This window comes from Streptomyces sp. NPDC006925, from assembly GCF_042869575.1.
Classification (GTDB): domain Bacteria; phylum Actinomycetota; class Actinomycetes; order Streptomycetales; family Streptomycetaceae; genus Streptomyces.
This window is the reverse complement of record NZ_JBIAGB010000033.1, coordinates 1-56,436: the sequence shown is the minus strand read 5'-3', so window position 1 is coordinate 56,436 and position 56,436 is coordinate 1. Positions and strand designations below refer to the sequence as shown.

At 71.9% G+C, this 56,436-nt stretch carries 47 protein-coding genes and 2 pseudogenes (1 of these 49 only partly in view); 22 read left to right on the top strand and 27 right to left on the bottom strand.

Annotated elements, in window-relative coordinates; all coding sequences use genetic code 11:
* A protein-coding gene (locus tag ACFYNS_RS29400; RefSeq protein ID WP_388605817.1) for an amino acid adenylation domain-containing protein crosses the window boundary here: on the top strand, positions 1 to 3,837 show its 3' portion. It extends 306 nt beyond the left edge of the window; the window shows 3,837 of its 4,143 coding nt (coding positions 307-4,143); its start codon lies beyond the left edge, outside the window; its stop codon occupies positions 3,835 to 3,837.
* A 53-nt stretch (positions 3,838 to 3,890) separates the two neighbouring features.
* On the opposite strand, the gene ACFYNS_RS29395 is transcribed toward ACFYNS_RS29400, so the two are convergent.
* Complete coding sequence (locus tag ACFYNS_RS29395) at positions 3,891 to 4,331, bottom strand: ATP-binding protein (RefSeq protein WP_360695488.1); 441 nt, start codon at positions 4,329 to 4,331, stop codon at positions 3,891 to 3,893.
* A 154-nt stretch (positions 4,332 to 4,485) separates the two neighbouring features.
* Between ACFYNS_RS29395 and ACFYNS_RS29390 the strand changes: the two genes are divergently transcribed.
* The 6 genes from ACFYNS_RS29390 to ACFYNS_RS29365 all read left to right on the top strand — a co-directional run bounded on the left by ACFYNS_RS29390 (position 4,486) and on the right by ACFYNS_RS29365 (position 11,983).
* Positions 4,486 to 5,331 carry a helix-turn-helix transcriptional regulator gene (locus tag ACFYNS_RS29390; RefSeq protein ID WP_360695486.1) on the top strand — a complete coding sequence of 282 codons (846 nt, stop codon included), beginning with the start codon at positions 4,486 to 4,488 and terminating at the stop codon, positions 5,329 to 5,331.
* The gene (locus tag ACFYNS_RS29385; RefSeq protein WP_360695483.1) at positions 5,328 to 5,516 is read left to right on the top strand and encodes a DUF397 domain-containing protein; all 189 of its coding nucleotides are present in this window, start codon (positions 5,328 to 5,330) and stop codon (positions 5,514 to 5,516) included. The genes ACFYNS_RS29390 and ACFYNS_RS29385 overlap by 4 nt, the downstream gene beginning before the upstream one ends.
* A gap of 255 nt (positions 5,517 to 5,771) precedes the next feature.
* Positions 5,772 to 5,966 carry a DUF397 domain-containing protein gene (locus tag ACFYNS_RS29380; protein WP_388546622.1) on the top strand — a complete coding sequence of 65 codons (195 nt, stop codon included), beginning with the start codon at positions 5,772 to 5,774 and terminating at the stop codon, positions 5,964 to 5,966.
* Positions 5,967 to 6,599: 633 nt separating this feature from the next.
* On the top strand, positions 6,600 to 7,163 hold the full coding sequence (locus ACFYNS_RS29375; RefSeq protein WP_388605814.1) for a hypothetical protein: 564 nt from the start codon (positions 6,600 to 6,602) through the stop codon (positions 7,161 to 7,163).
* Positions 7,160 to 11,605, top strand: a complete 4,446-nt coding sequence (locus ACFYNS_RS29370) for an RHS repeat-associated core domain-containing protein (RefSeq protein ID WP_388605813.1) — start codon at positions 7,160 to 7,162, stop codon at positions 11,603 to 11,605. Before ACFYNS_RS29375 ends, ACFYNS_RS29370 begins: the two co-directional genes overlap by 4 nt.
* Positions 11,606 to 11,611: 6 nt before the next feature.
* A complete protein-coding gene (locus ACFYNS_RS29365) occupies positions 11,612 to 11,983 on the top strand; it encodes a hypothetical protein (protein WP_366774603.1) in 372 nt (123 codons plus the stop codon).
* A 173-nt stretch (positions 11,984 to 12,156) separates the two neighbouring features.
* Here ACFYNS_RS29365 and ACFYNS_RS29360 read toward each other — a convergent pair whose 3' ends face one another.
* The 12 genes from ACFYNS_RS29360 to ACFYNS_RS29305 form a co-directional block, all read right to left on the bottom strand.
* Entirely contained in the window at positions 12,157 to 12,540 is a 384-nt protein-coding gene (locus tag ACFYNS_RS29360; protein ID WP_276478164.1) for a hypothetical protein, read from the bottom strand.
* A gap of 103 nt (positions 12,541 to 12,643) precedes the next feature.
* Positions 12,644 to 13,921 carry a thymidine phosphorylase gene (locus ACFYNS_RS29355; RefSeq protein WP_366774604.1) on the bottom strand — a complete coding sequence of 426 codons (1,278 nt, stop codon included), beginning with the start codon at positions 13,919 to 13,921 and terminating at the stop codon, positions 12,644 to 12,646.
* Between the two features lie 99 nt (positions 13,922 to 14,020).
* The gene (locus ACFYNS_RS29350; RefSeq protein ID WP_366774605.1) at positions 14,021 to 14,443 is read right to left on the bottom strand and encodes a cytidine deaminase; all 423 of its coding nucleotides are present in this window, start codon (positions 14,441 to 14,443) and stop codon (positions 14,021 to 14,023) included.
* Positions 14,444 to 14,445: 2 nt separating this feature from the next.
* Entirely contained in the window at positions 14,446 to 15,738 is a 1,293-nt protein-coding gene (locus ACFYNS_RS29345; protein ID WP_366774606.1) for an ABC transporter permease, read from the bottom strand.
* Positions 15,735 to 16,871 carry an ABC transporter permease gene (locus ACFYNS_RS29340; RefSeq protein ID WP_366774607.1) on the bottom strand — a complete coding sequence of 379 codons (1,137 nt, stop codon included), beginning with the start codon at positions 16,869 to 16,871 and terminating at the stop codon, positions 15,735 to 15,737. The genes ACFYNS_RS29345 and ACFYNS_RS29340 overlap by 4 nt, the downstream gene beginning before the upstream one ends.
* Positions 16,868 to 18,655 (bottom strand): ABC transporter ATP-binding protein, encoded by a 1,788-nt coding sequence (locus ACFYNS_RS29335; protein WP_388550916.1) that lies wholly within the window; start codon positions 18,653 to 18,655, stop codon positions 16,868 to 16,870. The genes ACFYNS_RS29340 and ACFYNS_RS29335 overlap by 4 nt, the downstream gene beginning before the upstream one ends.
* 330 nt (positions 18,656 to 18,985) lie before the next feature.
* On the bottom strand, positions 18,986 to 20,017 hold the full coding sequence (locus tag ACFYNS_RS29330; protein ID WP_360695466.1) for a BMP family ABC transporter substrate-binding protein: 1,032 nt from the start codon (positions 20,015 to 20,017) through the stop codon (positions 18,986 to 18,988).
* A gap of 534 nt (positions 20,018 to 20,551) precedes the next feature.
* Positions 20,552 to 21,880, bottom strand: coding sequence for an amidohydrolase (locus tag ACFYNS_RS29325; protein WP_388605811.1), 1,329 nt, complete (start codon positions 21,878 to 21,880; stop codon positions 20,552 to 20,554).
* A 250-nt stretch (positions 21,881 to 22,130) separates the two neighbouring features.
* Positions 22,131 to 23,348 (bottom strand): hypothetical protein, encoded by a 1,218-nt coding sequence (locus ACFYNS_RS29320; protein ID WP_388605809.1) that lies wholly within the window; start codon positions 23,346 to 23,348, stop codon positions 22,131 to 22,133.
* A gap of 272 nt (positions 23,349 to 23,620) precedes the next feature.
* On the bottom strand, positions 23,621 to 24,607 hold the full coding sequence (locus ACFYNS_RS29315; protein ID WP_366774622.1) for an N-acetylneuraminate synthase family protein: 987 nt from the start codon (positions 24,605 to 24,607) through the stop codon (positions 23,621 to 23,623).
* Positions 24,608 to 24,814: 207 nt separating this feature from the next.
* Positions 24,815 to 26,095, bottom strand: a complete 1,281-nt coding sequence (locus ACFYNS_RS29310) for a cytidylyltransferase domain-containing protein (protein WP_388605808.1) — start codon at positions 26,093 to 26,095, stop codon at positions 24,815 to 24,817.
* A 161-nt stretch (positions 26,096 to 26,256) separates the two neighbouring features.
* Positions 26,257 to 27,738, bottom strand: a complete 1,482-nt coding sequence (locus tag ACFYNS_RS29305; RefSeq protein WP_388605835.1) for a DUF6716 putative glycosyltransferase — start codon at positions 27,736 to 27,738, stop codon at positions 26,257 to 26,259.
* 202 nt (positions 27,739 to 27,940) lie between these two features.
* Here ACFYNS_RS29305 and ACFYNS_RS29300 point away from each other — a divergent pair, with 202 nt between their 5' ends.
* Both ACFYNS_RS29300 and ACFYNS_RS29295 read left to right on the top strand, forming a co-directional pair.
* Positions 27,941 to 29,008 (top strand): glycosyltransferase family 2 protein, encoded by a 1,068-nt coding sequence (locus tag ACFYNS_RS29300; RefSeq protein ID WP_366774611.1) that lies wholly within the window; start codon positions 27,941 to 27,943, stop codon positions 29,006 to 29,008.
* On the top strand, positions 29,008 to 30,351 hold the full coding sequence (locus ACFYNS_RS29295; protein ID WP_388605806.1) for a polysialyltransferase family glycosyltransferase: 1,344 nt from the start codon (positions 29,008 to 29,010) through the stop codon (positions 30,349 to 30,351). Before ACFYNS_RS29300 ends, ACFYNS_RS29295 begins: the two co-directional genes overlap by 1 nt.
* 92 nt (positions 30,352 to 30,443) lie before the next feature.
* On the opposite strand, the gene ACFYNS_RS29290 is transcribed toward ACFYNS_RS29295, so the two are convergent.
* Positions 30,444 to 31,205: a TetR/AcrR family transcriptional regulator C-terminal domain-containing protein gene (locus ACFYNS_RS29290; protein ID WP_388605805.1), complete on the bottom strand. Its 762-nt coding sequence runs from the start codon at positions 31,203 to 31,205 to the stop codon at positions 30,444 to 30,446.
* Positions 31,206 to 31,276: 71 nt separating this feature from the next.
* On the opposite strand from ACFYNS_RS29290, the gene ACFYNS_RS29285 reads away from it, so the two are divergent.
* Positions 31,277 to 32,851: an FAD-dependent monooxygenase gene (locus ACFYNS_RS29285; protein ID WP_366774613.1), complete on the top strand. Its 1,575-nt coding sequence runs from the start codon at positions 31,277 to 31,279 to the stop codon at positions 32,849 to 32,851.
* On the opposite strand, the gene ACFYNS_RS29280 is transcribed toward ACFYNS_RS29285, so the two are convergent.
* Together ACFYNS_RS29280 and ACFYNS_RS29275 are read right to left on the bottom strand one after the other, a co-directional pair.
* Positions 32,833 to 33,204, bottom strand: coding sequence for a VOC family protein (locus ACFYNS_RS29280; protein ID WP_366774614.1), 372 nt, complete (start codon positions 33,202 to 33,204; stop codon positions 32,833 to 32,835). The two genes, ACFYNS_RS29285 and ACFYNS_RS29280, sit on opposite strands and share 19 nt — an antisense overlap.
* 239 nt (positions 33,205 to 33,443) lie before the next feature.
* A complete protein-coding gene (locus ACFYNS_RS29275; RefSeq protein WP_366774615.1) occupies positions 33,444 to 34,931 on the bottom strand; it encodes an amidase in 1,488 nt (495 codons plus the stop codon).
* 193 nt (positions 34,932 to 35,124) lie between these two features.
* Between ACFYNS_RS29275 and ACFYNS_RS29270 the strand changes: the two genes are divergently transcribed.
* Positions 35,125 to 36,012, top strand: a complete 888-nt coding sequence (locus ACFYNS_RS29270; protein ID WP_360299109.1) for a L,D-transpeptidase family protein — start codon at positions 35,125 to 35,127, stop codon at positions 36,010 to 36,012.
* A 327-nt stretch (positions 36,013 to 36,339) separates the two neighbouring features.
* Here the strand turns inward: ACFYNS_RS29270 and ACFYNS_RS29265 are convergent, their stop codons facing one another.
* From ACFYNS_RS29265 to ACFYNS_RS29255, 3 genes are all read right to left on the bottom strand, one after another.
* Complete coding sequence (locus ACFYNS_RS29265; RefSeq protein WP_360299092.1) at positions 36,340 to 37,701, bottom strand: hypothetical protein; 1,362 nt, start codon at positions 37,699 to 37,701, stop codon at positions 36,340 to 36,342.
* The gene (locus ACFYNS_RS29260; protein WP_075002098.1) at positions 37,701 to 38,432 is read right to left on the bottom strand and encodes an RNA polymerase sigma factor; all 732 of its coding nucleotides are present in this window, start codon (positions 38,430 to 38,432) and stop codon (positions 37,701 to 37,703) included. The genes ACFYNS_RS29265 and ACFYNS_RS29260 overlap by 1 nt, the downstream gene beginning before the upstream one ends.
* 460 nt (positions 38,433 to 38,892) lie before the next feature.
* The gene (locus tag ACFYNS_RS29255) at positions 38,893 to 40,533 is read right to left on the bottom strand and encodes a glycoside hydrolase family 20 protein (RefSeq protein WP_388605803.1); all 1,641 of its coding nucleotides are present in this window, start codon (positions 40,531 to 40,533) and stop codon (positions 38,893 to 38,895) included.
* A 162-nt stretch (positions 40,534 to 40,695) separates the two neighbouring features.
* Between ACFYNS_RS29255 and ACFYNS_RS29250 the strand changes: the two genes are divergently transcribed.
* From ACFYNS_RS29250 to ACFYNS_RS29225, 6 genes and pseudogenes are all read left to right on the top strand, one after another.
* Entirely contained in the window at positions 40,696 to 41,211 is a 516-nt protein-coding gene (locus ACFYNS_RS29250; RefSeq protein WP_388605801.1) for a 2-oxo-4-hydroxy-4-carboxy-5-ureidoimidazoline decarboxylase, read from the top strand.
* A 204-nt stretch (positions 41,212 to 41,415) separates the two neighbouring features.
* Positions 41,416 to 41,796, top strand: coding sequence for a succinate dehydrogenase, cytochrome b556 subunit (sdhC, locus tag ACFYNS_RS29245; protein ID WP_037706945.1), 381 nt, complete (start codon positions 41,416 to 41,418; stop codon positions 41,794 to 41,796).
* Positions 41,797 to 41,802: 6 nt separating this feature from the next.
* Positions 41,803 to 42,300, top strand: a complete 498-nt coding sequence (locus ACFYNS_RS29240) for a succinate dehydrogenase hydrophobic membrane anchor subunit (protein ID WP_366774619.1) — start codon at positions 41,803 to 41,805, stop codon at positions 42,298 to 42,300.
* Between the two features lie 31 nt (positions 42,301 to 42,331).
* Positions 42,332 to 44,095 carry a succinate dehydrogenase flavoprotein subunit gene (sdhA, locus tag ACFYNS_RS29235; protein ID WP_366774620.1) on the top strand — a complete coding sequence of 588 codons (1,764 nt, stop codon included), beginning with the start codon at positions 42,332 to 42,334 and terminating at the stop codon, positions 44,093 to 44,095.
* A complete protein-coding gene (locus ACFYNS_RS29230; protein ID WP_075002103.1) occupies positions 44,095 to 44,874 on the top strand; it encodes a succinate dehydrogenase iron-sulfur subunit in 780 nt (259 codons plus the stop codon). Before sdhA ends, ACFYNS_RS29230 begins: the two co-directional genes overlap by 1 nt.
* A 640-nt stretch (positions 44,875 to 45,514) precedes the next feature.
* Positions 45,515 to 45,688: pseudogene (locus tag ACFYNS_RS29225) on the top strand (Tn3 family transposase); the annotation flags it as partial.
* 23 nt (positions 45,689 to 45,711) lie between these two features.
* On the opposite strand, the gene ACFYNS_RS29220 reads toward ACFYNS_RS29225, so the two are convergent.
* Positions 45,712 to 46,089: a DUF4267 domain-containing protein gene (locus ACFYNS_RS29220; RefSeq protein ID WP_388605800.1), complete on the bottom strand. Its 378-nt coding sequence runs from the start codon at positions 46,087 to 46,089 to the stop codon at positions 45,712 to 45,714.
* 71 nt (positions 46,090 to 46,160) lie between these two features.
* Positions 46,161 to 47,078 (bottom strand): NADP-dependent oxidoreductase, encoded by a 918-nt coding sequence (locus ACFYNS_RS29215; protein WP_388605798.1) that lies wholly within the window; start codon positions 47,076 to 47,078, stop codon positions 46,161 to 46,163.
* Positions 47,079 to 47,215: 137 nt separating this feature from the next.
* Here ACFYNS_RS29215 and ACFYNS_RS29210 point away from each other — a divergent pair, with 137 nt between their 5' ends.
* Positions 47,216 to 47,668 carry a winged helix-turn-helix transcriptional regulator gene (locus tag ACFYNS_RS29210; RefSeq protein ID WP_388605797.1) on the top strand — a complete coding sequence of 151 codons (453 nt, stop codon included), beginning with the start codon at positions 47,216 to 47,218 and terminating at the stop codon, positions 47,666 to 47,668.
* A gap of 384 nt (positions 47,669 to 48,052) precedes the next feature.
* Here ACFYNS_RS29210 and ACFYNS_RS29205 read toward each other — a convergent pair whose 3' ends face one another.
* Together ACFYNS_RS29205 and ACFYNS_RS29200 are read right to left on the bottom strand one after the other, a co-directional pair.
* Entirely contained in the window at positions 48,053 to 48,925 is an 873-nt protein-coding gene (locus ACFYNS_RS29205) for an ABC transporter permease (RefSeq protein ID WP_388605795.1), read from the bottom strand.
* A complete protein-coding gene (locus tag ACFYNS_RS29200; protein ID WP_388605793.1) occupies positions 48,922 to 49,833 on the bottom strand; it encodes an ABC transporter ATP-binding protein in 912 nt (303 codons plus the stop codon). The genes ACFYNS_RS29205 and ACFYNS_RS29200 overlap by 4 nt, the downstream gene beginning before the upstream one ends.
* A 133-nt stretch (positions 49,834 to 49,966) precedes the next feature.
* On the opposite strand from ACFYNS_RS29200, the gene ACFYNS_RS29195 reads away from it, so the two are divergent.
* The 3 genes from ACFYNS_RS29195 (at position 49,967) to ACFYNS_RS29185 (ending at position 53,417) form a co-directional block, all read left to right on the top strand.
* Complete coding sequence (locus ACFYNS_RS29195) at positions 49,967 to 51,172, top strand: sensor histidine kinase (RefSeq protein ID WP_360294876.1); 1,206 nt, start codon at positions 49,967 to 49,969, stop codon at positions 51,170 to 51,172.
* Complete coding sequence (locus ACFYNS_RS29190; protein WP_388605791.1) at positions 51,169 to 51,834, top strand: response regulator; 666 nt, start codon at positions 51,169 to 51,171, stop codon at positions 51,832 to 51,834. Before ACFYNS_RS29195 ends, ACFYNS_RS29190 begins: the two co-directional genes overlap by 4 nt.
* A gap of 314 nt (positions 51,835 to 52,148) precedes the next feature.
* On the top strand, positions 52,149 to 53,417 hold the full coding sequence (locus ACFYNS_RS29185) for an acyl-CoA thioesterase/BAAT N-terminal domain-containing protein (protein WP_388605789.1): 1,269 nt from the start codon (positions 52,149 to 52,151) through the stop codon (positions 53,415 to 53,417).
* A gap of 72 nt (positions 53,418 to 53,489) precedes the next feature.
* Here the strand turns inward: ACFYNS_RS29185 and ACFYNS_RS29180 are convergent, their stop codons facing one another.
* Together ACFYNS_RS29180 and ACFYNS_RS29175 are read right to left on the bottom strand one after the other, a co-directional pair.
* Positions 53,490 to 54,902 (bottom strand): metallophosphoesterase, encoded by a 1,413-nt coding sequence (locus tag ACFYNS_RS29180; protein ID WP_388605787.1) that lies wholly within the window; start codon positions 54,900 to 54,902, stop codon positions 53,490 to 53,492.
* 52 nt (positions 54,903 to 54,954) lie between these two features.
* Positions 54,955 to 55,116: pseudogene (locus ACFYNS_RS29175) on the bottom strand (SCO4848 family membrane protein); the annotation flags it as partial.
* A 100-nt stretch (positions 55,117 to 55,216) separates the two neighbouring features.
* On the opposite strand from ACFYNS_RS29175, the gene ACFYNS_RS29170 reads away from it, so the two are divergent.
* Entirely contained in the window at positions 55,217 to 55,456 is a 240-nt protein-coding gene (locus tag ACFYNS_RS29170; RefSeq protein ID WP_360294914.1) for an SCO4848 family membrane protein, read from the top strand.
* Positions 55,457 to 55,500: 44 nt separating this feature from the next.
* Here ACFYNS_RS29170 and ACFYNS_RS29165 read toward each other — a convergent pair whose 3' ends face one another.
* On the bottom strand, positions 55,501 to 55,785 hold the full coding sequence (locus tag ACFYNS_RS29165) for a hypothetical protein (RefSeq protein WP_360294886.1): 285 nt from the start codon (positions 55,783 to 55,785) through the stop codon (positions 55,501 to 55,503).
* Positions 55,782 to 56,012 carry a hypothetical protein gene (locus ACFYNS_RS29160; protein WP_388605785.1) on the bottom strand — a complete coding sequence of 77 codons (231 nt, stop codon included), beginning with the start codon at positions 56,010 to 56,012 and terminating at the stop codon, positions 55,782 to 55,784. The genes ACFYNS_RS29165 and ACFYNS_RS29160 overlap by 4 nt, the downstream gene beginning before the upstream one ends.
* Positions 56,013 to 56,436: the final 424 nt, after the last annotated feature.

Sequence of the window (56,436 nt, the reverse complement as noted above, 5' to 3'; positions counted from 1 at the left end):
GCCACGGCACACTCCTGGATGCGGGCGGACCTGGAGTCGCCGCTGGACATGCGCGGCGCCGGACTGTTCTCGTTCGGACTGCTGCGCACCGGCGACGCCCGCTACCTCCTCTACATCAGCAGCCACCACATCCTGATGGACGGCTACGCCACCAGCCTGTTCCTGCCGCGCGTCGCCGAGGTCTACACCGCGCTGGAGGCCGGTGCCCCCGTACCGCCCACCCGGCTGGCGCCGCTGCGGCAGGCGCTGGAGGAAGAAGCCGCCTACACGGGCTCCGAGCGGATGCGGCGGGACCGCGACTACTGGTCCGGCGAACTGGAGCGGTGCGCCGCGGTCACCCACCAGGCGCCGGGCCGGCTGCCCAGGCCGGCGCCCTCCTTCGTACGGGAGACCGGCCATCTGGACCCGGAGACGGCCGGAAAGCTGCGCACGCTGGCCCGCAGCGCCCGCACCGGGCTCGCGACCGTGGCCATGGCGGCGCTGGCCCTCTACGTCCAGCGGCTCGCTGACGACCAGCGGGAGGACGCGGTCGTGGACGTGACCGTCGCGGCGCGCGGCCCGGCCAGCCGCGACGTCCCCTGCATGGTCGCCAACGTGCTGCCGCTGCGCGTCCCGCAGCCGTCCAGCGGAACCGTCGGCGAACTGCTGCGCAAGACCGCCGCACAGGCCAAGACGCTGCTGCGGCACCAGCGCTACTCGTACGTCCACCTGGTACGCGGCCCGCACGCGCGGCGGCCGACGGCCGGAAGGATGGAGGACTGGGGCATCAACGTCATGCTGCACGACCCGCAGATCAGCTTCGGCCGCCACCCCGCCACGCTGCACAACCTCTCCAACGGCCCGGTCACCGGCATGGCCGTCAACGTCTACGACCGCCCCTCGGACGGCTCCCTGCGCATCGACTTCCAGTCCGATCCGGAGATCTACCCGGCCGAGCGGATCGCCGCACACCACCGCCGCTTCCTCGCGCTGCTGCACACCCTCACCGACGCCACCGAGGCGACACCGCTGGCCGACATCGAACTGCTGACGCCGCAGGAGCGGACGCGCGTCCTGGAGTGGGGCCGCGGGCCCGAGGCCGATTTCGGCCAAGAGCTGCTGCACACCGCTTTCGAGGAGCGGGTGCGCGAGGAACCCGCGGCGACCGCGCTGGTGTGCGGCACGGGCAGCGGCGCCGTCGCCCTCTCCCGCGCCGAACTCAACGCGCGCGCCAACCGGCTCGCCCACCTGCTGCTCGCCCGCGGCGCGGGCCCCGGCAGCACCGTCGCGCTCGTACTGCCCCGCACCGCCGACTACGCCGTCGCGCTGCTGGCCGTCCTCAAGTCCGGTTCCGCCTGCCTGACGCTGGACGCCGACCACCCGGTGGCCCGCGCCCGGCAGATGCTCGCCGACACCGCACCCGTGTGCGTGCTGACGGCCGGGGAACCACCCTGCGCCGACTCCCGTCCGCCGCACACGCTCCTCGACCTCGGCGCGGCGGCGACCGCACAAGCGCTGGAGCAGCAGCCGGCCACCGACCCCGGCGACCGCGACCGGCCCCGCGCGCTGCGGCCGGACGACGTGGCCTACCTCGCCTTCACCTCCGGCACGACGGGCCGCCCCAAGGGCGTCCAGGTCGAACACCGGCAACTGGCCAACCTGTACCACGACCACCGCACCGCGCTCCTGCCCCCCGCGGCGCCCACGCCCGCTTCCTCGTCCGCATCCGCATCCTCACTCGCGCCCTCGTCCCCGCCCTCGTCCGCGCCCGGACCCGGGCGCCGGCTGCGGGCCGCGCAGACCGCCTCGTTCTGCTTCGACGCCTCCTGGGAGGGGTGGCTGTGCCTGGCCGCCGGATACCGGCTCCACCTGATCGAGGACGCCGTACGCCACGACCCGGCCGCGCTCGCCGAGCAGATCCGGGAAGAGCGCATCGACCTGCTCGCCCTCACCCCCACCCATGTGCGCGCGCTGCTCGCCGCCGGGCTCCTGGACTCCGCCGGGCACCGGCCGACGGCGCTGATCGTCGGCGGTGAGGCGCTGGACCCCACGCTGTGGCAGCGGCTGCGCACGCTCCCGGACACGTCCGTGTACAACTGCTACGGCCCGGCCGAGTGCACGGTCGACGCCGTCTGGTGCCGCCTGGACGAGCAGGGCCCGCACCCGGTCATCGGGCGCCCAGGCCACAACGTCCGCGCCTACGTCCTCGACCGGCACGGACACCTCGCCCCACCCGGCGTCGTCGGCGAACTCCACCTCGGCGGCGCCCAGGTCTCCCGCGGCTACCTGGACGCGTCCGGGCCGACGGCGGAGCGGTTCGGTCCGGACCCACACGGCCCGGCGGGCGCCCGCCGGTACCGCACCGGAGACCTCGCGCGCTGGACGGAGGACGGCGTACTGGAGTACCTCGGCCGCTCCGACACCCAACTGAAGGTGCACGGCGTACGCATCGAACCCCAGGAGGTCGAGACGGTACTGGCCCGGCACCCGCACATCGCCCACGTCGCCGTCGCCGCACAGCCGGCCGCCGAGGGCACGGCGACCGGCACCGTGCGGCTGGCCGCACATGTGGTGCCCGCACCACGGACGGGTCAGCAGCACCCGGATCAGGCCCCGGTCTCGGACTCGGACCCGGCATGCGGCTCGGCCCCGGACCGGGCCCCGGCCCTCGATCCGGTCGAGTTGCGCGCCTGGGCCGCCGCCCGGCTGCCGTCCGCCATGGTGCCCGCCACTTTCTACACCCATGAGGCGCTGCCCATGACCCCGCAGGGCAAGCTGGACCGCGCCGCACTGCACACCGCCGCGGCCCCGCTCCTCCCCGCCACCCGCGCACCCCGCGAGCGGCAGGCCACCGACCGGGAGCGAGCCCTGTGCGCCCTGTTCGCCGAGGTCCTCGAACTGCCCCCGCGGAGCCCCGCGGACCTGCCCCGAGTCGGCCCCGACGACGACTTCTTCGCCCTGGGCGGCCACTCCCTCTCCGGCACCCGGCTGCTGGGCCGCGTCCAGGCCGAACTGGGCGCGGAACTCTCCCTCGGCACCCTCTACGAGTCGCCCACCCCGGCCCAACTGGCCAAACGCCTGGACGCCTCCGCCCACCCGCACCCGTCCGGGGAGGGGGCCGACAGCGCCGACAGCGCCCCGGACGCCTACGAGATGCTGCTGCCGCTGCGCACCCACGGCACGGAGGCGCCGCTGTTCTGCGTCCACCCGGCGGGCGGACTGGGCTGGTGCTACGCCACACTGCCCCCGCACCTGCCGCCGTCCGTCCCCGTCTACGCGTTGCAGGCGCAGGGCCTGCGCGCCGGGGACGCGTCCGCCGCCACCTTCCCCGACCTGATCTCCGCCTACACCGCCCGCGTCCGCTCCGTCCAAGCCAACGGCCCCTACCGGCTGCTGGGCTGGTCACTGGGCGGCGCACTGGCACACGCCGTCGCCGCCCGACTCCAGGACGAGGGCGAACACGTCGACGTCCTCGCCCTGCTGGACGCGGCACCGCTCGACCGCACCCCGCGCCTGGACCCGGACGCCGGACCAGCCGTGGTGCGGCGCCTGATCACCGAGGCCATGGGCCACGACCTGCCCGACGACACCCGGCTGACGGCCGTCACCCGCATGCTGGCGCACTACGCCTCGCTCCGCCCGACCTGGACCCCGGCCGTCCACCGGGGCGACGCCCACTACTTCCGCGCCACCGGCACCGCCCCGGACCTGGCACCCGCACCCGATGCCTGGCACCCCCACCTGACCGGCACCCTCACCGTCCACGACCTCCCCTGCACCCACAGCGCCATGGGCCAACCGGAAGCCATGGCCGAGGTGGGCCGCCTGCTGAGCCCCCTGCTGGCCCCGGCGGAATAACAGCCCCCGGGCACGCGGAGAATCCCCGCACCGCCTGCAACCGGGCGCGCCGGTCAGGCGAACCCGGGGGCGTCCACCTCGGCCCAGACGGTCTTGCCCGGACCCAGCCGCGCGCTCACGTCCCACCGGGAGGCCAGCGAGTCGACGAGCAGCAGGCCGCGCCCCCAGTCCTGGTGCGTGGAGGGGGCCAGCCGTACGGGAAGCCCGGGGTAGGTGTCGGAGACCTCGGCCCGCACCCGCCCGCTCTCCCGGTCGCGGAGGAGCCGCAGTTCGAAGTCACGGCCCGGAACGCGGCCGTGCAGCACCGCATTGGAGCTGAGCTCCGCGACGATCAGCGTCACCGCCTCGGATAGCGAGGCGCCGTACGGCACACCCCACACATCCAGCTGGTACGCGGCCAGTCGGCGGGCGAGCCGCGCGCCGCGTCGGGTCGCGGAGAACCGCTGTACGAACACATCCGTGGTGAGGGGCACTTCGGCCCGGGGAGCGTGCATGATCCCCAGCGTTCCGGGACGCCCTGGTCACTGACAGATACGGCACCGGTACAGATCCCGCTGTACTGGTTCACACACTGGACTGGGCCCGCCACCGTCCGTGACCCTGAACAGGTTGAGCGGGGAAGGCACACGGCACGGAAGGCACGCGACGATGACGTCGGACCAGGACGCGACCGCACCCAGCGAACCCGAAGTCTCGGACGGACTCAAGACCTTCGGCTCGGTACTGAAGGCCCTGCGCGACGAGGCGGGCCTCACCCAGGAGGAGTTCGCCCCACGCATCCGCTACTCGACCCACTACGTCGCCAAGATCGAACAGGGCAAGCGGTTCCCTCCGGGAGACCTGCCCCAGCGGTCCGAACCGGTACTGGGCGCCCTCGCGGCCAAGGTCCTCAAAGCCGCCGCCAAGAGCCTGCGGCGCAAGGCCGGACTGGCCTCCTGGTTCCAGCAGTGGGCGGGCATCGAAGAGGAAGCGATCACCCTGTACGCCTACGAGTGCCGGGCGATCCCGGGGCTGTTGCAGCCGGAGGCGTACATCAGGGGCCTGTCCGAACGCAGGCTGCCGCCCCTCACCCCGGAGCAGATCGACTGGCAGGTGGCTGCCCGGCTGGAACGCCAGAACCTTCTGGTCGAGCGCCCCAACACCGCCTTCAGCTTCATCATCGAGCAGTACCTTCTCGAACGCGATCTGGGCGGCCCCGAGGTGACCCGCGCGGTGATCGACCACCTGCTGGAGATGGGACGCCGGATCAATGTAGAGATCCAGCTCATGCCGGTTCACCAGCCGGAGCACGCGGGGGCAGGTGGTCAGATGTACCTGGCAGAAACGCAGGCCAACGAGTGGATCGGATACATCGAAGGCCACGGCACCAGCACCCTTATCACTGACCCGAAAGCAGTCAGTACCATGCTCCAGCGCTATGGCAAGATGCGTTCACAGGCTCTCAGCCACGAAGCCTCGGTGAGCCTGCTGAAGCAGATGCGAGGAGCGCTATGAGCACCGAACTGGACTGGCACAAGAGCAGCTACAGCGACGACAGCGGCGGCAACTGCGTCGAGGTCGCTGTCGGGTCGGAGACGGTCCACGTCCGCGACTCGAAGGACACCGGGATCCGCCCCCTCGCCGTCTCGCCCAGCGCATGGGCAGCCTTCACCGCGCAGACGGCGACCACCACCCTGTGAGCTGACCACTCAGCCGTCGGCGGGGCGGAGCACCACCCGTCCGCCCCGCCACCCAGCGGTTACTCGTCGCCCGGTACCAGTTCGTCCTGCTCGGCGACGGCCTTCTTGCCCGGTTGAGCGGCCGAACAGCGCCTTCGGCTTCGTTGTCGACCAATGCCTTCTGGACCAATGCTTGGGCGGCACGGATGCCACCCGCAGCCCCTCGATCGCATCCTGGAGATGGGAAGCCGGACGAACGCGGAGATGAGGAGCGCTATGAGCACGGCCGATGACCTGTCCTGGTTCAAGAGCAGCTACAGCGACGACAGCGGCGGCAACTGCGTCGAGGTCGCTGTCGAGTCGGAGACGGTCCACGTCCGCGACTCGAAGGACACCGGGATCCGCCCCCTCGCCGTCTCGCCCACCGCATGGGCAGCCTTCACCGCACAGACGGCAACCACCGCCCTGTGAGCTGACCACTCAGCCACCGGCGGGGCGGAGCACCACCCGTCCGCCCCGCCACCGAGCGGCCACTCGCAGCCGGTACCAGTTCGCCCTGCTCGCCGGGGTCTTCATGCTCGGCTGAGCGGCCCGCCGCCCGCGCCCTTTCTTGGACCGGCCGCAACGCCATCAACTGGACTTCTGCGCACCCGTGCTGACGCAGCAACGCTTGAGGACAGCTCACTGCCGGACAGTTCATCCTGCCTCCGCACCGCCGGCACCGCCCGGGAACTGGCACCCGCCCCCGACGCCTGGCCCCCCATCTGACCGGCACCCTCACCGTCCACGACCTCCCCTGCATCCACGGCACCATGGGCCAACCGGAAGCCAGCCCAAGCAGGCAAGCTGCTGACCCCGCCGGAGTAGCGGCCCCCGCGCCCGCGGTGAATCGCCACCCCGCCTGCAGCACGGATGTGCGAACATATCTCCCGGTGTCCGTACGGTGACGCTGCGGAGGGGGAGAATCCGCAGCAGCGCGGCGAGGGCGGTCAGGGTCCCTCGCCCTCTTGTCTCCGCCCGGCTCCTCGTGCCGGAGACGGCCGAGCGGGGGAGCAGCGTCTCGGAGACGGCCGAACTCGCGGGCGGCGGGGGAAGGAAACGGGTATGTCGGGGGACGGCAAGCCGCAACACGGGCCGGGCGGCCCGAAACCGGGTGACGGCTACGCACTGGAGATCTCCTCGGTCCGCAAGGTCATGGAGCCGCTGCAGGAGTCCGTCCTCGCCGCCCACCGGATCAAGGACGACTGGAAGCCGATGGCTGCCGACATCCACCTCGCGGCCACCATCGAGATCGAGAAGCCCGCCAAGGAAGTGCTCTCCGAGTGGGGCTTCGGCATGGGCCGTCTCGCCGAGCACACGGAAGACATCCTCAAGACGCTGCAACAGGTCATCTCCGCCTACATCATGGCCGACCTGCTGCGAGTGAAGGACTTCTCCCCGACGGAAGACAACATGGCGAAACTTCCGACGGGCGACCACGGACTGCGGGCGTGGAATAACAAGGACCGGGGTGATTTCGACCCGGCACCGAAGAGCCTCCAGGAGCAGTGGGAGGACGAGCCGCAGATGCCCTCGAAGCCCCGGGTCAAGGACGGCGAAGGTACCGGGAAGGGGTGGCTCGTCGACGGCGGGGGCCCCAAGGAGGAGGGGAAACCCAAGATCGCATGACCTCGAAGGACGCGACAGAGGGCAGTTCACCGGGCAGCCCCACCGAGCGCATACCGCCGCACGCCAAGCCCGACGACGTCATACCCGGCGATCCGGACAAGGTCGATGATCTGGTCGTCAAGCTGCGTGCCTACGCGGGTGCGTTCAAGGACGGCAACGACAAACTGGCAGTCCTCTCCCGGATGGCATGGACCGGCGCGGCCTCCGAGAGTTTCACCGACGCCATCGAGGTCCTGCCGAAGGAACTGAAAAGGGCGCGCAAGCACTTCCTCTCGGCTGCTCACGCCCTCGATGCCTACGCGGACAAACTCCGCTCCGTCCATAAGCGGGTCAAGCCGATCATCACGGACGCGGACGCTGCTCGGGCGGCCTCGAAGAAGTACGTCACGCAGTCCCACGAGTACGACGCAGCCGTGGCCCGCAAGGATGAGGATGAGGACCTGCCGGACAAGCCACCGGACGAAGACCCCGGCGTCTCCGCGCTCAGTGACTGCTACCGCCGTCTGGACATCCTGGAGAAGGAGCTTCAGGGCGTCGTCGACGTCTCGAAGCGAAAGCTGGAGCAGGCAGCGGAGAAGGCCCCTGACCCGCCCAAGGGGATGGCAGGCGTCCACGAACGGGGCCAGGACTTCCTCAGCGGTGCGGCCGAGAGCATCCGCGGCATGTACAAGCAGGGCGAGTACCTCATCGAGGACGGCTACGGCGGCGCGTCCATGCAGCTCGCCGGCATGGCGGACGGCACGGTCTATGCGGCGCAGCATCCCAAGGAGTTCGCCAAGGCGGTCGTCAACTGGGAGGAGTGGCAGCGCAACCCCTCCCGCGCGGCGGGACAGCTCACCCCGGACCTGCTGATGGCACTGGCGACGGGTGGGGTCGGCAGTGCCCTGCGCAAGGGAGGTTCCGCAGCCAAAGATGCCGCGAAACGGCTGGCCAGCCGGGAGCGGGCGCTGCGGCGGGACGGCAGTGCGCGGGACCGGGCGGACGGGCCGGACCAGAGCGACGTGGGCAACGGCGAGCGGACCGGCGAGAGCGATCCGGTCGATGTGGTGAGCGGTGAGATGTTCACCTCCACGACGGATGTTGCTCTGCCCGGGGATCTGCCGGTGTTGTTGGAGCGGCATTATGTGTCGGGGCATCCGTGCGGGGGCTGGTTCGGGCCGACGTGGGCGGGGAGGCTGGATCAGCGGGTGGAGCTGGATGAGCGGGGGATCGTCTTCGTCGCGGACGACGGAATGGTGCTGAGTTATCCGGTGCCCGAGGCGGACGTGCCGGCGCTGCCGGTCAGCGGGCCCCGGTGGCCGCTGTGCTGGGACGGCAAACCGGACGGCACGATGACGATCACCGCACCGGAGCGCAACCGCACCCTGCACTTCGCCCCGCTGCCGGCCGGAGGACGCGAACTGGCACTGCGGACGATCAGCGACCGGGCCGGCAACCGCATCGACATCACCTACGACCAGACCGGCGCACCGCAGCGGGTGACCCACTCGGGCGGCTACCGGATCGCGGTGGACACCGATGCGGACCTGATGCGGATCACCGCGCTGCGCATGCTGCACGGCCCGGACCAGGAGCGCAGCACCCTCCTGGTCTCCTACCGCTACGACCCGGCCGGGAACCTCGCCGAGATCCTCAACTCCACCGGCCAACCGCTGCGCTACCGCTACGACGAGGCCCACCGCATCACCTCGTGGACGGACCGCAACGGCACCGCCTTCGGCTACGTCTACGACCACCGCGGCCGCGTCCTGCGCACCATCGGACCCGACGGCACCTTCTCGGGCCGCTTCCACTACGACCAGGCGGCCCGCACCACCCGCTACACCGACTCCCAGGGCCACCAGTCCCTCTACGTCCACAACGAGGCCCACCGCATCGTCGCCGAGACCGACACTCTCGGCCACACCACCCGCACCGAATGGGACGCGGCCAACCGCCACCCGGTGGCCGTCACCGACCCACTGGGCCGCACCACCCGCTACACCTACGACGAGGCGGGCAACCTCACCCGCATCCAGCGCCCCGACGGCAGCACCACCACCGCCCTCTACGACGACGACTGCCTCCCGCTGGAGATCCGCGACCCCAACGGCGGCCTGTGGCGGCACGCCTACGACGACCAGGGCAACCGCACCTCCACCACCGACCCGGCCGGCACCACCACCCGCTACACCTACAACCAGACCGGACACCTCACCTCCGTCACCGACCCCCTCGGCCACACCACCACCGTCACCCCCAACCCGGCCGGCCTCCCCACCGCCCTGACCGACCCCCTCGGCAACACCACCCACATCCGCCGCGGCCCCCACGGCCGCATCACCGCCCTCACCGACCCACTGGGCCACACCACCCGACACGGCTGGACCATCGAAGGCAAACCCGCCTGGCGGCAGGACCCGGACGGCAATATCGAGAAGTGGGACTGGGACGGGGAAGGGAATCTCGTCTCCCACACCGACGCCGCAGGCCACACCACGGAGTACACCCACACCCACTTCGACCTCCCCGCCACCCGCACCGACCCGGACGGCGCGAAGTACGCCTTCGCCTACGACACCGAACTGCGCCTGGTGCAGGTCACCAACCCGCAGGGCAGGACGTGGCGCTACGAGTACGACCCAGTGGGCCGCCTCGTCGCGGAGACCGACTTCAACGGGGCGACACAGACGTACGAACTGGACGCGGCAGGCGACCTCGTCGCGCAGACGAACGCGATGGGCGAGCGGCTGGCCTATGTTCGGGACCAGCTCGGACGCCCCGTCGAACAGGCCGACGAGACGACCGGCGAGGTGACGGCGTACGCGTACGACACGGCAGGTGCCCTCGTTCGTACGGCGAACGCGGCAGCGGAGGTGACGCTGGAGCGGGACGCACTCGGCCGCGTCCTGTCGGAGACCGTCAACGGCCGCACGGTCTCGTACGCGTACGACGCGGCAGGCCGCCGCACCCGTCGCACGACGCCGGCCGGGCACACTTCCACCTGGACGTACGACGCGGCGGACCGACCGCTGTGCCTCACGACCGATGGTGGCTCACTGTCCTTCACCCACGACGCGGCCGGCCGCGAAACACACCGCCAATTGACGGACACCGTGGCACTGTCCCAGTGCTGGGACGCGACCGGCGCCCTCACTCGCCAAACGGTGGAGGCGGCACACGGAGAACTCCTCCAGCACCGCGCCTACGCCTACCGCCCCGACGGCTACGTCACCGAGATCCGCGAACTGACGTCCGGCACCCGTCGCTTCGACCTCGACAAGATGGGCCGCGTAACGGGTGTCCAAGCCCACGGCTGGACAGAGAAGTACGCCTACGACACGGCAGGCAACCAGTCCCACGCGGAGGCCCCCGCCCACCCCTCCTCAGGCGAACGCAGCCACGACGGCACGCTCATCCGCCGAGCCGGCCGCACCACCTACGACCACGACGCCGTGGGCCGTCTCATCCGCAAGACCCGCAAGCTCCTCAACGGCCAGACCCGCACCTGGACCTACACCTGGAACGCCGAGAAGCACCTCATATCGGCGACCAATCCCAGCGGGGAGGAGTGGCACTACTCCTACGACCCGCTGGGCCGCCGCCTCACCAAAACCGGACCCGAAGAACGCTCCACCACCTTCACCTGGGACGGCACCCGGGTGGCGGAGCAGACAACCGAGGACGGCGCGACCACGACCTGGGACTACGAACCGGGCACCCACCGCCCCCTGGCCCAGACCACCCGCGACCCCCTCGTGCAGGACCCCACATTCCATGCGATCGTCACGGACGTGGTGGGCACGCCGACCGAACTCCTCACCCCCGAGGGCAGCCTGGCATGGCAGTCCCGCACCACCCTCTGGGGCACCGCTCTGCCCACCCCATCGGGAGCCGCGAACTGCCCCCTACGCTTCCCCGGCCAATACGCCGACCCCGAAACCGGCCTCAACTACAACTACTTCCGCTACTACGACCCCGAAACGGCACGGTACCTCACACCCGACCCACTGCAGCTTGCACCGGGCCCCAATCCAGCGGCATACGTCCACAATCCTTGCACCTGGACGGATCCGCTCGGACTGGCACCCAAATGCTTGAATCAGACGGGCAAGAAGGGCAAGGATGCGAACGAGAATTTCGTATCCGGTTCAGGCGACGGTAAACGGCTCGCAGAGCGCCTACGGAGAGAGTCTGCGGATTCCATCTTCAACGAGAGCGGATGGCTTACCCCTAAGGCCATTGCAGAATCCCGCCGAATCATCCCGGGTGACGATATCGAGAACAAGCACCTTCGCAAGCTCTTGACTTCAGACGGAAGCAATCTCAGCGACTGGGGAAAGTATGCGACAAGAGTGCACCAGTCACCCTACGGGGATTTCCAAGTCCACTATTATTATAATCCGGAGACAGGGAGATTGCTGAATCATGACTACAAAGTCGTCATGAATAGGAGGCAGTAAAACAAGATGCTCGCCCGCTTCTCGAACCCACAGACAAAAAACCCCAAGATCACACAAGGAACCGACACCCTCAAAGAAGGTAGGGAATACACAGTTCTGGAAGTGTTCGTCCCTCACGGCAAGGATCCGCTATTTCGAGTTGAATTCTCCGAAAGTGAGGATCCAGCACTCTTCGACAGCAGGGCCTTCAAAGTGACATCTTCCCATCTTCCGACAACATGGCGCTATTTTCATTTCGACACCGGATCGTTCGCCTTGCGTCCGGAGCCGTGGAGTATTCCAGGGTTCTGGGAGGCGTATTATGACCGATCCCCCTGGGCTGTCGAGGTGTATGAAGCCGAGAAGCGGAAGATCCTTGCGTCATCCCACCGAGACTGAACTCGTGAGGCCGCAAGAGTTGACGGTCATCGTCTGTGCAGCCCCTGAGTATGGAGGCCGGGATTGCGGAGACCGAGAATCCGAGGCTCCGAGCAGCACCTGATTGCAGGTCAGCATCGCCGCACGACGCTGCCTCTCCCAGACGGCGGGTCAGCATCGCCCGATACACGGGGTCAACGGGTCAGGGCGAAGCCGGCCAAGAGGACGGTGACGACCGAGGCGGCGAGGAAGAGCTGGTGGCGGGGTGGGGCCTTGAGGTGGTGGGTGGGTTCGCCTCGGCGCCAGCGGTCGAGGATCTCCCGGAACAGTGTGCGCTGCGGCAGCAGGCCGACGGTCAGGCCGATGTGGGCGCAGGCGTACATGACGAGGGCCCCGCTCAGGCCGATGTCGTTCCAACGGCAGACCGCGACCAGGAGCGCGCCGCCCACGGTCATGACCACCGGATAGGCGATGCGGAACTTCCGCAGCGGGATCCAGCTTCCCAGCAGGTAACTCGACAGGGCGAGGGATGCCGCGGCCAGCAGCCAGAGCCATTCGACCGGTATGGACGTGAGCATGGGGCCGCCCTTCTGCTGCCGCTGCGCGGCACAGCGGGGAATCGGACCCGGGCGGCGGGCTCGGGAACCGGTTCCCCGACTGATCGACTCGGTGCTGGCGAATCTAGCCGACGCGGCCCAGGATCAGCGGCGTCGGCTCGTGGGAGGTGCCGGGCGCCGCGATGTCCCAGGCGCCTTCGAGGGCGGCCTCCGCGTAGCCGAAGGCGTCCGGGGTGTCGGTGTGCAGGGTCAGCAGCGGCGCTCCGGCGGTGACGGTGTCACCGGGTCGGGCGTGGAGTTCGATGCCGGCCCCGGCCTGGACGGGGTCCTCCTTGCGGGCGCGGCCCGCGCCCAGGCGCCAGGCGGAGAGGCCGACGGCGTAGGCGTCCAGCCGGGTCAGCACTCCGGAGGCGGGGGCGGTGACGACGTGCTGCTCCCGCGCGCGCGGGAGTTCCGCGTCGGGGTCACCGCCCTGGGCGGCGATCATGCGGCGCCAGACGTCCATCGCGGAGCCGTCGGCGAGTGCGGTGGCCGGGTCAGCGTCGGGCAGTCCCGCCGCGTCGAGCATCTCGCGGGCCAGCGCGACGGTGAGTTCGACGACGTCGGCCGGGCCGCCGCCGGCCAGGACCTCGACGGACTCGCGGACCTCCAGCGCGTTCCCCGCGGTCAGGCCGAGCGGGGTGTTCATGTCGGTGAGCAGTGCGACGGTCCGCACGCCGTGGTCGGTGCCCAGTTCCACCATGGCGGTGGCCAACTCGCGGGCGTCCTCGACGTTCTTCATGAAGGCACCGGAACCGGCCTTGACGTCCAGCACCAGCGCGCCGGTGCCCTCGGCGATCTTCTTGGACATGATGGACGACGCGATCAGCGGGAGGGACTCGACGGTCGCCGTCACGTCGCGCAGGGCGTAGAGGCGCTTGTCCGCGGGCGCGAGTCCGTCGCCCGCGGCGCAGATGACGGAGCCGACCTCGTCCAGTACCCGCATCATCTCGGGGTTGGTCAGCGACGCACGCCAGCCGGGGATGGACTCCAGCTTGTCCAGGGTGCCGCCGGTGTGGCCGAGGCCGCGGCCCGAGAGCTGCGGGACGGCCGCGCCGCAGGCCGCCACCAGGGGCGCGAGCGGCAGGGTGATCTTGTCGCCCACGCCGCCGGTGGAGTGCTTGTCGGCGGTGGGGCGGGTCAGCGCGGCGAAGTCCATCCGCTCGCCGGAGGCGATCATCGCGGCGGTCCACCGGGAGATCTCGGTGCGGGTCATGCCGTTCAGATACACGGCCATCGCCAGCGCCGACATCTGTTCGTCGGCCACCGCTCCGCGCGTGTAGGCGTCGATGACCCAGTCGATCTGCTCGCCGGTCAGCTCCTGGCGGTCGCGCTTGGCGCGGATGACGGAGATGGCGTCCATGCTGTGGTTCCTCTTTCGTTCCGACGGTCTCGCTCCGACGGCCTCGTTCCGGCGGTTTCGTTCCGACGGCCGTTCCGGCGGCCCGCGCACGGGACCGGCTCAGCGGGCCAGTTGTTCGGGGCCGAATGCGTCGGCGAGCAGTTCCGAGAGGGGGCGGACCCCCGAGGGTGCCTCCACCAGGAGGGTGCCGCCGCCGTGTTCCCACAGCAGTTGGCGGCAGCGGCCGCAGGGGGCGATGACGTTCCCGTCGTCGCCGCCCACGCAGGTGAAGGCGAGGAGTCGGCCGCCGCCGGTGGCGCAGAGGTCGGAGACCAGTCCGCATTCGGCGCACAGTCCGATCCCGTAGGAGGCGTTCTCCACGTTGCAGCCGGTCACGGTGCGGCCGTCGTCCACCAGCGCCGCGGCGCCGACGGGGAAGCCGGAGTAGGGCGCGTAGGCCCGGGCCTTGGCGGCCCGGGCGCGGGCGCGCAGTTCCTGCCAGTCGATGTCGGTGCCGGGTGCGGTCGCGGCGGCCTCGTGCACGGCTATGTTCCCTCGCCTCGTCGGTACGACTTGCCGATCGCGCGTGGCGCACGGAGGCGTTGGGCCGCGAGGGAGAGCACCAGCAGCGTCGTGACGTACGGCGTCATCTCGACGAACTCCAGTGCCACGGTGTCGGTCAGCGCGTACCACAGCACGAGCAGCACGGCGATAACGAGGCTGACGGCGGCCTGGATACGGGCGCCCCGCAGGCCGGTGCGCAGCTTCCAGACGGCGAGTCCCACCAGCAGCACGGCCATCAGGAGCAGCATGGCGTGCACGGTGGTGCCGCCGCCGACGACGCGCAGCGCGTCCATGAAGCCGAACAGTCCGGCGCCCATGGCGACGCCGCCGGGCCGCCAGTTGCCGAAGATCATGGTGGCGAGGCCGATGTAGCCGCGGCCGCCGGTCTGGTTCTCCTGGTAGATGTGCACGCCGACGGCGAGGAAGGCGCCGCCGAGCCCGGCCAGCGCGCCGGAGATGGTGAGCGCCGCGTACTTGTAGAAGTAGACGTTCACGCCCAGCGACTCGGCCGCCACCGGGTTCTCGCCGCAGGAGCGCAGCCGCAGGCCGAAGGAGGAGCGCCACAGGACGAAGAAGCTGCCGACGAACAGCAGCGCGGTGAGCACCGTGAGCCAGGAGACGTCGTCGACCAGGGCGCGCAGGATGCCCGCCAGGTCGGAGACGAGGAACCAGTGGTGCTTCTCGATGCTGCCCAGTCCGTCGGCGAGACCGGGTACGGAGAAGGTGGACATGCTGTCCATGGGCGGCGACTGCTTGTCGTTGCCCCCGGCCTGGGCCGCGGCGCTGCCGGTGGCGCCGAACCACAGCTTGGCCAGGTAGCGCACCAGGCCCAGCGCGAGGATGTTGAGGGCGACACCGGAGACGATGTGGTCGACGCCGAAGGTGACGGTGGCCAGTGCGTGCAGCAGTCCGCCCAGCGCGCCGCCGACGATCCCGGCGAGGACGGCGGCCCACGGGCCGTACTGCCAGCCCATCCACCCGGCCGCGAAGGTGCCGAGCATCATCATGCCCTCGAGGCCGATGTTGATGACGCCGGCGCGTTCGGCCCACAGCCCGCCGAGACCGGCCAGTCCGATGGGGACGGCGGCGCCGAGCGCGGAGGAGAACTGCTGGCTGTTGCTGAGCTGCACGTCGCCGGTGATCACGCGGACGAGCGAGAGCAGCAGCAGCCCGCCGGCGACGAGCAGCAGGACGACCGGGTAGGAGAGCTTGCGCTTGCCGCGCGGGGGTGCGGACGCCGGGGTCTTCTTCGGCGCGGACGTGGTGGTGCTCATGCGGTGGTCCCCGCCTTCTCTGCCTGGGTGCTCTCCGTACTCGGGGCGTTCTGGGCGCTCACCTCGGCGCCGACCGCGCTCTGCTGCCTGCGCAGCACCACGCGCCGGACGATCTCGTAGGCGATCACGACGCACAGCACGATGACGCCCTGCATGACGCCGACGATCTCCTGCTCATAGCCCTCGAACTCCAGTTGGATGCCGGTGCGTTCGAGGAAGCCCCACAGCAGTGCGGCCAGCGCCATGCCGATGGGGTGGTTGCGGCCCAGCAGGGCGATGGCGATGCCGGTGAAGCCGACGCCGGTGGGGAAGTCGGTGCCGTAGCTGAAGGACTTGTTCAGCAGCGTCGGCATACCGACCAGGCCCGCGACCGCGCCGGAGAGCAGCATGCTGGTGACGACCATCCGGCGGACGCTGACCCCGCTGGCGGAGGCCGCCGACTCGCTGCGGCCCACGGCGCGCAGGTCGAAGCCGAAGCGGGTGCGGCCGAGCACGAACCAGTACGCCAGTCCGATGACGGCGGCGATGATCACCGTGCCGTAGATCGGGTCGGGCGAGGTCGGAAGGAGGAAGAACCGACCCGATTCGGGGATGGTCGGGGTGTGGAAGAGGTTGCCGTCCTTCACACCCAGCTTGTTCTCGGAGAGGAAGTAGCCGATCAGCGAACCCGCGATGGAGTTCAGCATGATCGTGGTGATGACCTCGCTGACCCCGCGGGTGGTCTTGAGCACGCCCGCGATGCCCGCCCACAGCGCGCCGACCGCCATCGCGGTGATGATGATCACCGGGATCTGCAGCACACCGGGCAGCGCCAGCGCCCCGCCGACGACCGCGGCGAAGAACGCCGCCACGCGGTACTGCCCGTCCACGCCGATGTTGAACAGGTTCATCCGGAAGCCGATGGCCACGGCGGCCGCCGACAGGTAGTACGGGATCGCCTTGTTGATGATCCAGACCTGGCTGTCGCTCTTGAAGCCGAAGTCGACCATCACATAGAAGGCGTGGAAGGGGTCCTTGCCGGTCGCCATGATGACGGCGGAGGAGAGCGCGAACGCCGCGAGCAGGGCGAGCGCGGGCGCGGCCAGCGCCTGCAGCACGGCCTGGGCGCTGAATTTGTCCTTGAGGCGGCTCACTTGTCGCCTCCCCTCTCCGGGTCGGTCGACGAGTCGGTCTGCGCGGCGTTCCGCGGCGTGTCGGCCGCGGCGTTCCGCGGGGCGTCCGCCGGGGCGCTCCCCGGCGCGTCCGCGGAGTCCGCGCCGTCGGTGTCCCGCGGCGGACGGCCGTCCTCCGGCTCGCCCGCGGTGTCCTCCTGGTGTTCCAGGTGGCCGGTGGCCGCGCCGGTCATCGCCGAGCCCAGCTCCTCCGGGGTGACGGTCGCCGGATCGGCGTCCGCCACCAGGCGGCCCCGGTACATCACCCGCAGGCAGTCCGAGAGGCCGATCAGCTCGTCCAGGTCGGCGGAGATCAGCAGGACGGCGAGGCCCTCGCGGCGGGCCGTGCGTATCTGGTCCCAGATCTGCGCCTGGGCGCCGACGTCCACGCCCCGGGTGGGGTGCGCGGCGATCAGCAGCTTGGGGTCGTGGCTCATCTCGCGGCCGACGATGAACTTCTGCTGGTTGCCGCCCGAGAGGCTGGCGGCGGTCACCTCGATGCCGGGCGTGCGCACGTCGTACTCGCCGACGATCCGCTCGGCGTCGGCCCGCGCCTGGCCCAGGGCCAGCAGTTGGGGCGCGCCGGGGATGCCGAACGCCGGTCCCTTGGAGTTGGGCTTCTCGGTGACGTGCCCGAGGATGCGGTTCTCCCACAGCGGCGCTTCCAGCAGCAGCCCGTGCCGGTGCCGGTCCTCGGGGATGTAGCCGATCCCGCTCTCCCGGCGGTGCCGGGTGGGGGCGTGCGAGATGTCCTGGCCGTCCAGGGTGATCAGCCCGTCGTCCGGGTCGCACATGCCCATGATGGCCTCGACCAGTTCGGCCTGGCCGTTGCCCTCCACGCCGGCGACGCCGAGCACCTCGCCCTTGTGGATGGTGAAGCCGATGCCGTCCAGCACGGTGCGGCGACCACCGTCGGGGTCGGCGGCCGACAGGTGGAGCCCGTCCACGTGCAGCATCGGCGTGTCGGTGACGGTCGACTCGCGGGTCTCGGCCGACGGCAGTTCGCTGCCCACCATCAGCTCCGCGAGCTGCTTGGGCGTCGTCTCCTCCGGCCGCACGGACGCGACCGTCGTCCCGCGCCGGATGACCGTGATCGCGTCGGCCACGGACAGCACCTCGCCCAGCTTGTGCGAGATGAACAGCACGGTCAGGCCCTCGGCCTTGAGCTCGCGCAGGTTGGCGAAGAGCGCGTCGACCTCCTGCGGGACCAGGACCGCGGTCGGCTCGTCGAGGATGAGGATGCGGGCGCCGCGGTAGAGGGCCTTGAGGATCTCCACGCGCTGCCGGTCGGCCACGCCCAGGTCCTCGACGAGGACGTCGGGGCGGATGCCGAGCTGGTAGGCGTCCGACAGCTCCTTGATCTTCTTGCGGGCGCGGGAGCCGATGCCGTACAGCCGCTCGGCGCCCAGCACCGTGTTCTCCAGCACCGTGAGGTTGTCGGCCAGCATGAAGTGCTGGTGCACCATCCCGATCCCGCGGGCGATGGCGTCCGCCGGGCTGTGCAGGGCGACCTCGTCGCCGTCGATGCTGATGGTGCCCTCGTCCGGCCGCTGCATGCCGTAGAGGATCTTCATCAGGGTGGACTTGCCGGCGCCGTTCTCACCCACGAGGGCGTGCACGGTGCCCCGGTCGACCCGGATGTCGATGTCGCGGTTGGCGACCACTCCCGGGAACCGCTTGGTGATGCCGCGCAGTTCGACGGCCGCCGCGGGCTCCTGACCCGCCTCGGACGGCTCGCCGCTGCTGCCGCTGGACTCGCTGGACACTTGACTGACGCGCTCCCTTGCTGGCGCTGGGGCCGGCCGATCCGCGGACCGGCGGCCACCGGCTCCGGGGCGCTGGCGCGCGCCGGGCCGGACGGCATGGTTCCGCCGTGCGGGCACGACGGCTCATGATGCGGGGACGAGTGCCGGGGGGCACTGCCTACGGGGACGAGCGCCGGGGCACTGTCCACGGGGACGAGCACCGGGGGCACCGCGTCCGGAGACGGGTGCCCGGGGCACTGCGGCCGGGACCGCCTCGACGAGGCGGACGGGGGCGGCACCGTACGCGCCGCGGCTGCGCGCCGGGCTGCGTACGGTGCCGCCTCCACCGGGTCACGGGCGGGTCGGAACCTTGACCTCACCGGAGGTGATCTTCTCGGTGGCCTTGTCGATGTCGTCCTTGATGTCGTCGATGAAGCCACCGGAGGTGGCGACCGAGACACCCTTCTCCTTGAGCGAGAAGGTCTGGTTGCCGGTGAGCGGCTTGCCGTCCTTGACGCTCTTGATCAGCTCGAAGACGGCCACGTCGACGTTCTTGACCGAGGAGGTCAGGATCGCGTCCTTGTACTTGCCCAGGCCCTTCTGCCGGTACTGGTCGGAGTCGACCCCGATGGCCCAGGCGCCCTTCTTCTTGCTGATCTCCTCGATGGAGCCGGCGCCGGACTGGCCCGCCGCCGTGTAGATCACGTCGTTGCCGCGGGAGAGCATGCCCTTGGCCATGTTCTTGGCCCGCGCGGGGTCGTTGAAGCCCTTGTCGGACTCCTTGTACAGGTAGTCGACCTCGACCTTGATCTTCGGGTCGGTGTCCTTGACGCCCTTGACGTAGCCCGCCTCGAACTTCTGGATCAGCGCGTTGTCCACGCCGCCGATGAAGGAGACCTTGTCCGTCTTGGTCTTCTTGGCAGCGGCCACGCCGACCAGGTAGGAAGCCTCGTTCTCGGCGAAGGTCATCCCGACGACGTTCTTGGCGTGGGACTGCTCGTCCACCACACCGAAGGTGGTGTCGGGGAAGTCCTTGGCCACCTTGTTGACCGACTTGCCGTAGTTGAAGCCGACGCCGATGACCGGGTTGTAACCCGCCTTCGCGAGCGAGGTGAGCCGCTGCTCGCGGGTCTCCTCCGTCTCGTTGTTGCCGGCGGTCATCTCCTTGGTCTTGACGCCGAGTTCCTTCTCGGCCTTGTCCGTGCCGCGGGCCGCCGCCTCGTTGAACGAGTGGTCGTCCCGACCGCCGACGTCGAAAGCGAGTCCGACGCCCTTGTTCTTCTTGCCACCCGACTCCGTAGAGCTCTCACCGCACGCGGTGGCCGTCAGTGCGAGAGCCGCGGTGGCCGTGACCGCCGCAGCCAGCTTTGTTACCCGAAGCAACAGGGTCCCCTTCGAATCGTGGAGCACCGGTTCCGGCCCCGCAGTTCGGGTTCCGGCCCTTGAGACGGCCACAGATTAACGCGCGTAGATTTCCAGCAGAAGAAGACGGGAACCGCTGTTATCGGATCGTCGCGAACGGCGCCCTGATGTACGCTTTTGACCCTTTTGTGGCGGTGCAGAATTTCCCGTGTCCCGGGGTAAGGGCGAAATGCGCGGCACCGTGCAGGACCACTGCCCGGCGGCACCCCGCGGCCGGCCGCCGCCCTGGGGTACCGCCGGGCAGCGGGTGGTGCGCTCCGCGGGGGCCGGCCGAGCGCAGGAGTGGTGCGGCGGATGGGGTCAGCGGCGCGGGGCCGCACAGCGGCGCGGGTGGCGCGGGGCGGCACAGCGGCGCGGGTGGCGCGGGTCGGCCGAGCGGCAGGGTGGCGCGGTGGCGCCGGAGTCCGTCAGGGCGTTCCGGACCTCGGTTCGCCGGTCCGGGCGGCCGGGTCGCGGCCTCCGGGCGGGCGGGTCGCCGGCTCCGGGCGGACAGGGCTACGAACGGTGCAGCAGCGCGGCGGCGGTGAACAGTTCGACGCCGGTGGTGATAGCGGACTCGTCCGCGTCGAAATCGCCCTGGTGCAGATCACGACTGCGGCGGTCGCCGACGGGCCGCACCCCGAGCCGGGCCATCGCGCCGGGGACGTGCTCCAGGTACCAGGAGAAGTCCTCCCCGCCCAGGCTCTGCTCCGTCGTCTCCACGGACGCCGCGCCCGAGCGGGCCGCCATCGCCTCCCGCAGCAGCGCCGTCGCGGACGGTTCGTTGACCACCGGCGGCACCCCGCGCACATAGGTCAGCTCGCACTTGGCCCGGTGCAGCGTCGCCACCTCGTCGACGGCCTCGTGCACCAGATCCGGAGCCTCCCGCCAGGTCGGCAGATTCAGGCAGCGCAGCGTGCCGGAGAGCTCCGCGCGCTGCGGGATCACGTTCGGCGCGTGCCCGGACTCGATCCGGCCCCAGGTCAGCGACAGGCCGGAGCGCGCGTCCGCCCGCCGGGCCAGCAGCGCCGGCACCTCGGTGGCCAGCTTCGCCGCCGCCGTCACCAGGTCGGTGGTCAGATGCGGCCGCGCGGTGTGGCCGCCGGCGCCGCTGAGCACCACCTCCAGCCGGTCGCAGGCCGAAGTGATCGGCCCGGCACGCAGCCCGATCCGGCCCGCGTCGACCCGCGGGTCGCAGTGCACGGCCAGAATCGAGCCGACGCCGTCCAGCACTCCGCATTCCACCGCATCGGCGGCACCTCCGGGCAGCACCTCCTCGGCCGGCTGGAACAGCAACCGCACCGGACGGGGCAGGGCACCCGCCTTGGCCAGCTCCGCCAGCACCAGGCCGGTGCCGAGCACGACGGTGGTGTGCACGTCGTGCCCGCAGGCGTGGGCCCGGCCGGGCACCGTCGAACGGTAGGGCACCTCCTTGGTGTCCGGGATCGGCAGTGCGTCGATGTCCGCGCGCAGGGCCAGCATGGGCGGGGTCGCGTGCGCGGGACCCGCCGCCTGCGGCACCGCGGCGGCCGCCGGCTCGGCGGCTTCCCGGCCGGCGGCCTGCTGCTCGGCGCCCGGCGCGGGCTCGGGGTGGATGTCGCAGATCAAGCCGGTGCCCATGGCCAGCACCCGGGGGCGCAGCCCGGCGCGCTCCAGCCGGGTCTTGATCGCCGTGGTCGTGCGGAACTCCTGGTTGCCCAGCTCTGGGTGCATATGGAGATCGCGACGGAAGGCGATGAGCTCACGGCGGAGGGGATCGGTCAGCCGGCCGGGCAGCTCGGGAAGTACGCCGGCGGCCCCGCGTGCGTCTACCTCCGGTGCTGCAGGGGACAGGAGTTCGTTCATGGTCCGAAGAGTAGGCCCCTTGACACCGCAACTGACTAGAGATCCAGCAAAGTTCAACCTCTCAGGGGAAGAAAATCTAGGCTGGGCGGCGGTTATGTCCCTATGCGGTTGGGTATACCTGCGAAATTTTCCGGTGTCGCCTCCGCGGTAGGCCGGGAGGGAGAGCAGCGGCACGGGCAGGGGCGCGCGGCGGTGCCACCGTGGCCTGCGCGGCGGTGCCGCCGCACAGCGCAGCGGTGCCGCCGCGGACTCATGCGCTCCGGCCCGGTGGAGTGGGCAGCGCCGAGGGGACCCTGCGCACCCCCCGGGCCGTCCCCGTGACACCCGCGAGAAAGCCCTGGGCACGCGGCGAAGCGGTACGGGTGAGCCAGGCGGGGTCGACGTCGCACACCGCCACGGTCACCGCCGTGCCCGCGAGCGCCAGCGGAAGGGTGTGGACGACAGTGGAGGGGAAACTCAGAATGGTCCTGCCGACAGGACCGCGGCGGGCGACCAGTTCGAGCGGCAGATCCGGGCGGACGATCTCCAACCCGGTGGCGGCCGTCACCTGCTGAAGCTTCTCGCTGCTCTCCCGGCGGTGGGCGAAGTACCGGGTGGCACCGTAGGCACGGGCCAGCGAGGCGACCGCCTCCAGATACCGCTCGGTGTCCACCACACCGGTCTCCACGAGCGAGGTACCCACCAGATCGGCGCCCCGGGTCAGACGCGGCGGACCGAACCGGGCGCGGGTCCAGGCGAACTCGTTCGCCGTCACGGTCACGTTCTCGGGCGGCTCCACCGGCATCGAGCTGAACACCTCGACCGGGCGGGAACCGTCCCGACGCGGGGTGAGACGGCGCCGCGCCCGGCGCGAGACCGGCGCGAACAGCACTCCGCGCACCCCTCCCCGCACCCCGCGCCGATGCCACCGTACGAAGCGCTCCCCCTGTGCCAGCTGGGAGACGAACTCCATGGTGGCCGTACCGTCGTCCACCACCGTGATCCGCCGCTCGGCGCGCGCGGGTGTCAGAGCCAGCAGCAGCTGCACGTACCGCGAGAAGGGGTCGCCGATCACCAGGGTCCGGGCCCTGCGCGCCCTGCGGGCCAGCGCGAGCAGGCTGCTGAGCGCGCCGCCCACGCCGTCCCTGGCCTCCTGCCAGCTCACCGTGACCCCCTCGTCGCGGGCCAGCTCGGCCATCCGGCGCAACTGGCCGCGGGTCATCGGATCGTGCGGGGGCAGCACGACGAGAGCGAGCGGACTCACGGCGCCGGGAGCCGGATGGTTGTGCGCCCACTCCAGCACGTTGAGGAGCTGGACGGGGCTCTCGACGAAAGCGAGAGCCCCGTCCCGCGTCCCGGGGTTGGCTCCGCCCCCGGGGTCGGCAGCGGCCCGGACCGCCGGACCCGGCCCCCGGCCGGAGGCACGGTCCGGGGCGCGGTCGGCGGCGGAGCGGGCCGAGGCATGTGCTGCGGGGCCGGAAGGGCTCATCGCTCCTGATGCGGAGCGGCTACGGGACATGTGCGCATACGCTCCGTTCCGCTGTGCGGGGTCGGGGGGGTGCGGGGCGTGCGGGGTGCGGGCCCGCTGTGCTGTGCCGGCCGAGGAGGGTGTGTGGTTCTGGCCGGAGCCGAAGCCGGAGCCTGGTCCTGGTCCGGGGCGGTCTCGGGCTGGGGTCTGGGGTCTGAGCCTGGGCCTGGGGCCTGGGGCCTGGGGCCTGGGCCTGTACGGGCCGGTGCCCGTACAGGCGGTGCCCGTCCGCCTCAGACCGTGACCGGCTCGCGGGTCCCCGTCTCCTCCGCGGCCTGGGCACCCTCGGCCACGACACCCTTGACGCGGCGCAGCTTGCGCATCGGCGCCAGCTCGCTGTCGTACACCTTCTTCACGCCGTCGCCCAGGGACTCCTCGATGGTGCGGATGTCCCGCACCAGACGCTGGAGGCCCTGCGGCTCCACGGAAGCCGCCTGGTCGGAGCCCCACATGGCGCGGTCGAGAGTGATGTGCCGCTCGACGAAGACGGCACCGAGAGCGACCGCCGCCAGCGTGGTCTGCAGACCCGTCTCGTGGCCGCTGTAGCCGATCGGGACGTTCGGGTAGGCGTCCTGCAGGCTGTGGATCACCCGGAGGTTCAGCTCCTCCGCCTTGGCAGGGTAGGTGGAGGTCGCGTGGCAGAGCACGATGTTCTCGCTGCCCAGCACCTCCACCGCGTGCCGGATCTGCTGCGGCGTGGACATGCCGGTGGAGAGGATGACGGTCCGCCCGGTGGCGCGCAGCGCGCGCAGCAGGTCGTCATCGGTGAGAGAAGCCGACGCCACCTTGTGCGCGGGTACGTCGAACTTCTCCAGGAAGGCGACGGCCTCCTCGTCCCACGGAGAAGCGAACCAGTCGATGCCGCGCTCGGCGCAGTGCTCGCTGATGGCACGGTAGTCGTCCTCGCCGAACTCGACCCGGTGCCGGTAGTCGATGTACGTCATGCGGCCCCACGGGGTGTCCCGCTCCAGGTCCCACTGGTCGCGCGGGGTGCAGATCTCCGGAGTCCGCTTCTGGAACTTGACCGCGTCGCAGCCCGCCTCCGCGGCGGCGTCGATGAGGGCGAAGGCGTTGTCCAGGTCGCCGTTGTGGTTGATGCCGATCTCACCGGTGACGTAGACGGGGTGGCCGGGGCCGACCGTCCGGGTGCCGAGGGTGCGGATGCGGGAAGCTCCGTGGAGGTCGCGGCGGGCGTCGATGTGCTGGGCGTTGCTCGTCATGTTCACCATTTCCGGGAGTTTCTTTCTGTGGTGTGTGCAAAAGGTCGTCAGGCGCTGCACGGGGTGCCGGGGGCGCCGGTCCGGGTAGGGTTTGCGCTGGTCAGGAGGCGGCGGGTGGGGGGGCGTCGGGGCTCCGGCGGGCTTCCTTTGTGGGTGGGCCCAACCAAGGCGAGGAGCCTGCGCCCCACCCCCCTCACAGCTCGGCCCTCACAGCTCGGCCCCCACCAACCACCCCGCGATCTCGCGGACCGCTCCCGCTCCCCCGCCGCGGGTCGTGACGGCACGGGCGGCGGCCCGCACCACGTCGTGGGCGTCCGCGACGGCGACGGGCCATCCGGCGAGCGCGAAGCACGGCAGGTCGTTCGCGTCGTTGCCCGCGTACAGCACCCGCTCGGGCGCGATCCCCCGCTCCTCGCACCACTGTTTGAGCGCCAGGTCCTTGCGGTCGATGCCGTGCAGCACCGGCAGCCGCAGCTTGGCGGCGCGGGCCGCCACGACCGGGTTGGTCTCGGTGGAGAGGATCAGCACCTCCAGGCCCGCGCGGCGCAGCGCGGCGATGCCGAGCCCGTCTCCGCGGTGGACGGCGACGGTCTCCCGCCCTTCGGCGTCGATGTAGACGCGGTCGTCGGTCTGTGTGCCGTCGAAGTCCAGTACGACGGCGTCCACGTCCTCCCGCGTCGGCAGCGCGCCCGGACCGTCGCGGTGCGCGTCCAGCAGCGGCGCCAGCAGGCGGGCTCGGGCGAGGTCGTGCGGGTCGTCGACCTCCAGGACGCGGGCCGGGTCGGTGCGGACGACGGCCGTCCGCCCGAAGAACCGATGGCCGGACTCGCGGAACCCCATGGCGTCCATGGCGTAGGCGGCGCCGGTCTCCAGCAGGTCCTCGGGCCGGTCCTGGCGCCGGGGGCGTACGGCCCGGTCGTGGTTGACGCCGTACGCGCCGCCGTCGGCGCCGGAAGCCCCCACCGCGCCGGAGGCAGCACCGGGGCCGTCGCCGGAGAGGCCTGCCGGGACGTCACCGGACCCGGCCGCCGGGGTGTCGCCGTCGCGCCAGACGAAGCCGTGGAACGGCGCCACGGCCAGGGCGCTGTCCGCGCCCTCCTCGATGACGGCCGCGGCCACCTGCTCGACGTCCTCCCGCACCAGGAAGGGGCTGGTGCACTGCACGAGCAGCACGGTCTGCAGCGGTCGCCGGTGCCGCTCCTCGTAGACGTCCATGGCGTGCAGGACGGCGGTCTCACTGCTGGCCAGGTCGCCGGCCAGGTCGGCGGGCCGGTCGACGACCTCGGCTCCGGCGGAGCGGGCCGCCTCGGCGATGGCGGGGTCGTCGGTGGAGACGACGACGTCGGTGACGTTCCGCGCGGCCAGGCACTCGCGTGCTGCGCGGGCGACGAGCGGAACGCCCGCGACCGGTGCGAGGTTCTTGGCGGCCACGCCCTTCGACCCGCCCCGGGCGGGTATCACCGCGAGCACGGCGGGGGCTGGGGACATGCTGGCTCCTGGGTGAGGCGAGGATGCGGACGGGGCGGCGCCATCGGGCGCACGCGGCGGCGCGGACGGCGAGGAGGTCTGCGGCGCAGTCGGCGGCACGGGAGCACCGGACGACGGCACGGGACGAGCACCGGACGAGGCGGCGTCGCGAGGCGGCTCGGTCACAGTTCGCCCGCCTTCCGGATCAGCGGGGCGACGCGCTGGACTCCGTGCCGGTAGGCGCCCCGGGCCGCTTCGCGGACGACGCGCCGGACGGCACCGCGACCGGCGGCGCCGAGACCGTCGGCTGCCTCGGCGGAGCTTCCGGCGCCCGGTGATCCGTCCGGTGCGAGCCCGTAGCGCCGCAGGATGCCGGGCAGGTAGCCGGGTGCGGTGCGGACGGTGTAGTACGGCGCGAGGGGCGGCAGTCCGCCGCTCGCCGCGCGGCCGACCAGGCGGGTGACCCGGTCGCGGGCCGCGGCGAAGCCGTCGCCGCCGCGTACGCCCTGCCGCAGCGCCCACTTCTCGTCGGCTTCCGGGAGCAGGCCGTCGTCGAGTTCGTCCCAGGAGGCCAGGCAGCCTGAGCCGGTGAAGTAGTGGTTGCCCAGGGCTTCGCGGACGCCGAGGTCGGTGAGGACGGCGGTGGGTACGCCGCGGTGCAGGGATTCGAGGGCTGCGGTCGAGCTGACCGTCACCAGCAGGCCGCCGGTGTGCCGCGCCCGGTCCAGGATCTCTCCCATGTTCCCGTAGACGAGGCGGCAGTTGGGCGGCAGCCCGCCGTGCGCGCCGTCGCGTCCGCCGGGCAGTTTGCGGGCGAGCTTCTGGTAAGGCAGCTCCTCGATGTGCGTGGTGTGCTCACCGGGCTTGCTGCGCAGTTTGATCAGCACCTCGCGTTCGGGGTGGCGCAGCGCGTGCTGCACGGCCCGGCGCAGCAGGTAGGCGCGGTCGGCGCGGCCGGCCGGGACGGAGGGCTGCACGGCGAAGACCACGGTGAACGGCCCGTCGCCGGTCTCGGCCGGGGCGGGTGCCGCCGTCCCCTCCAGGAACGGCAGCGCGCACTCGGCCACGCTTCCGGCGTCGGCGCCCACGCCCTCGTAGACCACGCGGAACCGCTCGGCGTCGAAGGGCGAGTTGGCGAGGACGAGGTCGGCACCGTGCCGCAGCAGCAGTCCGTCGGTGAGCTTCTCGTAGACGACGCCGACGTAGCCGGTGACGACCACGGGGCGCCGCGCGGACAGCTCGCCGTCCGCTCCGCTCCCCGCCGCGGCTGCGCCGGCGGCCCCCTCCGCAGCGGCTGCGGCCCCGTCGGCCGCGGCCCGCCGCAGCCCGTGCAGCATGGCCTGCACGGCGCCGCCGACGCATGCGAGGACGACCATGTCGTAGGCGCCGGGCGTGGTGGCGGCGCGGAGGAATTCGGCGGTCGTGACCTCACGGAGGGAGTCGACGGCGACGCCGACCTCGGCGAGCTGGCGCGGTGTGGGTGTGGCGCGGCCGCGCAGCAGCAGCCCGTCGACGGCGGCCTCGGGGGCCAGTCTGCGGGCGGTCAGGACACCCCATTTCCACCGGGTGTCGGAATCCGCGAGGACGACCACCCGGCGGGGCGCAGACCGCTCGCCGGGGGCGGTTCCGGTCGGCGCGGCCGGGGTGTTCGGTGCGGAGGGGATTTCTCGTGAGGGCACGTCTCCGACGCTAGGAAGGGATTCCGGAAGGCGGCCCAACGCGACGGCAACAGCCGGTTAACAGCACACCGACGAATACCCAACGCGGCGGCGGGAAAGGCCCGTTCACCATCCGGCCACGCGCCGTTCACTCACGGGTCCGCCGCAGGTCAAGACGGGGCGGGACGTGAACCCTAGGGTCCTTCGGGTGGTCAAGCTCTCCGTCATCGTGCCGTTCTACAACGTGCAGTCATACGCCCCGGAAACGCTCCGGAGTCTCCGGGCGAACGCCCGCCGGGATTTCGAGTTCGTTCTGGTCGACGACGCCTCCCGGGACGGGACGCCGGACATTCTGGAGCGGGCCGAAAAGAGGCTCCGGGACGTGGCGCAGGTGGTCCGGGTCCGGCACATGCGCAACGCCGGTCTGGCGACGGCCCGCAATTCGGGGCTGGACCGGGCGAGCGGCGAGTTCGTCACGTTCCTGGACGGGGACGACTGGCTGGCGCCCGGCCACTATCCACGGCTGGTGGCCTGTATCGAGCGGCTGGGCTGCGACTTCGTGCGCACCGACCACGTCCGGTGCACGGGGCGCTCGCGCACCCTGGCCCGGGTGCCGCACGGCCGGCGGGGGGTGGTGGAGGATCCGCGTGCGGCGATCCTGCCGGCGACCCGCAGCACCTCCGTGGACTACGCCTACGCCTGGGCGGGGATCTACCACCGCAGGCTGCTGGACGAGGGGCTGCTGCACTTCACCGACGGGCTGCGCACGGCCGAGGACCGGCCCTGGATCTGGCGGCTGCACCGCGAGGCGCGCTCGTTCGCCGCGGTCGGGCTGCTGGGGGTCTTCTACCGGCGCGGGGTCGCCTCCTCGCTGACCCGGATCGGGGACGTGCGGCAACTCGACTTCCTCCGCGCCTTCGACCAGGTGGTCGAGGAGACCGCGCGGGACCGGGACGCCGAGCTGCTGCTGCCCAAGGCGGTGCGCACCTATTGCGCGCTCGTCTCGCACCATCTGACGAGTGACACGTTCGAACCCGCGGTGGCGCGCACGCTGCGGACGAAAAGCGCGGCGGCGCTCGGGCGGCTGCCCGCCGGGCTGCTGTCGGAGGCGCTGGACTCGATGGACAGCGAACGGTCCGTCCGGCTGCGGCGGCTGCTCAGGCGCCCGGCCCGGCCCGGACGCGCGGCGGGCGACGCCCCGGAGGCGGTCGACCCGGGTGCGCACACCACCGAAGCCGCCGGTTCCGGCGCGCGCGACAAGGGAGCGGTGGCCTGATGCGGACGCAGGTGTTCCTCGTCGGCTCCCTGTACGGCGCCGCCGCCCTGGCGGCGGCGCTCGACGCGGGCTGCTTCGAGCCGGCCGACCAGCGGCTGCTGCTGGTCAGCAACAACGCGGCGACTCCCGAGACGGCGCCGCCGCTGGAGACCGCACCGGGTTTCGAGCGGCTGCGCGGCCGGTTCGACCGGGTGCTGTCGTGGAACGAGACGATCCGGCCGCTGCACCCGGCGGGCTGGTCGCCGCGCGCGGACGACGCCCCCTTGTGGGAGCGGTATCTGCGCCGGATGTGGAACCTGGGGGACGGCCCCGAGGACGAGGTCACGCTCGTGCTGGACACGCTCCAGGATGAGCCCGGGGCGGCGGTGGCGCAGCTGTTCGCGGACGCGCCGATCGAAGCGTTCGCGGGCGGGCTGACGGGCTACGGTCCCACCGGCGGCAAGCTGGATCCGCTGGTGGGCACCCGGGTGCGCCGGCTGCTCCACCTGGATCTGGTGCCCGGTCTGGCGCCGCTGCTGCTGTCGGAGTTCGGCGTGCTGTCCGAGCCCGTCCCGGCCGAGGCGTTCCGTGCGGTGGTGGCCGAACTCGCGGAGGAGGCGCCGCCTTCGGTGGCCTTCGTGCCGCGGGGTGCGGCGCTGCTGTTGGGTCCGTCGCCGGCCGCGCCGGAGCTGCTCTCCCCGGACGAGGAGGAGTGGCTCCAGGTGCGGATGCTGCGCGGGGCCGCGGCGCGCGGCCACCGCGAGCTGGTGCTCAAGCCGCATCCGGCCGCGCCCGCCGGCCTGCCGCGCGCCGTCGAGAAGGAGGCGGGCGAGCTCGGTGTCGCGCTGACGGTGGCGGATCCGCTGATCCCGGCGGAGGTGCTGTACGAGGGGATGCGCCCGGCCCTGGTGGTGGGCTGCTGTTCGACGGCGTTGCTGTCGGCGTCGGCGCTCTACGGACTGCCCGTGGTGCGGGCCGGTACCGGCCCGCTGCTGGAGCGGCTCGCGCCCTACGAGAGCGCCGAGCGGGTGCCGTTGACGCTGGTGGACGCGCTGCTGCCGGATCTGGAGGACGGTTCGCAGGTCGGCTCCGCCCCGCTTCCGCGCGGCGAGTTGGCGGCGCTGGTGCGCGCTGTCGGGTTCTGCATGCAGCCGCGGGTGCTCCCGGGGCTGCGTCCGGAGGCGGAGCGCTTCCTGGCGGAGCGGTCGTCCCCGGCGACCCGCCGCTACTTCACGCGGCGCCGGCTGACCGTGCTGGCGCTGCCCGGCGCGGTGCCCCGCCAGTTCGCTTTCGTCCCCCGCAACCGTGTGGTGCGCCGGGTCGCCCGCCGGGCGCGGGCGCTCAAGCGAGCGGCTCTGGGCTGAGTCCGGGCCGTGGGGGGGGGCGGGCGGGGCCGGGGCGGCGCCGGAGGAGGGGCTGGCCGCGTGCTCGCGCCGGGCCGTGCGGCGGCCTCGGTTCACCGCCCGGCGGCGTCGCCGGCGAGCACGGTGGCGCGCAGCCCGGCGATCACGGCCTGGAGCCCTTCCTCGAAGCGTGCATCGAAGTCCGTGAACAGCTCCGCGCTGATCTGCGCGGCCAGCGGGTGTCCCACCATGCGCGCGGCGCGCTCGTCGGGGTCGTAGCCGGGGGCGCGTTCGTCGGGGAAGGGCTGAACGGCCTGTTCCTCGATGACGAAGCCGACGGTGTAGCTGAAGGCGGTGAAGAATGCGCGGGCAGCGGCGTTCACGCTGAAACCCGCCTCGGTCATCATCCGCAGGTAGCGTTCCTGGCCCTCGGCGTGCTCGGTGGTGGTCAGCCGCGTGCCGCTGAAGACTTTCGCCCCGTCCCGGTAGCGCAGCAGCGTACGCCGCAGCAGCCGCAGGCTCTCGGCGAACCACTCGTCCCAGGAGGCCGTCCCGGATGCCGGGGCTGCGAGGTCGCGCAGTTCGCGTGTCATGACGGTGGCCATCTCGTCCAGCAGGGCCTGTTTGCTGGCGAAGTGCCAGTAGAGCGCGGGCGCTTTGACGTTCAGTTCGGTGGCGATGCGGCGCAGGCTGAGCTGCTCCAGGCCCGTCTCGTTCAGCAGCCGCAGCCCGGCTTCGGCGACCTGGGTCCGGTCCAGCCGGGGGGCCGCGGTCCTCCGTGCGGGGGCTGCCGCCGCACGCGGCGGCTTGCGGACCGTCCCGTCCGCTGCCGCTTCGTCCGCTGCCTGGTCGGCCGCCTGTCTCTTCGTCGCCACATGCGCCAGCGTATCGCCGTCGTCGTCGCCGCACCTTGACAATTTAACGCCGTTAAGCGCATTGTCGCCCCATGACAGCACTTAACGACGTTAAGGACACGCCCGCGGGAGGCGGGAACGCGCCGCGTACCGGGGTGCTCGTGGTCGGCGCCGGTCCGACCGGCCTGGCACTCGCCTGCGACCTGCGCAGACGGAACATCGAGGTGCGGGTGGTGGAGAGCCGCGACCGGCTCGCACGCGGCTCGCGGGGGAAGGGCATCCAGCCGCGCACCATGGAGGTCCTCGACGATCTGGGCCTGGCACCGGCGGTGCGCGCAGCGGGCGGCCCGTATCCGCGGATGCTCATCCGCCGCCCCGGCCTGCCCGCGGCGGAGTGGGACATCATCGAGCGCGCCGAGACCCGCGACGACACCCCCTACGCCGAGGTGTGGATGCTCCCCCAGTGGCGGACCCAGGAACTGCTGCATGCGCGGCTGCGGGAACTGGGCGGCGACGTCGAGTTCGGCGCGGGCGTCACGCACCTGACGCAGGACCCGGACGGTGTCACGGCCCGGCTCTCCACCGGCGAAACCGTCCGCACCCGGTATGCCGTGGCCTGCGACGGCGGCCGCAGCACCGTACGCGCGGCGCTCGGCATCGGCATGACGGGCGAGAGCGTGGACGCCGAGCCGTCCCTCGTGGCCGACGTCCGCATCCCGGGGCTCGACCGGGGACACTGGCACGCCTGGCAGGACGACGCACACGGCACGCTCGCGCTGTGCCCGCTGCCGGGCACCGACACCTTCCAGCTCGTCGCCCAGCGCGCGGCCCTCGCCGCCGAAGGGGAGGATCCCGCGCCCGTCCTGCGCCGACTGCTCGCCGCCCGGACCGACCTGGCCCCGGAACAGCTCGAAGAGGTGCTGTACGCCTCACAGTTCCGGGTCAACGCCGCCATGGCCGACCGGTTCCGCCGGGGCCGGGTCCTCCTCGCCGGGGACGCGGCACACATCCACTCACCCGCCGGAGGCCAGGGCCTCAACACCAGCGTGCAGGACGCCTACAACCTCGGCTGGAAGCTCGGACTCGTGCTCCACGGGCACGCCGGAGAGGCGCTGCTGGACAGTTACGAGAAGGAGCGGGCACCGCTCGCGGCACGGGTGCTCGGCCTCTCCACCCGGTTGCACGGCCGGGCGGAGCGCCGGGGCGGCGAGACCGGGCAGCTCGGGATCGGCTATCCGGACAGTCCGCTGACGCGGTACCCGGCCGTGCCCCTTCCCGGCGGTCCGGCTCCCGGGGACCGGGCACCGGACGCGCGCCTGCCGGTCGGCGGAAGCGGCCCTGCGGCCCACGGAAGCAGCGGCGCGGCCGCCGGAAGCCGCGAGGCGACGGCGCCCGGCGGCCACGGCCGGGTCTTCGACCTGCTCCGCGGGCCGCACGCCACCCTCCTCGCGGTCGGTGACGCCGCGCCGCCTCGCGGCCTCCCCCCGTACGTGCGCACCCGCGTGATCCCCCCGGCCGGCGCCTACCGGAACGGGACCTTCTACCTCGTCCGTCCGGACGGATACCTCGCCCTGGTCACCGGGGACCCGCGGGAGGTCGCGGCGTATCCGGCGGTGCTGCACACCGGGGCGGCCGAGGGCGCGGCGGGTCAGGCCGTGGCGACGTAGGTGCCGAAGGACCACAGGTTGCCCTCCGGGTCCCTGGCGGCGTACTCGCGCGAGCCGTAGTCCTGGTCGGTGGGTGGCAGCACGATCTCCGCGCCCGCCTCCACCGCGCGGGCGTGGTGCGCGTCCGGGTCCTGTACGGAGACGTAGACGGCGCCGGGCCCCAGCCCGGCCATCAGACCGCTGTCGCGGGCGGTGCCGAGCATCACGAGGCCGTCCCCGAACCGCAGTTCGGCGTGGACCACCGAACCGTCGTCGCCCTCGTGGACGCGGACGGGTTCGAAGCCGAACGCGGCCTGCAGGAAGTCGAGGGCGGCGCGGGGGTCGCGGTAGGTGAGCGCGGGGTTGAGCGGCATGCCGGCCCTCCTCGTGCGTCGCGCGCCCTCCGGACCTCTCGGGCCCCGCGGGGCCTCCCCGGTGCGGCGCGCCTGCCGGGTACTGCTCCCACCCTGGCAGACACCCGCGGCATCGGCCTGCCGAGCACATCCGCCGTGCCGGGGAGAGAGCCTGGGCGGAGGCCACGGCCCGGCCGGGAGGCGCACCCGGCGGGTGCCGCCGACGCCGCGCAGGGCCCGCTCGCCACGCGCCCGGCCGCTCACACCGCCGGGGGGCGCCGTTCGTACCAGCGCTGGTCGGTCTCCAGCTGGGCGGCGAGGGAGACCAGCAGGGGTTCGCTGTCGGCGGGGCCCAGGAGCTGGGCGCCCAGCGGCAGCCGGTCCGGCTCGGTCACGGCGGCGGGGACGTTGACGCCGGGCCAGCCGAGGACGTTCCACGGCCAGGCGTACGGGCAGTGGGCGATCATCCTGCGGTCGGTCTGCCAGTTGGACAGCCGGGCCAGATCGCCGATCCGGGGCGGCGGGGTGGCGGTGGTGGGGGCGAGGACGACGTCGTAGCGGCGGAAGATCCGGCCCACGTGGCGGCGCAGCGGCTCCTCGGCGGCCCGGGCGGCGCGCAGCAGCGGGCCGCCCAGCAGCCGCCCGGTGCGGGCGGCTGCGCGGGTGCGCGGGTCCAGCAGCGCGGGGTCGGGGGTGCGCTGCGCCCAGGTGCGGATGCCCGCGGTGGCGCGGGGGAGGAACGTCAGCCCGATCGGACCGTAGTGCGGGTCGGCTTCCTCCACCTCGTGTCCGAGTACGGCGAGCCGTTCGGCCAGGGCGCGCACGGCGGTGTCGACGCGGGGGTCCAGCCGCTTCGGGGTGGCGGTGAAGGCCCACCGGGTGGAGAGCGCGATCCGCAGCCGTCCGGGGTCGCGGCCGAGCGCTCCGCGCACGTCCACGGGCGGCGGCCGGTGCAGATCGCCCTCCCGGTTTCCCGCGGCGGCGTCCAGCAGCAGTGCGGCGTCCTCGACGGTGCGCGCCAGCGGCCCGAGGACGGTGATGCCGTTGAACGCCTCGGGGTCCGGCCAGGTGGAGATGCGCCCCCGCTGGGGCTTGATACCGACGAGATGCGTCCAGGCGGCGGGGATCCGGATCGATCCGGCGCCGTCCGAACCGAGTGCCGCGGGCACCAGCCCGGCGGCGACGGCGGCTGCCGCACCGCCCGAGGAACCGCCGGGTGTGTGGGCCGTGTTCCAGGGGTTGCGGGTGTCACCGAAGGCGCGGCCCTCGGTGAACGGCCACTGCCCCAGTTCGGGGCTGTTGGTCTTGCCGACGACGATCGCTCCGGCGGCCCGCAGTCTGCGCACCGCCTCCGCGTCGGCGGTCTTGGCGGGGAAGTCCCCGGCGCAGCCGAACGCGGTGGGCTCCCCGCACACGTCGGTGTCGTCCTTGACCGCGACCGGGACGCCCAGCAGCGGCCGGCCGCGGCCCTGCGCCCGGGCCCGGTCGGCGGCGTCGGCCTCGGCCAGCGCCGCCTCCGCGCGCACTCTGCGGAAGGCGTTCAGCGTGGGCTGCGTGGCCTCGATCCGGGCGAGCGCCCGCTCGGTGAGCGCCCGGGAGGTGGTCTCCCCCGCTGCGAGGGCGGCGGCGGCACGGGCGAGTCCGGGCAGCGGCTCCGGCTCGCCGACACCGGTTCCGGGGGCGGGCGGGGGCTGCTGGGGCCGGGGCTGCGGCTGTTCGGCGGACCCCGTCCCGGTTCCTGTCGACATGGACACCTCGCGGGCTGCTCGTCGGTCGTCGGTCACGCCTGCGCCTACTGTCCCCGATCCGCACCCGGTTTTAAACCCGCCAGTAACAAAACCGGATGCGGCACCCGCCGCGGCGAGCGGCGACGGCGGGTTCACGGGGCGGCACGCTGGGCAGTGATGGACGCGTACACCTGTCGAACCTCCGGGGGTGGGGATGCGCAGGAGGGGAGCAACGGCCGTGCGCGGTGCGGCGGTCTCGGCCGCGGTGCTGCTGACGGCGGGCGCGCTCGCCGCATGCGAGGTGAAGGAAGGAGCGAGCGGCCCGTCCGTGCGGATCTCCACGGCCCCGCAGAAGGCGGCGGGGAAGCCGCCGCCCGCCCCGTCGCCCGCGCAGTCGAAGCACTCGGCACCGGCCCGGCCCGCGCAGCCCACCCGGCCGCAGCAGCCGAAGGCCGCGCGACCGGCCGCGCAGACGGTGCGGATGGCACCCGGCGCACGCGGCGCGCACGTACGCGAACTCCAGGCGCGGCTGCGGCAACTGGGCCACTTCGACCGCAACCCGACCGGCTACTACGGCCCGGTGACGGCCGCTTCGGTCTCCGCGTTCCAGCAGCGGCGCGGCATGCCCCGCACCGGCAAGGTCACCGACGCGGTGCTGAGCGCGCTGCGGGCCCGCACCCACGAGCCCACCCGCACCGAACTGCACCCGCCCACCAGCCGGCCACTGGCCGTTCCGGACCCGCGCTGCACCACGGGGCGCGCGCTGTGCATCAGCAAGACGAGCCGCACCGCCGCGTGGATGGTCGACGGCAAGGTGCGCACGGCGATGGACGTGCGATTCGGCTCGGCCTACACACCGACCCGCGAGGGCCAGTTCAAGGTCGACTTCAAGAGCCGGCACCACCGCTCGACCCTCTACGACAGCCCGATGCCCTACGCGATGTTCTTCAGCCGGGGCCAAGCGGTGCACTACTCCTCCGACTTCGCCGCCCGCGGGTACGCGGGCGCGTCCCACGGGTGCGTGAACGTGCGGGACAAGAAGAAGATCGCGAAGGTCTTCGCGGAGATCCGCCCGGGCGACAAGGTCGTGGTCTACAAGTGACCGCGCTCCGCCCGACAGAACGCCCCGCCCGCGCACCGGGCCGCCGTGCGAACAGCCGGGGAAGAGCGAGGGAGTGAGGGGGCGCGGGCGGGACCGGGGGAACGTGTCCCGCCCGCGCCATCGCGCGAACCCAGAGGTACGGGGGGAACCTCGGGCTTACCGCGCCGCCGATGACCAGTCGGCTCACTCTCTTCAGCGCCGTGCCCGGCGAAAGTGTCACACCGTCGGCCGGGTGAACCGTGTGGCGCCTGTCACTGCCGCGTCGATGCGGCTGAGGTCACCGCGACGCCGGTACGGCTGATCACCGGTGCGCCGGTGCGGCCGAAGTCACCGCCGCGTCGGTGCGGGCGTCGTCGCCGTCGTGCTCGGTGCCGGATCCGAGGGCTCGGACGGCACGCCGCCCCCGCTCGCACCGGAACCGCCGGTGTCCCCACCGCCGTCGCCACCGCCGGCGCTCTCCCCCGAACCGCCGCCGGAGCCGGTGCTCTGCCCGCCGCCCCCGCCGGCACTCTCTCCGCCGCCCCCGCCGGAGCTGTCGCCTTCCCCGTGCCGGGCGCAGAACCTCCGCACCACGGCCCGGCCGCCCGCGGCGCGTTCCAGCTTGCGGCGGTCGTCGGTCTCCAGCTTGTCCGCCGCGTACGCCCTGCACAGTGCCTCGGCGATGGCTTCCTTCCGGGAGCCGCCGTGGCCGCCGTGGTGCCCGCCCGCGCTGGGGAAGGTGCCGCCGGGTCTGTCCCTCCACGGGCCGTTGCCGCCCAGGTCGCCACCGGTGCCGCCGTCGGCGAGGTCCCGGGAGGAGCCTTCCTGCCCGCTCCCCTTGCCCCCGTCGGCGCCCCCGCCGTCTCCGCCCTCACCGCTGCCCCCGCCGGGCCGGGTGGACCGGTCGCGGCCGCCGTGCCGCTCGCCCGCGCTGTCCCGGCCCGGTGAACCGGCACCGCCTTCGTCGCTCCCCTCCGGGCTCTCGGTCCCGGAACTGGCGGCCGGGGAAGCGCTGGCGGCAGGCGCGTCGCCACTCGAGAACGGGGTCGGCAGCACGCCCGCTCCGGCCGCGACCGCGACCCCGCCGAGTGCGCAGCCCGCCAGCGCGACGGCGAATCCGGCCCGCAGGGGCCGGCCCGTGAGGATGTGCCGGGTGCGGCTGCGGGCACCGCCCAGCGCGCCACCGCCGCCGAGCGCACCCGCCGACGCGGCCGAGGGGGTGCCGCCGGAACGGGCGGCGAGCCGGGCGGCACGGAAGGCGTCCAGCGCGGCGGCCTCGCCGGGGAGTTCGACCGGCGTGGTGCCGGGTGCGGCGGGAGGGGGAGCGCTGTGGGCGGCGGAGAGCTCGTCCAGCGCTGCGGCGAGCCGGGCCGCCGTACGGCGGTCGGCCTCGCGGAACCAGTCGGGTGAGGGCACATCGAGACGGCCCCCGGCTCTTCGGCCCGACCGTCCGGTGCCGGCAGCGGAGTCCGCCTGCGCCGATTCTCCGGGAGCGGGGTTCGTGTGCTCCTGGACCGGGTCGGATTCCCGCCCTCCGGCCGCGGGTTCGTGCTCGGCGGACGAGCCGATCTCCAGCTCGGCACCCCGCGCCTCGGGGGCCGGTCCGGAACCGGAACCCGGTCTGCCGTCTTCACAGGCTTCGACCGGCAGGCCGCGCAGCAAGCGCTCCGCAGTCTCTTCGTCCAGCCAACTGTACCGGTCGTCCGCCATCACGTTTCCCTCAGCGTTCGGGTGGCTTTATGCGTCACACCGCGCGCCATGCCGCGTGTCCTGCCCTTCGCCGTGCCACCGCCCGGCCTGGACCCGGAGCCCGGACCGCCGGGGCCACCGGCCGGGCCGTCGGCCACCGCCCCGCCCGCGCCGTCGACCGCGTCGCCGGAAGGGCCCAGGGCCCGCTCCTCCAGCAGCTCCGCCAGCCTGCGCAACCCGCGGTGCGCGGCCGTCCGCACCGCACCCGAGCGCTTGCCCAGCACCTGGGCTGCGCTCTTGGCGTCCAGTCCGACCACCACCCGCAGCACGACCGCCTCGGCCTGGTCGCGCGGGAGTTGCGATATGAGCGCCATCGTGCTGCTGGTCCCCAGCGCCTCCAGCGCCTCGTCCGCCGTGTCGGTGCCCGCCGGCAGGACGGTCAGTTCGCTCTCGTCACCGCCGACGGCGGGGCGGCGGCCGCGCATCCGCAGATGGTCCAGCCCCCGGTTGCGGGCGATCCGCGCCGCCCAGCCGCGAAACCGGTCCGCGTCGCCGTGGAAGCGGGGCAGGTCGCGGGCGATCTGCAGCCACGCCTCGGAGGCCACGTCCTCGGCGTCGGCGTCCGGCACCAGCGTGCGCACGTAGCCGAGCAGGCGCGGGTGCACCGAGCGGTAGACGGTGCGGAAGGCGGACTCGTCCCCCTCCTGCGCCGCTTGCACCGCAGCGGTCAGCTCCGCGTCGTCCCCCTGCACGCCCGTCTCTCGCCCCACTCCGCGAAGGTGTCTGTGCTGTGCGCCGTTGCCGGGAGTCAGCATCCCGGCCGCCGGATTTTCGCGTCCCGACTGCCGGGTTCGGTCCACCCGGCGCGGCGCGAGCAGCACGCTAAGGCCAAGTGTGCACGCTCGTCCATGCCGAAGGGAGAGGCGGGGCGGCAGCACGCTGTGCGTAAGGATGCGGTAGCCCACCGTCAGCATCCGGACTCCGCGGTGAGCGCGGAACGGCGGCCCGCGAACGGTTGCGGCGTGGCGCGTAACACATTGCGAGGCGGTGGCGCTGAGGAGAGTACGGGCAAGCCGCTGGCGTAGTGAGCCCGTGTCCGACGGCGGCCGGGGTCTCTCCTGTGGGGGGTGGCGACCCCGGTCGCCCTCGGCTTTTCCCGCCCCCCCGGCCGCCGAACCGGGGCCGGTCGGTCCACGGCCGGGCCGGTCCCGGTCAGTCCACCTTGTCGACCAGTTTCACGAAGTCGTCCCAGGAGCGTTCGGGCCGCTGCGGGTCCCACAGCTTCTGGGCCGTCGCGGCGAGCGGCAGCCGGATCCCGCGGGCGACCTGTCCGGTGGTCTGCGCGTCGGCGAGGTCGCCCCAGACGGCGAACCGGCCGCCGAGGATGCGGTCCCGTCCGGCCCACTTGTCCGGCACCGGTTCGGTGCCGCGCACCACGGCGGGGGTCCACTCCTCGTAGATGCGTCGGCCGGTCGGGTAGGTGAAGTTGTTGGGCTGGCCGAGGACGTAGTACAGGTACTCGTCGTTGAGATTGACGATCTTCCAGCCCTCCTTCAGGTACTCGGACGGCTCCCGCTCCCCCGCTTCCCGTCCGGTCCAGTAGGCGACCTCGCGCGGCTTGTTCGGCTTGACGACGCCGCCGCGGTGCATGCCGTCGTTCCACACCTGCGGGATCTTGCCCTGCTTGTCCAGGGTCGAGGCGCGGTCGTTGAGCCAGGCGGTCGCCAGGTCCTGGACGGTGGCCTTGTCCCCGAACTCCTCCCGCGCCTTCTTCGCGAGCCCGGGGTAGGTCTGCTCCGGGTTCTCCGTCATCAGTGCCTGGTACTCGTCGCCGCCCGCGTGCGCCCACTTGCCGGGGAACAGATCGGCGAACTCGACCAGCAGTTCGTCGACGAGCTTGGCCGCGGCGGGCTTGCTGATGTCGATCGCGCCGCGCGGGGTGGCGCCCGAGGCGCTGCGCAGTTGCAGTTCGGGGTGGGCCTTCAGGACGGCGCCGAGGTGGCCGGGCGAGTCGATCTCGGGGATGACGGTGATGTGCCGGGAGGCGGCGAGGTCGACGATGTCGCGGACCTGCGCCTTGGTCAGGTGGGGGTCGGAGACGATCTCGGGGTGGGTCTCGCTCTCGACGCGGAACGCCTGGTCGTCGGAGAGGTGGAGCTGGAGCTGGTTGAGCTTGAGGTCGCCCATCTGGCGGATCCGGGCCTTGATCCAGTCGGCGCTGAAGTTCTTGCGCGCGATGTCCAGGGAGAAGCCGCGCTGCGGGCGGTCGGGGGCGTCCGCGACGGTGCCCTCGGCGAAGCGGCCCTGGGCCCGCCAGGTCTGGAGGAGGGTGCGGGTGCCGTAGAAGACCCCGGCGTCGCCGCCTCCGGTGATGGTGACCTTGCCGTCCTTGCTGACCAGCCGGTAGCTCTCGGGGCCGCCGTTCACCTTGCCGCCGGGGGACTTCCCGCCGTCCTCGCCGCGCTTGAGCTCGATGTCACCGGTGCGGGACGGCCCCTTGGCGACCGGCACCTTCAGCTCGTCGGCGAGCAGCTTGGCTTCGTCGCGCAGCGAGTCGGCGGCGGGGATGACACGGGTCTGGTCCGTGCGCTGCCAGCCCGGTCCCCGTACGGCCTTCCACTGGCGCACCGAGGGCACGGCCGAGGGTGCGGGGCCGAGCCGGTCGGGGCCCTGGGGCGGCTGCGCCGATCCGCTCGGGGAGGCGGAGGGGGACTCGCCGCCCTCGTCGCCGTCACCGCCGCAGGCCGCCAGGCCGAGCAGGCTGACGGCGAGGGTGAGTGCCAGCGGCGCGCCGGAGCGGCGGAGCGCCCCGACGGCAGTCCGTCCCGACTTCTTCGACCAGTTTCGTCCCATACGGATACGGTATTTCCCCTTCCCAGCCCTTCCCCGTCAGCTATGCGTCCCCACGCATTCCCTTACGGGTGAAAAACACGACTCGGACGGCCGATCTTGCCTGGTCGCCACTACCGTGGCGCATCCGGGCCCACATCCGGATCCTTCGGACTTACGGAGCGCATGACCCTTCCCACCCCTCCCCGCCACGGAACGCGGACACCCCTGGACCGGTTCAACAGCGCGGCCCTCGCGACGGTCGAGCCGCTGCTGCTGCGCTGCTGCGGCAGCCGCCGCTGGGCCCGCCGTCTCGTGGCGCACCGGCCCTACCCGGATGTGGAGGCCCTGCTGGCGGCGGCCGACGAGGCGAGCTACGACCTGACCCCGGCCGACCTGCGGGAGGCACTGGTCTGCGAGTCGGCCGCACACCCGCTGGAGGGCGAGCCGCAGCCGGGCGTACTCGCCGCGCACACGGCCCTGCGAGCCGCGCACGGCGCGTACGAGCGGAAATTCGGACACGCGTTCCTCTACTGCCTGGACGGGTTCGCCGCCGAGGAGCGGCTGGACCAGGTACTGGCGGGGATCAGGTTGCGGTTGGAGAACGATGCCGACGAGGAGTGGGCGGTCACCGCGGAGGAGCTGCGGCGGCTGGCGCGCGGGCGGCTCGGCCGGCTGGCAGCGCCCGGACCGGCGGACTGAGCCCCGCCACACGGGCCGCGGTGTGTCGCTGCTCACACCGCGGATAGGCCGTCCGTGCCTGATTGATCACACCTGCACACCCCTGGGCGAAGGTGCCGACAACCCGTCGCTACGATGACCGAGGCCGGTGGACCGTACCCGGCCGGGCCCGCCCGACCTACCGAAGCCGGCAGGCCCCAATATCCGCTCCCGGAGGGTTTATCCGTGCCGGCTGGAACGCTGTACCGCGGCCGGGAAGGAATGTGGTCCTGGGTGGCTCACCGAGTCACCGGCGTCCTCATCTTCTTCTTCCTGTTCGTGCACGTCCTCGACACCGCGCTCGTCCGCGTCTCGCCAGAGGCGTACGACGACACTGTCGCGATCTACAAGACTCCGCTCGTCAACCTGATGGAGTACGGCCTGGTGGCCGCCATCCTCTTCCACGCGCTGAACGGCCTGCGGGTCATCGCCGTGGACTTCTGGTCGAAGGGCGCGAGGTACCAGAAGCAGATGCTGTGGACCGTGCTGGGCGTGTGGATCGTCCTCATGGCCGGTGCCTTCTACCCGGTCCTGCAGCACACGCTGCGCGAGCTGTTCGGGAGCTGATCCGTGATGTCGACGACCGAGACGACCGAGGCCGCCAAGAACGACGGCGCGGGCGAGCCCACCGACAGCGTCACGCTGTACGACGTGGACCACCCGGCCCCCGTCATCGAAGCGCCGCGCAAGCGGACCGCGAAGACGCCCAAGGCGTCCCGCGGCAATTTCGAGATGCAGACATGGCTGTTCATGCGGCTGTCGGGCATCGTGCTGGTGGTGCTCGTCCTGGGCCACCTGCTGATCCAGCTCGTGCTGGACGGCGGCGTCAGCAAGATCGGCTTCGCGTTCGTCGCGGGCCGCTGGGCCTCGCCGTTCTGGCAGGTGTGGGACCTGACGATGCTGTGGCTGGCGATGCTGCACGGCGCCAACGGGCTGCGCACGGTGATCAACGACTACGCCGAGCGCGACAACACCCGCTTCTGGCTGAAGATGCTGCTCTACACGGCCACCGTCTTCACCGTCCTGCTGGGCACGCTGGTGATCTTCACCTTCGACCCGAACATCCGCTGACGTACCGGGGCTGAAGGCTGAGGTTTTCCCGATGAACAACGTCAAGATCCACAAGTACGACACCGTCATCGTCGGCGCGGGCGGCGCCGGTATGCGCGCGGCCATCGAGTCCACCAAGCGCAGCCGCACCGCGGTGCTGACCAAGCTCTACCCCACCCGCTCCCACACCGGCGCGGCGCAGGGCGGCATGGCCGCCGCCCTCGCCAACGTCGAGGAGGACAACTGGGAGTGGCACACCTTCGACACGATCAAGGGCGGCGACTACCTGGTCGACCAGGACGCCGCCGAGATCCTGGCGAAGGAGGCCATCGACTCCGTCCTCGACCTGGAGAAGATGGGCCTGCCCTTCAACCGCACCCCGGATGGCACCATCGACCAGCGGCGGTTCGGCGGGCACTCGCGCAACCACGGCGAAGCCCCGGTGCGCCGCTCCTGCTACGCCGCCGACCGCACCGGCCACATGATCCTCCAGACGCTGTACCAGAACTGCGTCAAGGAGGGTGTGGAGTTCTTCAACGAGTTCTACGTCCTGGACCTGCTCCTCAACGACGTGGACGGCATCCGCAGGACCGCCGGAGTCGTCGCCTACGAACTGGCCACCGGCGACGTGCACGTCTTCCGCGCCAAGTCCGTCGTCTTCGCCTCCGGCGGCAACGGCAAGTTCTTCAAGGTCACCTCCAACGCGCACACCCTGACCGGCGACGGCCAGGCCGCCGCGTTCCGGCGCGGGCTGCCGCTGGAGGACATGGAGTTCTTCCAGTTCCACCCGACCGGCATCTGGAAGATGGGCATCCTGCTCACCGAGGGCGCCCGCGGCGAGGGCGGCATCCTGCGGAACAAGGACGGCGAGCGCTTCATGGAGAAGTACGCGCCCGTCATGAAGGACCTCGCCTCGCGTGACGTCGTCTCCCGCGCGATCTACACCGAGATCCGCGAGGGCCGCGGCTGCGGTGCCGACAAGGACCACGTCTACCTGGACCTCACGCACCTGCCGCCGGAGCAGCTCGACGCCAAGCTGCCCGACATCACCGAGTTCGCGCGCACCTACCTGGGCATCGAGCCCTACACCGACCCGGTGCCGATCCAGCCGACCGCGCACTACGCGATGGGCGGCATCCCCACCAACGTGCAGGGCGAGGTGCTGGCGGACAACAGCACCCCCATCCCCGGCCTGTACGCGGCCGGCGAGGTCGCCTGCGTCTCGGTGCACGGCGCCAACCGGCTGGGCACCAACTCGCTGCTGGACATCAACGTCTTCGGCCGCCGGGCCGGCATCGCCGCCGCCGACTACGCGGCCACCGCCGACCACGTCGACCTGCCCGAGGACCCGGCCACGTTCGTCCTCGACGAGATCGAGAACCTGCGCGACGCCACCGGCAACGAGCGCGTGGTCGACATCCGCAAGGCGCTGCAGGCCACCATGGACAAGAACGTCATGGTCTTCCGCACCGAGCAGACGCTGAAGGAGGCCGTCGAGGAGATCGGCGCCCTGCGCAAGCGCTTCCGCGACATCAGCGTCCAGGACAAGGGCAAGCGCTTCAACACCGACCTGCTGGAGGCCCTGGAGCTGGGCAACCTGCTCGACCTGGCCGAGGTCACGGCGGTCTCCGCGCTCGCCCGCAAGGAGTCGCGCGGCGGTCACTACCGCGAGGACTTCCCCAACCGCGACGACGTCAACTTCATGCGGCACACCATGGCGTACCGCGAGGTGGGCGACGACGGCACCGAGTCGATCCGGCTGGACTACAAGCCGGTCGTGCAGACCCGCTACCAGCCGATGGAGCGTAAGTACTGATGAGCACCGCAACGCTGGACAAGAACGACTCCGCCGGGCCCGTCGACTCGGCCGAGAACAGCGCCTCGCACCTGATCACCCTCACGCTGCGGATCCGCCGGTTCAACCCGGAGGTCTCCGAGGACGCGCAGTGGCAGGACTTCACCCTGAAGATCGACCCGAAGGACCGCGTCCTCGACGCGCTCCACCAGATCAAGTGGGAACAGGACGGCACCCTCACCTTCCGCCGCTCCTGCGCCCACGGCATCTGCGGCTCGGACGCCATGCGGATCAACGGGCGCAACCGGCTCGCCTGCAAGACGCTGCTGAAGGACATCAACCCCGAGAAGCCGATCACGGTCGAGCCGATCAAGGGGCTCACGGTCCTCAAGGACCTGGTCGTCGACATGGAGCCGTTCTTCCAGGCCTACCGCGACGTGATGCCGTTCCTCATCACCAACGGCAACGAGCCCACCCGTGAGCGCTACCAGTCCGCCGCGGACCGGGAGCGGTTCGACGACACCACCAAGTGCATCCTGTGCGCCGCGTGCACCTCGTCCTGCCCGGTCTTCTGGAACGACGGCCAGTACTTCGGGCCCGCAGCCATCGTCAACGCGCACCGGTTCATCTTCGACTCGCGCGACGAGGGCGGCGAGCAGCGGCTGGAGATCCTCAACGACCGGGACGGGGTATGGCGCTGCCGCACCACGTTCAACTGCACGGACGCCTGTCCGCGGGGTATCGAGGTCACCAAGGCCATCCAGGAGGTCAAGCGGGCCCTGATCACCCGCCGCTTCTGACCCTCCCCGGAACGCCCCCCTTCGCGGGGGGCGTCTTCGCGGGGTCGGTTCCCCCCGTCGCGGGGTGCGTCGCGTTGTGGGGGCACGCCCCCTGGCGTTCCCGGCCCTCCCCTTCGCGGGGGGGGGCGCGTTGTGGGGGCACGCCCCCTGGCTCCATCGGCTGCCGCCGAGAGGTCGTGTCGGGGGGGGGGCCGGGGGGGGGGGGGGGGGGGGGGGGGGGGGGGGGGGGCCCCCCCCCGCGGCGCCCCCGGCGGGGCGGTGGGGGGGGGGGGGGGGGGGCCCCCCCCCCCCCACGGCCCCCCGCCAAGGGGGCTCCGCCCCCTTGGAAACCCCCAGGTACCCAGGCTTCGCCCTCCCTTTCCCCCTCCGGCAACCGCCGGGGGACTTTCGACTGCGGGAGCGCTCTTGGGCTGTGACAGACAGCATCTGGACACTTCCCACGCGCACAGCCGGGGGTTTTCCTCGGCAGGAGCGCCCGGCCGAGGCGTCCAGGCCGCAGTATGCCGAGATGTTCACCGACCTGGACGGTGACATGCATCGAAGGGCCTACAGGACCTGGAACGTGCCTGCAGCGGACACGCTGCAGGCCCTGCGCTCGGCACTCTCACTCGACGGCGAGCTGAGCGCGCAGCAGCGCGACCTGCTCACCCTGGCCGGATACACGTACGTGCCGCAACTGACCGATCTGCCCGACCAGAAGACGTGGCGCATCGACCGCGCCGCCGACTACGGCCTTTCACCGACGCCGCACGCGACCGGATCGACCTGGCCCGCATCGAGCGGCACTGGGACGACATCCCGCGCAGCATCGGACAGTCCCCCTCAGGCGGCCGTGGGTCAGGCCAGGAGGAGGCAGCTGCCGGTCACCAGCATCACCGCCGACGTTGCGGCGTGGACGCCGTATGCGGTGGCCTTCGGTCCGCCGCTGCGCAGCACGACCAGCGCATCTCCGGCCGGTATCGCGGCGAACACCAGCAAGTACCAACCCAGCACCGACGAGGTCGCGGCGAGCATCAGTACGAAGACGAAAGCCCCGGGCGCGATCTCCCGCAGACCCTTCACACGCAGCCAGGGCCGGAACCCGGGGTCGTCGACCGGTGTGTCGGGGATGCCGAAGCCGGCGGCGCCCCGCGGCTTCGTGACAGCGCTCCCGCCCATGAGGATGAGGCCCGCACCGAGGAGGCCGGCGACAACGGTGGCGATGGTGGTGAGCATCAGCTGTCCTGTTCTGTCGGGGGAATCGTTCTTGGCGAAGTGGTTGTTGTCGTGGAGCTGGGGCTGCGCTGTCAGGGGACGAGGACGATCCGGCCGCGGACGCCGCCCTTGGCCATCGCCTGGTAGGCGTCGGCCGCGTCGTCGAGCGGTGCGACGGCGTGGACGCGAGCCGGCAGCTCCCCCGCTGCGACCCGTGCGAGCAGACGGGCGAGCAGCGGACCGTCGGGACGGGCGAAGATGACCTCGACGGTGATGCCACGTTCCTCGGACAGCCGCGCGGCCGGCTGCACGCCGACGAAACGGCCCCCGTCGCGCACCGCCTTGAGGGCGGGTTCCTGCAGGGCTCCGGCGTCGGCGACGCCTTCCCAGCCCTGTCCGAGGTCGGTGGCGAAGTCGACGCCGAGGCCCCTGACGAACGGCTCGTCTGCCGCTCGGGCCAGCCCGGTCACCTGCCAGCCGCGGTCCTGCGCGAGCACGGCGACGTGCGCGCCCACCGCGCCGGCCGCGCCGGTGACCAGCAGGCGACGCGCCTCGCTCGGCGCGTCGCCGAGGAGGTCGACGAGCTGGGCCGCGGCGGTTGCGTTGAGCGGCACCGTCGCCGCCTCGACCAGGTCCACGCCGTCCGGGACGACGGCGGCGTTCGCGGCGGGGACGAGGAGGTGTTCGGCGTGGGAGCCATGGTCGCGGTCGAAGCCGTCGAGGAACCCGGCGACGGGGGTACCGACCGGCAGCTCGACGCCGGGTCCGGCAGCCTCGACGGCGCCGGCGAAGTCCCAGCCGAGACCGGTCCAGTGCGGCTGGTGGATCATGCCGAGGCGGTGGAAGACGCCTGCGGCCACGCCCAGGTCGACGGGGTTGATCGCCGCGGCGGCGATCCTGACGAGGATTTCCTCCGGCCCCGGCTCGGCCACCGGGAGGTCGACGGTCTCGATCGACTGGGGCCCGGACGGGGCGCGGACCACCGCTCGCCGAGAGGTCTTCTGATGCATTGCCACCTACTCCTTCGTGGAGGGCTTTTGTGAGGTCTTGCCATCGCTGTGCTGCAGCACCAGCATGGAAGGAGTCACTTCCCATGGGGAAGTAGGCACCTTGAAGTAAGTAAGTCACCCAGCGGAGGGGATGAGCCATGGCGACCAGGACCGCGTCCGAGCGGCGGGCCGAGGCCAAGCGGGAGTACGACGCGTTCCTCGCGATGTGTCCCAGCCGCCGGCTTCTGGAGCGCATCTCCGACAAGTGGGTCGCCCTCGTGCTCGCCGCGCTGGGCGGGGACGGCCCACGTCCTGGGGAGACCGCCGTCGAAAAACCGCGGCCCATGCGCTTTTCCGAGCTGTCCCGTCTGATCTCGGGCGTGAGCCAGAAGATGCTGACGCAGACGTTGCGCGCACTCGAGCGCGACGGGTTGGTGACCAGGACGGTGACCCCTACGGTGCCCGTCACCGTCAGTTACGAGCTCACCGATCTCGGCCGCTCGCTGCAGGGGATCATGCGGGGAATCAAGGTATGGGCGGAGGGCCACATGGAGGAGGTCCTCACCCATCGCGACAGGTATGACGTCAGGCAGCGCGACGCCGCGGACTGATCAACGGGGGCTGGCGCGGGACACCGCCGAGCATCACCTGGCACCAGCAGGCTGGTGATCTCGGCGATCGCCTCCGGCGAGGGCTTGTCGAAGCAGCGCCAGACGTTCTCCGGCTTCCTGTGCCGGGTTTCGCCGTCATCTCCTGGCCGCCACGGGCGTCGGCGACGCCGCCCGCGGTGACGCCGACGGCGCCGTCGACCACCTCGCCGAATCCCTTGATCCTGGGTCCTGCGCGCAGAGGCCGCCGTATTCACCGGCATCCGTCGCGGGCTTGTCTCGGTTGGCGAGAGCGTTCCGTCTCATCCAAGTGCACCCGTGAGGGTGACAGAGGGCACCAACTCGGGGTGCCGGCAAGTAACGGGCAGACGGTGGCAGGCTCTTCGGTCATACATCCCGGCGTCGCACCACGAGGACCGCGATGGCCACCGCCGCAGTGGCCCACGCGCCGTAGACGATCCACGCCTCGGTGCTTGTCAGCGGATACTTGCCCAGGTCGCGCGCCCGCTCCGGGTTCATCACCAGCCGCTCCCAGGCGCTGAACGGCATGGCGTTGCCGATCTCCTTGACCCAGCGGTAGCGCTCGCCCTGGAACAGCGCCGGTACCAGCAACAGCAGGGCGATGACGGCGACGATGGAGCCCGCGGCGTGCCGGATGACCGCACCCACCGCCATACCGACCAGCGCACACAGGGGTGCCAGGAGAGCGGCTGCGGTGACAGCGCGCAGTGCGCCTGGGTCGCCCAGCGACAGGCCGCCGTACTCCCTCAGCAGCATCTGGGTGACACCGAAGGAGGTGCCGGAGACGAGCGTGCCGAGCGTCAGCATGACCCCCGACACCACGGTCACTTTGGCGGCGATCACCGCCTGCCGGTCAGGCACGGCGGTGAAGGTCGTACGGATCAGCCCACTGGTGTACTCGCCGAAGACCGCGATTCCTCCCACCGTTGCAGCGATGACCATGAGCAGCTGCCAGGCGGGATCGACGAACGCCGTGTGCAGCGGATCGAACAACGGCTCAGGGCGGGCCGAAACCCCCGGCGGCGGCTCCGACGGCAGTTGCTGATGCGCCAACCGGTCCGCGTTCGACGCGGCGGAGTTCACATTGATGCCGATCACGGTCAGCGCGCCGGCACTGAGCACCCAGTAGGTGGAGCGCAGTGACCAGAGTTTGATCCACTCGGCGGCGAGGAGATGACGGAACCGTGCAGGTACCCCGACCGGGAGGCGGGCGGGGGCATTGCCGAGTACGGCGGTCATCGGGCGACTCCTGCGGAGTATTCGACGCTTTCCTGAGTGAGTTCCATGAACGCTTCCTCCAGGGAGGCCGGCTGCGGGCTGAGCTCGTGCAGCCGCACCCTGTGCGTGAAGGCGAGTTCGCCGATGCGCTCCGCGGGCAGGCCGGTCACGGTGTACGACCCGTCGTCCTCCGGCCGAACCGTCGCGCCCTCGCCTGTCAGCAGTGCGGGGAGGAGTTCCGTGTCGGGGGTACGGACGCTCACCCGCAGCTGTGTGCTGCGGGCTGCGAAGTCGCGCAGGCTCTGTGCCGCGATCAGCCTGCCGCGGCCGATGACGATCAACTCCTCGGCGGTCTGCTCCATCTCCCGCATCAGATGGCTGGAGACGAGCACGGTACGGCCCTCGTCCGCCAGCTGCTTGAAGAGGCCGCGCGCCCAGCGCACCCCCTCGGGGTCGAGGCCGTTGAGCGGTTCGTCGAAGAGCAGTACGGGCGGATCGCCGAGCAGGGTGGCGGCGATACCGAGCCGTTGTTTCATCCCCAGGGAGAATCCGTCGATCCTGCGGCCGGCCGCGTCTGCCAGACCTACCTCTGCCAGCACCTCCGAGACCCGCCTGCGCGGCAGGCCGTTGCTGACTGCCAGCGTCGTCAGGTGGGCGTGGGCGGTGCGGCCGCCGTGTACGTCGTGGGCGTTGAGCAGGGCGCCGACGTCCCGCAGACCGCGGGGGCGGTCGCCGAAAGGTTGCCCGTCGACGGTGATGGTGCCGCCCGTGGGCTGGTTCAACCCGAGGGCCATTCGCAGCGTGGTGGTCTTCCCTGCACCGTTCGGGCCCAGGAACCCGGTGACCACGCCCGGGCGTACGGTGAAGGACAGCCGTTCCACGGCGGTGGTCTTGCCGTAGCGCTTGGTGAGTTCGGTTGCTTCGATCACGGTGCCCACGCTGCCGGGGCGGATACGACTCGGGCATCGGACCACGGGCCGCAATCGGGGCGTTTCAAGTAGCCCCTGAGAGTAGGCCCGTGGGCCAATGCCGCGCTGTGGGCTGCCTGCCTATGATCGGCGCATGAAAGCCCCGCTGGATGTTCCGCGGTCGCTCCTTGGCGAGGTCCTGGCCTGGTGCTCAGGTAGTGCATACGTCGTCCTGCTCTACGTCGTCGTGCTGAACACCGGCCGGGAACTGACCGGCATGCGTCTGCTGCCGGCCGCACTGCTGGCCGTTCTGCTGCTGCCCCTGGTGCTGTGTCGGCCGCTGCCCGCCTTGGCGCTGCTGCTCACCGCCTCCTTCGCGGCGACCGTGCGGGCGGACTCGGTGATGGCTGCGGGCCAGCGCGTGATGGGCATCGTGCCGCCCGCGCAGACGCAAGCGTGGCAGGTCGCGTCTCTGCAGGCAGTCCTCACCGATCTCACCGTCGGATGGATCGCCGCCACCCGGTCGAGACGGACCGCAGTCGTCGCCGCGCTGGTGGCGCTCGGCGTACAGATCGGGGGCGCCGGCTACTACCGGGAGGGTTCGTCGCCGTTCCTCGCCGCCTTGGTCTTCCTGGCTCTGATGATGGTCACCGCCTGGACGGTCGGCCACTCGGTCCGCGAGCGCCGCCAGCACACAGCCGACCTGCGGGCGCGGGCAGCTGAGCAGGCCATTGTCGCGGAGCGGCTGCGGATCGCCCGGGAGCTGCATGACATGGTGGCGCACAGCATCGGCGTCATCGCCATCCAGGCCGGGGTGGGTCGGCGTGTCATCGGCACTCAGCCGTCGGAGGCCCGTAACGCCCTTGCCGCCATTGAGGACACCAGCCGGGACACCTTGGCGGGCCTGCGCCGGATGCTCGGCGCGCTGCGGCAGGCGGTCCCCGGGGATGGTGCACCGCTCGGCCCGGCGCCGGGGCTCGCCGATCTCGACGGGTTGGTGGAGCGGGCCCAGGGCGCGGGGGTGCGGGTGGACATCGAGTGGCGCCGGGAGCGGCGGCCGCTGCCGGCGGAGATCGAGCTGTCCGGATACCGCATCATCCAGGAGGCGATCACCAACGTGGTCCGCCACTCGGGTGCCCCCGCTTGCCGGGTGACCATCGACTGCCAGCAGGACGATCTGTTCATCGAGATCACTGACGAGGGCCGCGGCCTGTCCGGACTGCCCGGCGCGGCCGGCTACGGGCTGACGGGCATGCGGGAACGGGCGGCGCTGCTGCACGGCGAGTTCACGGCCGGACCGCGCCCCGAGGGCGGCTTCCGTGTTGCGGCACGGCTCCCACTGCCGGTGGCAGTCACATGATCCAGGTACTGCTCACCGATGACCAGCCGCTGGTCCGGCACGGGCTGCGGGTGCTGATCGCCGACCGCCCCGGGCTGGAGGTGGCGGGTGAAGCGGCGAACGGGGAGGAGGCGGTGCGGCTCGCCGAGCAGATGGCACCGGATATGGTGGTGATGGACATCCGGATGCCCGGCATGGACGGCATCGAGGCCACCCGGCGGATCACCGCGGGCTCCAGCACACCACCGAAGGTCCTCATCCTCACTACGTTCGACGACGACGAGAACGTCTACGGCGCGCTGCGTGCAGGGGCGAGCGGCTTCCTCGTCAAGGACATGGACATGGACCAGATCCTCACCGCGATCGAGGTCGTCGACGCGGGCGACGCCCTCATCGCACCGAGTGTGACACGCCGCCTGATCGCGGAGTTCTCGGCCCGCCTCGATGTCACACCGCCGCCCCCGCGACCGGTGGAGGGCATCACCGTCCGCGAACGGGAAGTGCTCACCCTCGTTGGTCGCGGACTGTCCAACGCGGAGATCGCCACGCGGCTGCACATCAGCATGGCCACGGCCAAGGCCCATGTGGGCAGGCTGCTGACGAAGCTGGACGCGCGGGACCGGGTGCAGTTGGTCATCTTGGCGTACGAGCTGGGGCTGGTGACGCCGACGACGCGGGGGTAGGGCCCCGACCAAGACGAGTGTCAGAGCCGGTGCCTGGGGCTACGCCCTTGGCGCCGTCCTCCCCTGCCCCGGGGGCTTGGGGGGGGCGGAGCCGCCCCCCCCAACGCCCCCCCAACGCCCGTCCGGCGAGGACAAAAGGGGGCCCGGGGCAAAGCCCCCGACAACGGCGCCGCACCCGGCACACAACAGACGGGGGACGCCCCGAGGCACCCCAGGAGGCACGGGGCGAAGCCCCGACACGCAAGGGCGGCCCGCAAGGGCGAGGCGGCGCCCCCGCGAGGGGGCGCCGGGAGAGTGTGCGTATCGTGCGGACGATGGGACGCATACGGATCGCACCGACGGCAACGGCAGTGGCCATGGCCCTCGCCGCGTCGGCCTGCGGGGCGAGCGACCCCGCGAAGGACCAGGCGACGGCACAGCCGACCGGGCAGCACGGAGTGCGCTTCGCGGCGGACCACCCGGTGGCCCGCGCGGACGCGCCCGTGCACGTACGGCTCGAAGGGCTCACCCCGGGCACGAAGGTCAGGATCACCGCCGGGGCGAAGGACCGGCACGATCAGCGGTGGGCCGCGGCGGTGCGGCGGACGGCGGACGAGGACGGCGCCGTCGACCTGGGCAGTGGCGGCACCGCGGACCTGCTGGAGCGCATGTTGCCGACCGGTGGCCGGGCGAAGAAGCTGATCGGCAGCGGTAAGGCGTTCTCGTACCACCCGGGCCCGCCCGGCCGGCAGCGCTCCTACTCGGTGCGGTTCAGCGCGACCGCGCTGTCCGGGAAGGACAGGGGCGAGCGGGTGGCACGCCGCGATCTGGTCCGGCAGTGGCTGACGAAGGGCACCACGCACCGTGAGCTGACCGTCGCCGGGGACAAGGTGGCGGGCGATCTCTACCTGCCGCCCGAAGGGCGGGACGGCGGGGGCGCGAAGGCGCCGGTGCTGGTGTTCGGCGGCTCGGAGGGCGGCAACTCCGGTACGTACACGGCGGCGCTGCTGGCCTCGCACGGGCACCCGGCGATGTCGGTGTGCTATTTCCGGTGCGGGAAGGATTCCGGGCGCCCGAACGGCATCGACAGCATCGATCTGGACTACTTCACGCGGGCCGGGCGGCTGCTCCGGAAGCAGCGGGGCGCCGATCCGGAGAAGCTGGCCGTGATGGGCAACTCACGGGGCAGCGAGGCCGCGCAGCTGCTCGGGCAGCGACGCCCCGAGGTGTTCCGCGACGTGATCGCGTACGCGCCGTCGTCCAAGGTCAACGGCCCCTATCTGAGCGGCACCACCGCTTGGACCGATCACGGGGAGCCGGTGCCGACCGGGCCGATCCCGCTGGACCGGGTGCGCGGCACGGTGCTCGCCGTCGCGGGCGGCAACGACAGGATGTGGGGTTCGGCGGCCTCGGCCGCCGCCATGGCCCGGCAGGGTGCGAAGAAGCTGGTGTATCCGGACGCCGGACATCATGTGAACTGGTTCCCGCTGGGCCAGCCGGGCCAGGAGGGCGGCCGGAACGGCGCCGTCGCCGCCACCGCGGAGGCGGACCAGGCCGCACGCAGCAGCTCCTGGCCGCGGGCTCTCGACCTGCTGGACAGCTGAGCGACGGCCCGCGCAGCGGACGGCGGCGGCCCACGCAGCAGGCGAGCCGCGGCCCGCACAAACGCACCCGCGCTACGCCGTCTTCGCGGCGAGGGTGACGACGGTGATGTCCGAGTCGGCGCCGACTCGGACCGGCGGGCCCCAGGCGCCCGCGCCGCGGGTGACGTAGAGCTGGGTGTCGCCGTAGCGTTCGAGTCCGGCGACGGTCGGGTTGGCGAGCGCCGCGAGATGGTTGCCGGGCCACAGCTGGCCGCCGTGGGTGTGGCCGGAGAGCTGGAGGTCGACGCCGTGGTCCACGGCCTCGTGGATCTGCACGGGCTGGTGCGCCATGAGCACGCAGGCCCGTTCGGCGTCCCGGTCGCGGAGTGCCCGGTCGAAGTCGGGTCCTTCGCCCTGGTCCTCGCCGGCGAGGTCGTTGACCCCGGCGAGGTCGAAGCCGGGCAGTTCGCGGCGGGCGTTCTCCAGCGGGTGGACGTTCAGTTCCCGCAGGTGGTCGATCCATGCACGGGCGTCGCCGAAGTACTCGTGGTTGCCGGTCACGAAGAACGTCCCGTGCCGGGAGCGCAGCTCGCGCAGCGGCTCGGCGGCGGGGCCGAGGTGCGCGACGCTGCCGTCGACCAGGTCGCCGACGATCGTCACCAGGTCGGGCTGGGTGCCGTTGATGGCGTCGACGATGCGCCGGGTGTGGCCGCGGCCCAGGATCGGCCCGAGGTGGATGTCACTGACGACGGCGACGCGGTAGCCGTGGGTGCGGCGGCCGAGCTTGGCCAGCGGGACGGTGACGTGCTTGAGGGGCGGCCCGTTCAGCACGCTGTAGGCCCCTGCGCCGGTGGTGCCCAGCCCGGCGGCGCCGGCTGTGACGGCGAGGGTGCGGGCGAGGAAGACGCGACGGGAGGGTACGGGCGCGGCGAGGGGCACGGTGTGCGGGGCGCTGCCGGGCGTCCCGGCGTCGGCGGGCTCGACCGTACCGGAGCCGGTGGCGGCGGAACCGGCCCCGGCGGCAGGACCGGCTTCCGCGGCGGCGGTGCCCTCCGCGCCGGGCGACCCGGCGGACGTGGCCAGGTTGCCCGCGGGGCGGCCCGCGGAGTCGACCGGCACCGCGACCGGCGGCGGCTCGGCCGCGGCAGGGGCCGGCTCCGCGGCGGGATCCTGGACCGACCGTGCCCGCCCCCAGGGGGTGCGCCGCAGGACGAACCGCACCAGCTCTCCGGCGAGCAGCGCCAGGGTCAGGTAGAGCAGGCAGGCCAGCCAGAGGAAGCCCGGCCAGGCGAATATCTGCTCCATCAGGAAGGGGGCGCCGGCCCGGCCGGAGACGAGCGCGCCGAGGGTGGTGACCGGCAGCAGTACCGCCAGCACGGTGCCGAGGCGGCGCCACAGGCCGCCGGGCGCGGACACGTCGCGTACGAAGCGCCGCCACAGGTACAGGTGCGTACCGGCCAGCAGGCCCAGCACGACGAGCCCGATCAGTACGAACACAGCCACCATGAAAGTCGTCCCTCCCCCTCGTCTCCCCCGCTCACCGGATCCCGCGACCGCCTCAGGTGCGCCGGGCTGCCCGCACTCCGCGCAGTCCGAGCACGCCGATGGCCGTTCCCAGCAGGAACGAGGTGATCGCCAGCAGCAGGTGGACCCAGAAGTAGCCCGTGGGCGCACCGGCGTCGCCGAAGGCCAGTCCGCTGCTGTCCTTCCAGGGATTCGGAGCGAGGGTGGTCCATCAGCACCTACGCGGTGACCAGCCGACCGGCACCGCAGGCCAGAAAGGCATACTGGGCAGCGATCCCCAGCACGAAGGACAGCGCATGCGCATCGGCCGCCCTACCTCCTGGTTCCTGTTCGGTTTCGGCATCTGGTCGTGGGTGGTCTGGATCACCTTCGTCAAGAACCTGTTCAAGGACGCCAGCGGCCTGGCGTTCGATCATGGGAACCCTACGGCGTACTTCTGGGTGCACCTTACGCTTGCCGTCGTGTCGTTCGCCCTCGGGACCGCGATCGGGCTGTTGGGCCTACGGGGAATCCGGCACAAGCCCACCGGCAGGTAGTCCCGTCCGCGCCATACGCGAACGGGGCTCTCCGTGCGATATGGCTACCGCCGGGAACCCGCCGCGTAGATCAGCGCTCCACAGCCCCGGCAGTATCGGCCGTCGTCGCGCTGCTCCAACTTGCCGGGATGGTCGCAGACGGTCTCGACACATTCCAGTGGGACACCCGCTTCGATCCCGCCGGCAAGCGGGCGGAGGAAGGCCGTCTCGATGGCTGGCCCCTGCCTTCCGGGCTTCCTGCTGGAGTCGTAAACGGTTTCCACCGCCATCAGCCGCAGCAGCGTCTCGGAGCCCTTCACACGCACCGTGGCGCCCCGTCGGAGACTCATACAATCCCCTCGCCGAGATCAGCACGCACGATGATCCACGCGGCAGCCTCCGCATAGTCGTGACGGGCAGCCAGATGAACCCGGTACGCCCTTGCCAGGTTGCGCGCCGGTTCACCGTCCGGCTCTCTGCGGATAAGCGACACGAACACAGCGCAGTCGTCGCACTCCCGCCGGTTCCGCAAGGGGATGACTGCCGGTTGCAGATGGGGGCGGTTAGGGTCGGCCATGTTCGCGCTCCTTGTCAGCGTGAGCCACTCCCCCGGGCCGATCACGCGGTCGCCGGGGTTCGTCACAGCCAGACAACTCCCCGCACATGCACAGCGGATACGCCCGCGCACTGTCGGTAGCTCCAGGAGCGCCCTAGACTGACTTCCTGGAGAAACCGACAGGGGGGATGTCTTGAACACGACGCTCGCACGTGCTATGGAGCGCGCCAATGTAGGTGAGCATGAGCTGGCGAGACGGGTACAAGTAGCACCAAAGACTGTTGCCTCGTGGCTCGCTGACCCCTCAGTGTCGCCTCGGCCACAAACGCGACAGCGAGTAGCCAGCGCGTTAGCCTCCGGCTTTCACGAGGCGTGGTGTCCGATGGGTGATCACATAAGCAGAAAGTGCCTCTGACCAGCGAGAATGTGGATTGTCGAGATCCCT

Excerpts from the sequence above, each read along its gene's own strand:
- ACFYNS_RS29395 (WP_360695488.1), bottom strand. The coding sequence starts at position 4,331 with ATGCACGCTCCCCGGGCCGAAGTGCCCCTCACCACGGATGTGTTCGTA.
- ACFYNS_RS29390 (WP_360695486.1), top strand. The coding sequence starts at position 4,486 with ATGACGTCGGACCAGGACGCGACCGCACCCAGCGAACCCGAAGTCTCG.
- ACFYNS_RS29385 (WP_360695483.1), top strand. The coding sequence starts at position 5,328 with ATGAGCACCGAACTGGACTGGCACAAGAGCAGCTACAGCGACGACAGC.
- ACFYNS_RS29380 (WP_388546622.1), top strand. The coding sequence starts at position 5,772 with ATGAGCACGGCCGATGACCTGTCCTGGTTCAAGAGCAGCTACAGCGAC.
- ACFYNS_RS29375 (WP_388605814.1), top strand. The coding sequence starts at position 6,600 with ATGTCGGGGGACGGCAAGCCGCAACACGGGCCGGGCGGCCCGAAACCG.
- ACFYNS_RS29370 (WP_388605813.1), top strand. The coding sequence starts at position 7,160 with ATGACCTCGAAGGACGCGACAGAGGGCAGTTCACCGGGCAGCCCCACC.
- ACFYNS_RS29365 (WP_366774603.1), top strand. The coding sequence starts at position 11,612 with ATGCTCGCCCGCTTCTCGAACCCACAGACAAAAAACCCCAAGATCACA.
- ACFYNS_RS29360 (WP_276478164.1), bottom strand. The coding sequence starts at position 12,540 with ATGCTCACGTCCATACCGGTCGAATGGCTCTGGCTGCTGGCCGCGGCA.
- ACFYNS_RS29355 (WP_366774604.1), bottom strand. The coding sequence starts at position 13,921 with ATGGACGCCATCTCCGTCATCCGCGCCAAGCGCGACCGCCAGGAGCTG.
- ACFYNS_RS29345 (WP_366774606.1), bottom strand. The coding sequence starts at position 15,738 with ATGAGCACCACCACGTCCGCGCCGAAGAAGACCCCGGCGTCCGCACCC.
- ACFYNS_RS29325 (WP_388605811.1), bottom strand. The coding sequence starts at position 21,880 with ATGAACGAACTCCTGTCCCCTGCAGCACCGGAGGTAGACGCACGCGGG.
- ACFYNS_RS29320 (WP_388605809.1), bottom strand. The coding sequence starts at position 23,348 with ATGAGCCCTTCCGGCCCCGCAGCACATGCCTCGGCCCGCTCCGCCGCC.
- ACFYNS_RS29315 (WP_366774622.1), bottom strand. The coding sequence starts at position 24,607 with ATGACGAGCAACGCCCAGCACATCGACGCCCGCCGCGACCTCCACGGA.
- ACFYNS_RS29310 (WP_388605808.1), bottom strand. The coding sequence starts at position 26,095 with ATGTCCCCAGCCCCCGCCGTGCTCGCGGTGATACCCGCCCGGGGCGGG.
- ACFYNS_RS29295 (WP_388605806.1), top strand. The coding sequence starts at position 29,008 with ATGCGGACGCAGGTGTTCCTCGTCGGCTCCCTGTACGGCGCCGCCGCC.
- ACFYNS_RS29285 (WP_366774613.1), top strand. The coding sequence starts at position 31,277 with ATGACAGCACTTAACGACGTTAAGGACACGCCCGCGGGAGGCGGGAAC.
- ACFYNS_RS29280 (WP_366774614.1), bottom strand. The coding sequence starts at position 33,204 with ATGCCGCTCAACCCCGCGCTCACCTACCGCGACCCCCGCGCCGCCCTC.
- ACFYNS_RS29275 (WP_366774615.1), bottom strand. The coding sequence starts at position 34,931 with ATGTCGACAGGAACCGGGACGGGGTCCGCCGAACAGCCGCAGCCCCGG.
- ACFYNS_RS29270 (WP_360299109.1), top strand. The coding sequence starts at position 35,125 with ATGCGCAGGAGGGGAGCAACGGCCGTGCGCGGTGCGGCGGTCTCGGCC.
- ACFYNS_RS29265 (WP_360299092.1), bottom strand. The coding sequence starts at position 37,701 with ATGGCGGACGACCGGTACAGTTGGCTGGACGAAGAGACTGCGGAGCGC.
- ACFYNS_RS29255 (WP_388605803.1), bottom strand. The coding sequence starts at position 40,533 with ATGGGACGAAACTGGTCGAAGAAGTCGGGACGGACTGCCGTCGGGGCG.
- ACFYNS_RS29250 (WP_388605801.1), top strand. The coding sequence starts at position 40,696 with ATGACCCTTCCCACCCCTCCCCGCCACGGAACGCGGACACCCCTGGAC.
- ACFYNS_RS29240 (WP_366774619.1), top strand. The coding sequence starts at position 41,803 with ATGTCGACGACCGAGACGACCGAGGCCGCCAAGAACGACGGCGCGGGC.
- sdhA (WP_366774620.1), top strand. The coding sequence starts at position 42,332 with ATGAACAACGTCAAGATCCACAAGTACGACACCGTCATCGTCGGCGCG.
- ACFYNS_RS29230 (WP_075002103.1), top strand. The coding sequence starts at position 44,095 with ATGAGCACCGCAACGCTGGACAAGAACGACTCCGCCGGGCCCGTCGAC.
- ACFYNS_RS29220 (WP_388605800.1), bottom strand. The coding sequence starts at position 46,089 with ATGCTCACCACCATCGCCACCGTTGTCGCCGGCCTCCTCGGTGCGGGC.
- ACFYNS_RS29215 (WP_388605798.1), bottom strand. The coding sequence starts at position 47,078 with ATGCATCAGAAGACCTCTCGGCGAGCGGTGGTCCGCGCCCCGTCCGGG.
- ACFYNS_RS29210 (WP_388605797.1), top strand. The coding sequence starts at position 47,216 with ATGGCGACCAGGACCGCGTCCGAGCGGCGGGCCGAGGCCAAGCGGGAG.
- ACFYNS_RS29205 (WP_388605795.1), bottom strand. The coding sequence starts at position 48,925 with ATGACCGCCGTACTCGGCAATGCCCCCGCCCGCCTCCCGGTCGGGGTA.
- ACFYNS_RS29195 (WP_360294876.1), top strand. The coding sequence starts at position 49,967 with ATGAAAGCCCCGCTGGATGTTCCGCGGTCGCTCCTTGGCGAGGTCCTG.
- ACFYNS_RS29190 (WP_388605791.1), top strand. The coding sequence starts at position 51,169 with ATGATCCAGGTACTGCTCACCGATGACCAGCCGCTGGTCCGGCACGGG.
- ACFYNS_RS29185 (WP_388605789.1), top strand. The coding sequence starts at position 52,149 with ATGGGACGCATACGGATCGCACCGACGGCAACGGCAGTGGCCATGGCC.
- ACFYNS_RS29180 (WP_388605787.1), bottom strand. The coding sequence starts at position 54,902 with ATGGTGGCTGTGTTCGTACTGATCGGGCTCGTCGTGCTGGGCCTGCTG.
- ACFYNS_RS29170 (WP_360294914.1), top strand. The coding sequence starts at position 55,217 with ATGCGCATCGGCCGCCCTACCTCCTGGTTCCTGTTCGGTTTCGGCATC.
- ACFYNS_RS29165 (WP_360294886.1), bottom strand. The coding sequence starts at position 55,785 with ATGAGTCTCCGACGGGGCGCCACGGTGCGTGTGAAGGGCTCCGAGACG.
- ACFYNS_RS29160 (WP_388605785.1), bottom strand. The coding sequence starts at position 56,012 with ATGGCCGACCCTAACCGCCCCCATCTGCAACCGGCAGTCATCCCCTTG.